Source organism: Methanococcoides orientis (genome assembly GCF_021184045.1).
Classification (GTDB): Archaea; Halobacteriota; Methanosarcinia; order Methanosarcinales; family Methanosarcinaceae; genus Methanococcoides; species Methanococcoides orientis.
The window spans coordinates 114,482-171,220 of the sequence record NZ_CP073710.1; the positions used below are offsets into that span (position 1 = coordinate 114,482).

General features: G+C 43.6%; 60 protein-coding genes, 3 tRNA genes and 1 pseudogene (2 of these 64 only partly in view). 43 read left to right on the forward strand and 21 right to left on the reverse strand.

What is annotated here, in order from left to right; genetic code table 11:
- Together J7W08_RS00580 and J7W08_RS00585 are read left to right on the forward strand one after the other, a co-directional pair.
- A protein-coding gene (locus J7W08_RS00580) for an anthranilate synthase component II (RefSeq protein WP_233084778.1) crosses the window boundary here: on the forward strand, window positions 1-4 show its 3' end. It extends 587 nt beyond the left edge of the window; the window shows 4 of its 591 coding nt (coding positions 588-591); its start codon lies off the left edge, out of view; the stop codon is at window positions 2-4.
- A 26-nt stretch (window positions 5-30) separates the two neighbouring features.
- Entirely contained in the window at window positions 31-576 is a 546-nt protein-coding gene (locus J7W08_RS00585; RefSeq protein WP_233084779.1) for an adenylate kinase family protein, read from the forward strand.
- Window positions 577-587: 11 nt separating this feature from the next.
- On the opposite strand, the gene J7W08_RS00590 is transcribed toward J7W08_RS00585, so the two are convergent.
- The gene (locus J7W08_RS00590; RefSeq protein WP_233084780.1) at window positions 588-785 is read right to left on the reverse strand and encodes a hypothetical protein; all 198 of its coding nucleotides are present in this window, start codon (window positions 783-785) and stop codon (window positions 588-590) included.
- 203 nt (window positions 786-988) lie between these two features.
- On the opposite strand from J7W08_RS00590, the gene J7W08_RS00595 reads away from it, so the two are divergent.
- Window positions 989-1,450, forward strand: a complete 462-nt coding sequence (locus tag J7W08_RS00595) for a hypothetical protein (RefSeq protein WP_233084781.1) — start codon at window positions 989-991, stop codon at window positions 1,448-1,450.
- A gap of 79 nt (window positions 1,451-1,529) precedes the next feature.
- Here the strand turns inward: J7W08_RS00595 and J7W08_RS00600 are convergent, their stop codons facing one another.
- From J7W08_RS00600 to mer, 3 genes are read right to left on the reverse strand one after another with little or no spacing between them, the layout of a single operon-like run.
- Window positions 1,530-2,054, reverse strand: a complete 525-nt coding sequence (locus J7W08_RS00600) for a nicotinamide-nucleotide adenylyltransferase (protein WP_233084782.1) — start codon at window positions 2,052-2,054, stop codon at window positions 1,530-1,532.
- A 12-nt stretch (window positions 2,055-2,066) separates the two neighbouring features.
- Window positions 2,067-3,104: a F420H2 dehydrogenase subunit FpoF gene (gene fpoF, locus J7W08_RS00605; RefSeq protein WP_233084783.1), complete on the reverse strand. Its 1,038-nt coding sequence runs from the start codon at window positions 3,102-3,104 to the stop codon at window positions 2,067-2,069.
- Entirely contained in the window at window positions 3,104-4,090 is a 987-nt protein-coding gene (mer, locus tag J7W08_RS00610) for a 5,10-methylenetetrahydromethanopterin reductase (RefSeq protein ID WP_233084784.1), read from the reverse strand. The genes fpoF and mer overlap by 1 nt, the downstream gene beginning before the upstream one ends.
- A gap of 510 nt (window positions 4,091-4,600) precedes the next feature.
- Between mer and J7W08_RS00615 the strand changes: the two genes are divergently transcribed.
- From J7W08_RS00615 to afpA, 8 genes are all read left to right on the forward strand, one after another.
- Window positions 4,601-4,837 carry a DUF2180 family protein gene (locus J7W08_RS00615; protein ID WP_048204768.1) on the forward strand — a complete coding sequence of 79 codons (237 nt, stop codon included), beginning with the start codon at window positions 4,601-4,603 and terminating at the stop codon, window positions 4,835-4,837.
- Window positions 4,838-4,844: 7 nt separating this feature from the next.
- Window positions 4,845-5,069, forward strand: a complete 225-nt coding sequence (locus tag J7W08_RS00620; RefSeq protein ID WP_310742505.1) for a DUF2180 family protein — start codon at window positions 4,845-4,847, stop codon at window positions 5,067-5,069.
- A 44-nt stretch (window positions 5,070-5,113) separates the two neighbouring features.
- Window positions 5,114-5,461, forward strand: coding sequence for a carboxymuconolactone decarboxylase family protein (locus J7W08_RS00625; RefSeq protein WP_233084785.1), 348 nt, complete (start codon window positions 5,114-5,116; stop codon window positions 5,459-5,461).
- Between the two features lie 205 nt (window positions 5,462-5,666).
- On the forward strand, window positions 5,667-7,001 hold the full coding sequence (locus J7W08_RS00630; RefSeq protein WP_233084786.1) for a multiheme c-type cytochrome: 1,335 nt from the start codon (window positions 5,667-5,669) through the stop codon (window positions 6,999-7,001).
- Window positions 7,002-7,032: 31 nt separating this feature from the next.
- A complete protein-coding gene (locus J7W08_RS00635) occupies window positions 7,033-7,647 on the forward strand; it encodes a flavodoxin family protein (RefSeq protein ID WP_375141063.1) in 615 nt (204 codons plus the stop codon).
- Complete coding sequence (locus tag J7W08_RS00640) at window positions 7,648-8,346, forward strand: ferredoxin--NADP reductase (protein ID WP_233084788.1); 699 nt, start codon at window positions 7,648-7,650, stop codon at window positions 8,344-8,346.
- A gap of 51 nt (window positions 8,347-8,397) precedes the next feature.
- Window positions 8,398-8,970, forward strand: coding sequence for a rubrerythrin (gene rbr, locus J7W08_RS00645; protein WP_233084789.1), 573 nt, complete (start codon window positions 8,398-8,400; stop codon window positions 8,968-8,970).
- Between the two features lie 15 nt (window positions 8,971-8,985).
- Window positions 8,986-9,531, forward strand: coding sequence for an archaeoflavoprotein AfpA (gene afpA / locus J7W08_RS00650; protein WP_233084790.1), 546 nt, complete (start codon window positions 8,986-8,988; stop codon window positions 9,529-9,531).
- Between the two features lie 106 nt (window positions 9,532-9,637).
- Here the strand turns inward: afpA and J7W08_RS00655 are convergent, their stop codons facing one another.
- Together J7W08_RS00655 and J7W08_RS00660 are read right to left on the reverse strand one after the other, a co-directional pair.
- Entirely contained in the window at window positions 9,638-10,465 is an 828-nt protein-coding gene (locus J7W08_RS00655) for a DUF429 domain-containing protein (RefSeq protein WP_233084791.1), read from the reverse strand.
- 8 nt (window positions 10,466-10,473) lie between these two features.
- Window positions 10,474-11,577, reverse strand: coding sequence for an inositol-3-phosphate synthase (locus J7W08_RS00660; RefSeq protein WP_233084792.1), 1,104 nt, complete (start codon window positions 11,575-11,577; stop codon window positions 10,474-10,476).
- Between the two features lie 337 nt (window positions 11,578-11,914).
- On the opposite strand from J7W08_RS00660, the gene J7W08_RS00665 reads away from it, so the two are divergent.
- The 22 genes from J7W08_RS00665 (at window position 11,915) to J7W08_RS00770 (ending at window position 27,222) form a co-directional block, all read left to right on the forward strand.
- A complete protein-coding gene (locus J7W08_RS00665) occupies window positions 11,915-12,373 on the forward strand; it encodes a ferritin family protein (RefSeq protein WP_233084793.1) in 459 nt (152 codons plus the stop codon).
- A 27-nt stretch (window positions 12,374-12,400) separates the two neighbouring features.
- Complete coding sequence (locus J7W08_RS00670; RefSeq protein ID WP_233084794.1) at window positions 12,401-13,615, forward strand: FprA family A-type flavoprotein; 1,215 nt, start codon at window positions 12,401-12,403, stop codon at window positions 13,613-13,615.
- A gap of 66 nt (window positions 13,616-13,681) precedes the next feature.
- Window positions 13,682-13,957 (forward strand): ferredoxin-thioredoxin reductase catalytic domain-containing protein, encoded by a 276-nt coding sequence (locus J7W08_RS00675; protein WP_233084795.1) that lies wholly within the window; start codon window positions 13,682-13,684, stop codon window positions 13,955-13,957.
- A 240-nt stretch (window positions 13,958-14,197) separates the two neighbouring features.
- The gene (serA, locus tag J7W08_RS00680) at window positions 14,198-15,769 is read left to right on the forward strand and encodes a phosphoglycerate dehydrogenase (RefSeq protein ID WP_233084796.1); all 1,572 of its coding nucleotides are present in this window, start codon (window positions 14,198-14,200) and stop codon (window positions 15,767-15,769) included.
- 73 nt (window positions 15,770-15,842) lie between these two features.
- Window positions 15,843-16,325 carry a hypothetical protein gene (locus tag J7W08_RS00685; RefSeq protein WP_135613147.1) on the forward strand — a complete coding sequence of 161 codons (483 nt, stop codon included), beginning with the start codon at window positions 15,843-15,845 and terminating at the stop codon, window positions 16,323-16,325.
- Window positions 16,322-16,798: a DUF2240 family protein gene (locus J7W08_RS00690; RefSeq protein ID WP_233084797.1), complete on the forward strand. Its 477-nt coding sequence runs from the start codon at window positions 16,322-16,324 to the stop codon at window positions 16,796-16,798. Before J7W08_RS00685 ends, J7W08_RS00690 begins: the two co-directional genes overlap by 4 nt.
- Before the next feature lie 135 nt (window positions 16,799-16,933).
- The gene (locus tag J7W08_RS00695; RefSeq protein ID WP_048193210.1) at window positions 16,934-17,314 is read left to right on the forward strand and encodes a 50S ribosomal protein L18e; all 381 of its coding nucleotides are present in this window, start codon (window positions 16,934-16,936) and stop codon (window positions 17,312-17,314) included.
- A 10-nt stretch (window positions 17,315-17,324) separates the two neighbouring features.
- Window positions 17,325-17,744: a 50S ribosomal protein L13 gene (locus tag J7W08_RS00700; protein WP_233084798.1), complete on the forward strand. Its 420-nt coding sequence runs from the start codon at window positions 17,325-17,327 to the stop codon at window positions 17,742-17,744.
- A 13-nt stretch (window positions 17,745-17,757) separates the two neighbouring features.
- A complete protein-coding gene (locus J7W08_RS00705) occupies window positions 17,758-18,162 on the forward strand; it encodes a 30S ribosomal protein S9 (protein ID WP_233084799.1) in 405 nt (134 codons plus the stop codon).
- Window positions 18,163-18,176: 14 nt separating this feature from the next.
- Window positions 18,177-18,365 (forward strand): DNA-directed RNA polymerase subunit N, encoded by a 189-nt coding sequence (locus J7W08_RS00710; RefSeq protein WP_048193213.1) that lies wholly within the window; start codon window positions 18,177-18,179, stop codon window positions 18,363-18,365.
- A gap of 2 nt (window positions 18,366-18,367) precedes the next feature.
- Window positions 18,368-18,473, forward strand: a tRNA-Pro gene (locus J7W08_RS00715).
- Between the two features lie 210 nt (window positions 18,474-18,683).
- Window positions 18,684-18,863, forward strand: coding sequence for a DNA-directed RNA polymerase subunit K (locus J7W08_RS00720; RefSeq protein ID WP_233084800.1), 180 nt, complete (start codon window positions 18,684-18,686; stop codon window positions 18,861-18,863).
- A 14-nt stretch (window positions 18,864-18,877) separates the two neighbouring features.
- A complete protein-coding gene (gene rpsB / locus J7W08_RS00725) occupies window positions 18,878-19,522 on the forward strand; it encodes a 30S ribosomal protein S2 (protein WP_081955700.1) in 645 nt (214 codons plus the stop codon).
- Window positions 19,523-19,603: 81 nt separating this feature from the next.
- Window positions 19,604-20,398: an MEMO1 family protein gene (locus J7W08_RS00730; protein ID WP_233084801.1), complete on the forward strand. Its 795-nt coding sequence runs from the start codon at window positions 19,604-19,606 to the stop codon at window positions 20,396-20,398.
- A 26-nt stretch (window positions 20,399-20,424) separates the two neighbouring features.
- Complete coding sequence (locus tag J7W08_RS00735; protein ID WP_233084802.1) at window positions 20,425-21,336, forward strand: mevalonate kinase; 912 nt, start codon at window positions 20,425-20,427, stop codon at window positions 21,334-21,336.
- A complete protein-coding gene (locus J7W08_RS00740) occupies window positions 21,333-22,106 on the forward strand; it encodes an isopentenyl phosphate kinase (protein WP_233084803.1) in 774 nt (257 codons plus the stop codon). The genes J7W08_RS00735 and J7W08_RS00740 overlap by 4 nt, the downstream gene beginning before the upstream one ends.
- Before the next feature lie 15 nt (window positions 22,107-22,121).
- Window positions 22,122-23,201, forward strand: a complete 1,080-nt coding sequence (fni, locus tag J7W08_RS00745) for a type 2 isopentenyl-diphosphate Delta-isomerase (protein ID WP_233084804.1) — start codon at window positions 22,122-22,124, stop codon at window positions 23,199-23,201.
- 116 nt (window positions 23,202-23,317) lie between these two features.
- A complete protein-coding gene (locus tag J7W08_RS00750) occupies window positions 23,318-24,661 on the forward strand; it encodes an RNase J family beta-CASP ribonuclease (protein ID WP_233084805.1) in 1,344 nt (447 codons plus the stop codon).
- 31 nt (window positions 24,662-24,692) lie between these two features.
- A complete protein-coding gene (locus tag J7W08_RS00755) occupies window positions 24,693-25,661 on the forward strand; it encodes a polyprenyl synthetase family protein (RefSeq protein ID WP_233085709.1) in 969 nt (322 codons plus the stop codon).
- Window positions 25,662-25,881: 220 nt separating this feature from the next.
- Window positions 25,882-26,907: an AmmeMemoRadiSam system radical SAM enzyme gene (amrS, locus tag J7W08_RS00760; protein ID WP_233084806.1), complete on the forward strand. Its 1,026-nt coding sequence runs from the start codon at window positions 25,882-25,884 to the stop codon at window positions 26,905-26,907.
- Window positions 26,908-27,053: 146 nt separating this feature from the next.
- Window positions 27,054-27,126: transfer RNA gene (locus J7W08_RS00765), tRNA-Asn, on the forward strand.
- A 21-nt stretch (window positions 27,127-27,147) separates the two neighbouring features.
- A tRNA-Ile gene (locus J7W08_RS00770) sits at window positions 27,148-27,222 on the forward strand.
- A gap of 114 nt (window positions 27,223-27,336) precedes the next feature.
- On the opposite strand, the gene J7W08_RS00775 is transcribed toward J7W08_RS00770, so the two are convergent.
- From J7W08_RS00775 to J7W08_RS00785, 3 genes are all read right to left on the reverse strand, one after another.
- Window positions 27,337-27,669: an ArsR/SmtB family transcription factor gene (locus J7W08_RS00775; protein ID WP_048193221.1), complete on the reverse strand. Its 333-nt coding sequence runs from the start codon at window positions 27,667-27,669 to the stop codon at window positions 27,337-27,339.
- A 94-nt stretch (window positions 27,670-27,763) separates the two neighbouring features.
- Window positions 27,764-28,894, reverse strand: a complete 1,131-nt coding sequence (locus J7W08_RS00780; protein ID WP_233084807.1) for a UDP-N-acetylglucosamine--N-acetylmuramyl-(pentapeptide) pyrophosphoryl-undecaprenol N-acetylglucosamine transferase — start codon at window positions 28,892-28,894, stop codon at window positions 27,764-27,766.
- 52 nt (window positions 28,895-28,946) lie between these two features.
- Window positions 28,947-29,573: a diacylglycerol/polyprenol kinase family protein gene (locus tag J7W08_RS00785; RefSeq protein WP_233084808.1), complete on the reverse strand. Its 627-nt coding sequence runs from the start codon at window positions 29,571-29,573 to the stop codon at window positions 28,947-28,949.
- 286 nt (window positions 29,574-29,859) lie between these two features.
- Between J7W08_RS00785 and J7W08_RS00790 the strand changes: the two genes are divergently transcribed.
- The 4 genes from J7W08_RS00790 to J7W08_RS00805 all read left to right on the forward strand — a co-directional run bounded on the left by J7W08_RS00790 (window position 29,860) and on the right by J7W08_RS00805 (window position 33,659).
- Complete coding sequence (locus J7W08_RS00790; RefSeq protein WP_233084809.1) at window positions 29,860-30,897, forward strand: lysylphosphatidylglycerol synthase transmembrane domain-containing protein; 1,038 nt, start codon at window positions 29,860-29,862, stop codon at window positions 30,895-30,897.
- A 133-nt stretch (window positions 30,898-31,030) separates the two neighbouring features.
- Entirely contained in the window at window positions 31,031-31,423 is a 393-nt protein-coding gene (locus J7W08_RS00795) for a DUF2209 domain-containing protein (RefSeq protein ID WP_233084810.1), read from the forward strand.
- 69 nt (window positions 31,424-31,492) lie between these two features.
- Window positions 31,493-32,740, forward strand: a complete 1,248-nt coding sequence (gene hflX, locus J7W08_RS00800) for a GTPase HflX (RefSeq protein ID WP_233084811.1) — start codon at window positions 31,493-31,495, stop codon at window positions 32,738-32,740.
- A gap of 241 nt (window positions 32,741-32,981) precedes the next feature.
- Window positions 32,982-33,659 (forward strand): CehA/McbA family metallohydrolase, encoded by a 678-nt coding sequence (locus J7W08_RS00805; RefSeq protein WP_233084812.1) that lies wholly within the window; start codon window positions 32,982-32,984, stop codon window positions 33,657-33,659.
- Window positions 33,660-33,733: 74 nt separating this feature from the next.
- On the opposite strand, the gene J7W08_RS00810 is transcribed toward J7W08_RS00805, so the two are convergent.
- From J7W08_RS00810 to mcrB, 9 genes are all read right to left on the reverse strand, one after another.
- Complete coding sequence (locus tag J7W08_RS00810; protein WP_233084813.1) at window positions 33,734-34,753, reverse strand: AI-2E family transporter; 1,020 nt, start codon at window positions 34,751-34,753, stop codon at window positions 33,734-33,736.
- 80 nt (window positions 34,754-34,833) lie between these two features.
- Window positions 34,834-36,351 (reverse strand): sensor histidine kinase, encoded by a 1,518-nt coding sequence (locus J7W08_RS00815; protein ID WP_233084814.1) that lies wholly within the window; start codon window positions 36,349-36,351, stop codon window positions 34,834-34,836.
- A 126-nt stretch (window positions 36,352-36,477) separates the two neighbouring features.
- Entirely contained in the window at window positions 36,478-37,605 is a 1,128-nt protein-coding gene (gene proB / locus J7W08_RS00820; protein ID WP_233084815.1) for a glutamate 5-kinase, read from the reverse strand.
- Window positions 37,606-37,627: 22 nt separating this feature from the next.
- Complete coding sequence (locus J7W08_RS00825; protein ID WP_233084816.1) at window positions 37,628-38,977, reverse strand: glutamate-5-semialdehyde dehydrogenase; 1,350 nt, start codon at window positions 38,975-38,977, stop codon at window positions 37,628-37,630.
- Between the two features lie 287 nt (window positions 38,978-39,264).
- Window positions 39,265-40,983 (reverse strand): coenzyme-B sulfoethylthiotransferase subunit alpha, encoded by a 1,719-nt coding sequence (gene mcrA / locus J7W08_RS00830; protein ID WP_233084817.1) that lies wholly within the window; start codon window positions 40,981-40,983, stop codon window positions 39,265-39,267.
- A 14-nt stretch (window positions 40,984-40,997) separates the two neighbouring features.
- Entirely contained in the window at window positions 40,998-41,744 is a 747-nt protein-coding gene (gene mcrG, locus J7W08_RS00835) for a coenzyme-B sulfoethylthiotransferase subunit gamma (RefSeq protein WP_048193231.1), read from the reverse strand.
- A gap of 12 nt (window positions 41,745-41,756) precedes the next feature.
- Entirely contained in the window at window positions 41,757-42,359 is a 603-nt protein-coding gene (gene mcrC / locus J7W08_RS00840) for a methyl-coenzyme M reductase I operon protein C (protein ID WP_233084818.1), read from the reverse strand.
- A 5-nt stretch (window positions 42,360-42,364) separates the two neighbouring features.
- Window positions 42,365-42,853 (reverse strand): methyl-coenzyme M reductase operon protein D, encoded by a 489-nt coding sequence (mcrD, locus tag J7W08_RS00845; RefSeq protein ID WP_233084819.1) that lies wholly within the window; start codon window positions 42,851-42,853, stop codon window positions 42,365-42,367.
- Between the two features lie 36 nt (window positions 42,854-42,889).
- On the reverse strand, window positions 42,890-44,194 hold the full coding sequence (gene mcrB, locus J7W08_RS00850; RefSeq protein WP_233084820.1) for a coenzyme-B sulfoethylthiotransferase subunit beta: 1,305 nt from the start codon (window positions 44,192-44,194) through the stop codon (window positions 42,890-42,892).
- Between the two features lie 421 nt (window positions 44,195-44,615).
- Between mcrB and mmp10 the strand changes: the two genes are divergently transcribed.
- Window positions 44,616-45,848, forward strand: a complete 1,233-nt coding sequence (mmp10, locus tag J7W08_RS00855; RefSeq protein ID WP_233084821.1) for a methyl coenzyme M reductase-arginine methyltransferase Mmp10 — start codon at window positions 44,616-44,618, stop codon at window positions 45,846-45,848.
- A gap of 121 nt (window positions 45,849-45,969) precedes the next feature.
- Here mmp10 and J7W08_RS00860 read toward each other — a convergent pair whose 3' ends face one another.
- Entirely contained in the window at window positions 45,970-49,407 is a 3,438-nt protein-coding gene (locus J7W08_RS00860) for a DNA polymerase II large subunit (protein ID WP_233084822.1), read from the reverse strand.
- Window positions 49,408-49,551: 144 nt separating this feature from the next.
- Here J7W08_RS00860 and J7W08_RS00865 point away from each other — a divergent pair, with 144 nt between their 5' ends.
- The 5 genes and pseudogenes from J7W08_RS00865 to J7W08_RS00885 all read left to right on the forward strand — a co-directional run bounded on the left by J7W08_RS00865 (window position 49,552) and on the right by J7W08_RS00885 (window position 55,119).
- Complete coding sequence (locus J7W08_RS00865) at window positions 49,552-50,019, forward strand: hypothetical protein (protein ID WP_233084823.1); 468 nt, start codon at window positions 49,552-49,554, stop codon at window positions 50,017-50,019.
- 286 nt (window positions 50,020-50,305) lie between these two features.
- Window positions 50,306-52,021, forward strand: a complete 1,716-nt coding sequence (oadA, locus tag J7W08_RS00870) for a sodium-extruding oxaloacetate decarboxylase subunit alpha (protein ID WP_233084824.1) — start codon at window positions 50,306-50,308, stop codon at window positions 52,019-52,021.
- 15 nt (window positions 52,022-52,036) lie between these two features.
- Window positions 52,037-53,536: pseudogene (locus tag J7W08_RS00875) on the forward strand (acetyl-CoA carboxylase biotin carboxylase subunit).
- Between the two features lie 56 nt (window positions 53,537-53,592).
- The gene (locus J7W08_RS00880; protein WP_233084825.1) at window positions 53,593-54,558 is read left to right on the forward strand and encodes a biotin--[acetyl-CoA-carboxylase] ligase; all 966 of its coding nucleotides are present in this window, start codon (window positions 53,593-53,595) and stop codon (window positions 54,556-54,558) included.
- Between the two features lie 120 nt (window positions 54,559-54,678).
- Window positions 54,679-55,119, forward strand: a complete 441-nt coding sequence (locus J7W08_RS00885; RefSeq protein ID WP_233084826.1) for an S-layer protein domain-containing protein — start codon at window positions 54,679-54,681, stop codon at window positions 55,117-55,119.
- A 243-nt stretch (window positions 55,120-55,362) separates the two neighbouring features.
- Here the strand turns inward: J7W08_RS00885 and J7W08_RS00890 are convergent, their stop codons facing one another.
- Both J7W08_RS00890 and J7W08_RS00895 read right to left on the reverse strand, forming a co-directional pair.
- The gene (locus J7W08_RS00890) at window positions 55,363-56,289 is read right to left on the reverse strand and encodes a coiled-coil protein (RefSeq protein WP_233084827.1); all 927 of its coding nucleotides are present in this window, start codon (window positions 56,287-56,289) and stop codon (window positions 55,363-55,365) included.
- Window positions 56,286-56,739, reverse strand: the 3' portion of a protein-coding gene (locus J7W08_RS00895) for a hypothetical protein (RefSeq protein WP_233084828.1). It continues 209 nt past the right edge of the window; 454 of the gene's 663 nt are visible here — the last part of the coding sequence; the start codon falls outside the window, past its right edge; it ends in the stop codon at window positions 56,286-56,288. Before J7W08_RS00895 ends, J7W08_RS00890 begins: the two co-directional genes overlap by 4 nt.

The following is a 56,739-nucleotide window of genomic DNA, read 5'->3' on the forward strand; positions in this document are numbered from 1 at the left end:
TTAATGTCCATTGGCAGCATGTGAATATGCATGATCATCGGACTTACTGGAACTCCTGGCACAGGTAAAACTTCTGTTTGCAGGATACTTGAGGGTCGTGGATATCGTGTTATACACATGAACGACCTTATCAAGAATGAACATCTTTACAGTGAGGTCGACGAGGCACGGGATACTGTTGTAGCTGATATGGACAGAGTGCTCTCTCGTGTATGTGAACTTGTGGGTGATGATGAAGCTGTAACCATACTTGACAGCCACATGTCACACTACATTGCTGACATCGTGATAGTGTTGCGAACTGCTCCTTCCGAACTTAAGAAACGTCTGGAGGCTCGTAATTATTCTGATGCCAAAGTGCAGGAGAATGTTGAAGCTGAAGGTCTTGATGTGATCCTTGTGGAATCTGTGGAATGGTGTCAGCTGGTCTATGAGGTAGATACCACTGGCAGAAATGCTGATGATGTTGTCAAGGATGTTGAAACGATAATTTCCGGTATTCTTTCAGGCGATGATACTCTTGTTTACTCTCAATACAAGCCGGGTTCGTTCGACTGGAGCGAAGATATCTTTTAAATTGGAATGCTTTATTTTGGGATCGGCTTGTCGGGTGTAACTCCATAATACTCCGTTCTGGCTTTACCCCATATGCAGCCTTTTTTTCCAACGATCTTCAATTCAATTTTTTGAATTGCTTTACCTATACTATTTCCTGCTCTCGCAGATCTACAAACAGGGCAGTATTTTTCACAGAATACAGGGGCTTTTTCTTTTGATGTTGTCATTTTGTGGTCTCTTTTAGTTTGTCTTATGAATGCTGAGATTCATCCATCATCATAAATTACATGTTGGTGTCAGCTGATATATTTGTCTGTCATAAATGTGTACAAAACAAGACGTAGTGTAGTAAAATAACCCTTGATTTTAAGAAATAATTTGATATACTTTTCCATCATTCCAGTTATAAGTATTATAAAGGAGTATTTTTATGAAATTTACAAAGATGGGGATGATTTTACTTTTAATGGCTGTACTGGTGGTGTCGGGTTGTTCCGATTCAGAAGAAGGTCCTGGGGGGGTGTCTGAAATGGCTGAAGAGCTCGGTGTTGATGTTATCAGCACATCATTCGATGATTTTGGTGTGGTTTTCTGTGATCCTGAAACATCACAGGATGAAATTGCAGCTCTTGTCGATGAAGAATATAAGGGCAACTTCGTCCAGTGGACAGGGACGATATATGCAGTTACCAATAATGGTAAATCCTATACTGTACAGGTGCAGCATTGTCCTGATTCTCTTTCAGATGCTGCCGTAACTTTCAATATAAATCAAAATGAAGCTGCATCGAATCTCATAAAAGGTCAGGAGCTCACCTATCTTGGAAGAATAACACGTTATCAGAAAGGTGTTGGTTTCTGGGTAGAGGAAGCTTCCATTGTGTCTGAGTAATTTAAAAAGTATTAAACTTATCATGATGGTGGCATTGTGTCACCACATGTCTTTTGTTGATCAAAGAAATCTCTTTTCATCAATAATCGAACCCGTCGGTTCCGGATACTCGCTTTAGACGTCTTACGCCATCGATCTCATCAATGACATCTGCAACGGCATCAGGGACAAGGTGTCTCCATTCTTCATCTGCAAGCATGCGTTTTCGTATCTCTGTACCGGAGTGTTGTTCCCTGTGGTACATTGGCGGTTGCTTTACAGTTATCCCTGCTTCTTCAAAAAGTTCGATAACAAGGGGGTTGTTAGTATAAGCTGTATCAAAAGGAGGGGTTCTTGATGTTACGTATGATACCCATATTGGATTTTGCTGTATGTCGTCAATAGGCAATGCATAGAAATGAACATCAATATTTTCAAGGGCATGGCGTATCATCATTACTCGCTCACCTGCAGTGAACGGATTGTTCGCCTCGTGGGTCCTTTGGGCACTTCCTATTCCTATTATCAGCTCATCAACTTCTTCTGCGATGCTTGTTATCACAGAGTAGTGGCCAAGATGAAATGGCTGGAAGCGCCCAATGTAAAATGCCCTTTTCATATTCATGTTAAAGTAACTTCAGCGGAATGGAGCACCTTCGCATTCGAATGTGAACTTCTCGTACACTTCTTTGTAGTGTTCAGAGTTGTTGTTGTGCTTCATTGTTGCCAGTTTTTCAACGAGGCTTATTCCCGGCTTTGGATCTTCCATGAACTCGAGTTCACTTTCGACCATCTTGAAATACTTCTCACCTGCATCGGTGCGGAGAAGTACGCAGTTCCAGCCATCAGGGGTTCCTACTGAACCGACGGCGATGTCAGCAAAGACTGATGTGTAGTCATTGCAGTGGTGGCATGGGTTTCTTGCATGTGGAGCAACCTCTGCGATTTTAACGCTGTGCTCTTCACCATCTTTGGTGTATGCCCAGAATTTACCTTTGCCGAAATCCATCTTGACAACATCTTCAGCTTTTACGCCCATGATCTCTGGTATGATCTTATCTGTCATTACATCGCCATAGAAACTTTCCATGCAAAGTAAACCTACGATAAGAACAATCTTGTCATTGACATTTTCTGAAATAAGTCTGGCGCCGTGTGCCTGGCATGGTACACCGATCACAGCGATCTTTTCATACTCATTGAATGGATCTCTGAGCATAGAAAGAACTGAATCATAGGTATACTTGGTACCTTTTGCCTTTTCAACATCATCTGCACTAGTGAAAAGTTCAAGTTCGGTTTCCCATTTTTCGTTTCTAGTGATTCCGACAACACAGTCGATTTCACCTTGTCTTAGGAGTGACCGAGCAATAGCGGAAGTAACACCACCGTCCTGACCGGCAATGTTGCTCTTTGCAGCGAGGAAGCTTCGAACGTTTGCAAATTCATCTTCGAAGTAACCGTCTACAACCGGGCAGATCCTGCTGCATGTAAGGCAACCCTCACATACATTTGGTGCAGCACCATGTGAGTAAAGCGAAAGATTGTCCGGATCCCGGATCTCTGCAGCTTTCTCTCCCATTACTATTGCACCGGCAGGACATGCTGATACGCATGCCCCACAAGCGGTACAGACGTCATGCTCGATGACGTCCATTATTTTCGGATGGACCATCAGTTTCCTCCGATGATCTCCTTTCCGATGAGTTTGATTGCTTTTTCTTTGTTTGGTCCGATTGGTGAACCTGCAACGATCTGGGTTACGCCGATGTCAAGCAATTCATTGATCCTTGCTTTACAGTCATCTGGTGTACCAGAAATAGAGAATGCATCCATCATGTCATTTGTGACCATGTCACCCATGAGTGCTCCGAAGTCGCCCTTTGCGATTGCTCCGCCGATGTCTGCTTTTGAAGCGACATCAATGCCGTGGCGTTCGAGGACCATGTCAGGTGAACCTGCAACGATGAAAGCTACAACGATCTTTGCTGCGCTCTTTGCCTTTGCAGCATCCTTGTCAATAGAGAAGCATGCATATGCTGCTACGTCTACATCCTTTGGATCTCTGCCTGCTTTCTGTGCACCAGCGGTGATCTGCTTGACTGCTACTTCAAAGTCCTTTGGGTGTGATGCGTTGATCAATACACCGTCTGCGACCTCTCCTGCGAGCTCGAGCATCTTTGGACCCTGTGCACCCATGTAGATAGGTACGTCTCCGGTCTTGAATGCCATCTTTGCGCCACCGAACTGGACCATATCGCCGTCCATTGTGACCTTTTCGCCTGCGAAGAATGAACGAAGTGCGGAAATGTTCTCCTTTGTGGTTGTTAATGGCTTATCCCAGGAGATTCCCATTGCGTCGAAGGTTGCCTTGTCACCAGGGCCGAGACCTAAGATTGCACGTCCGCCGGATATCTCGTTAATAGCACCGATACTGGAAGCTGTGATTGCTGCATTCCTTGTGTAGGGGTTTGTAACGCCGGTACCGAGCTTTATGCTGTTTGTGTTCATGGCAAGAACTGCCAGTGTTGAGTAAACATCACGGTTGTTGTAGTGGTCTGTGATCCACACATTGTCAAATCCCTGCTGTTCTGCGAGCTTTGCGTAGTGTGCGATCTTAAGCACTGGATCATTTGGCACGAATTCTATTCCGAATGTCATTTAAATCCTCCAATTTAATAATGCTATTCAGGATTACATGCATATATTAAAACCTTATTGGTTTATCCCGAACGTCTGGTTACTATTTATGCTAAGCTTAATATCTGTTTGTACGACGTTTTCCCAAAATCAGATATAATTTATAGTAATTTGTTTATATTTTAGGAAGAAGGCCTTTTTCAAGCGTGCCCTTTCTTTTGCCTATAGCTTTCTGGCAGTCCTTTGTGAAAATACCGATATGCATAAATATTCATCTAACGTATTTTTAAGAGTAAGGACGAATCCATTTAATGTGATTCCAGGGACTTTCCGGGGTTATCTTTCAATACATTTGGGAATTGTATTGATGAAGTATATTTTCAGGTAGCTGTAAAAATGTTTCCTGTTAATATATTCTGAGATCATTGTTCCTTTCTGTATTTTTGTTGCCTTTTGGAAAAATATCCTGTGCAGTATAGCCGTTGGAACAATATTAAAAAGCACCTTTTCGAAAAAGAATCCGGTGATCGAATGAAATGCTATGAATGTGCAAAGAACGGAAAAGACACTGATGCCGTAGGTATCTGCATTGTATGTGGTGAAGGAGTTTGTAAGGACCATCTTAAGCGTGAAAAAATACCTCTGTGGGATGGTGAGTTTGACGTCAAGCTCAGGTGCATGGGTGAATCATGTAAACTAAAGGATGTGGACCCACAGCTTAAGATATTGTGCACAAAATGCCATTATGCCCTGGTAGAGAACAATTGAGGTGATCATGATGACGAAATGTTATGACTGTATGGAAGAAGGCAAAGAAACTGATGCTGTAGCTGTTTGTATCGTATGTGGTAAAGCTCTTTGTATGGATCACTCAAAAGAACTTATTCTCCCAGTTTCTGTTGGGAAGCCACCTAATGTCAAACACTTGCACAATGGTCTTCCAAGGAACATGTGCAACTATTGCTTGGGCAATGTGGTTGATGAAGGATTCTGTGTATGACTGGGTTCATAATCATATTCTAATTCAAAAGGGAGTAACTAAACATGAGCGAAAGTAGGGAAGTAATAGAAAGTATCGGGGAAAAGATGGGTTTTACACCTCAGATCCTTGAAACGTTGGATGCTATAGATCCTCATTTTGTCAGGAAATACACAAGATGTGATCACAAGATCCTGTCCGATGGTGCCCTTCCGGCAAAAATGAAGATATTAATGGCTCTTGCTGTTGTAGCATCCAAACAATGCGAATCATGTACTGTGGCACAGATGAAAAGCGCATTAAAACACGGTGCAACAAAAGAAGAGATCATGGAGACAATGGAAGTTATCTCTATCACATCAGGGGCGCCTGCTATTGCAGCATGCCGTGATGCATTGAAGTTGTTAAAATAAGCTATACTTCCACTTTTTTGGTGGGGTCAAAGGGAACAATTCAATAAAGGATCGCATGTTTTTTTTTCTGCGTTCCTCTTTTTTAGAGATTGTCCCTCTTTCACTTATATTTTTATTATAATCTATCATATATCGAGGAGGATTTCGTATAAGGTCTATTCACTCTTGTTCTATCCTGTTATTTTTCGTATCGTTCGTCCTGTTAATGGCAGGTGCTGCTACTGCAGCAGAACCTACTGGGTTTGGTGAACTTGATTCGGAAGACTTCGACAGTCATTCCAAATGTGCCAACTGTCATGCCATAATACGAAGTCAGTGGCAGGGGAGCATGCATGCCTATGCCTATACCGATCCTCTTTATCAGGCAGAGCTGCAGATGGCAGGCGAAGAGACCGGCGGGCAGACTGATGAGTTCTGTTCACGCTGCCATACTCCGATCGGTGTGATGAGTGGTGAGGTGCCTCCGATCGATGGTTCCATGGCAAGTGATGTAGCGTTAGAAGGTGTCCAGTGTGATTTCTGTCATACTGTTCCCGAAGGAGCTGTCGGTGACGGTGCATTTGTTTCAACTCCTGGGGAAATAAAGTGGGGTCCGCATGATGATGCGCCTTCTGCTGCCCATGAGTCCGAGTTCAATGACTTCTACACCAATGCTGAATATTGTGGAATGTGCCACAACGTCAACAGTCCTTTCAATGGCCTTCCTCTTGATGACACTTATATATCATGGGCTAGCAGCCAATATGCTGAGGACGAAGTTACATGCCAGGACTGTCACATGAGCCCGGGAATTACACAATTTGAGGCAAATCCTGGAAGGTCCGCATCCAGTGCTCCAAAGAGGGACCATATTTCCCTGCATGATATCGTCGGAGCAAATTCCTTCATGCTGGGGGAACTTAGCGATGGACAATATGGTGAAACGGCTGTGGAAAGACTCCAGCAGGCTGCAATACTTGAAATCTCCGTGCCCGATGAAGCAAGCTCTGGTGAAGATGTCAACGTCGATGTCTCAATTACCAATTCAGGGGCAGGGCATAAGCTTCCAACAGGTATTACTGAAGTGAGGCAGATGTGGCTGGAAGTTTCTGTTACTGATGCTGAAGGTAAGGAGCTGTACAGTTCAGGACAGCTCGATCCAGAAGGGGCTATCCAGGACGCGGTGATATACCATACTGTTCTTGCAGATGCTGATGGGGAATTTACTGACAAGTTATGGGAAGCCGAATCCATTGTTTCAGATAACAGGATCCTTCCGAAAGAAACAGAAGTTGAAACCCATTCCTTCGTGATGCCTGAAGATGCAGTAGATCCGATACTTGTTGAAGCAAAGTTATTATATCGTTCTGCACCGCAGGGTATGGTAGATGAATTATTTGGTGAAGGTACTTATGATGTCCCTGTGATCGATATGAATATTGCCTATGGCTCTATCAATGGCGAAGCTGATATTCCATCTGAACCAACTCCTGGGTTTGGTGGTCTTTTGCTCGTAATATCCCTGATCGCAGTGGCGTGTATCTATAGGATCAAAAAATAACGTTGGAGGAATTAACATACCTGGTAATGTAATAAAACTGCTTGGAATATCCGGAAGTCCTCGAAAGAAGGCAACAGATCGCATGGTCAGGGCGGCTTTGGAATTTGCTGAGGAGAAATATGATGTGGAAATTGAATATTTCTCTGCAAAAGGAAAGGATCTGAAGTTCTGTATCCATTGTGACCATTGCGTCCGAACCAAACAGGGTTGCATCCATAAGGACGACATGCTTGAACTCTATGATAAGATGGAGTGGGCAGATGCCTGGATAATAGGCACTCCTGTTTACCAGGGAACTCTTAGCGGGCAGACGAAAGTTATGATGGACAGATGCCGTGCGGTGGTTGCCCGTGATCCTAAGGTTTTCATGAATAAGGTTGGGGCAGGCATGGCTGATGGTGGTGATCGCGTAGGCGGACAGGAGCCGGCTTTGCAGGCCATCCACAACTTCTATATTATCAGTGAGATGCTTCCTGTATCTGGTGGTTCCTTTGGTTCTAATCTTGGAGGCACTTTCTGGTCACAGGACAAAGGTGCTGAGGGCGTGGAATCAGATGATGAAGGCTTAAGAAGTATGCGAAAGACCGTTCGCAAACTTATCCAGACCGCTCAGATGGTAAAGACGGCATCTGTGGAGGACAAATAAATGGAATTTGAAGCACTTATTACTGAAATCATACAGCAGACGCATGATGTTAAAAGCTTCAGGCTCGAAAGACCTGAAGGTTTCGATTATAAAGCAGGACAGTATTTCTTTGTCAGCATCCCTGTAAATGGACAGATCCAGCGCAAGCCTTTCACAATATCAAGCAGTCCGACAGAAAAGGGTTTCTTGGAATTCACAAAGAAGCTAACAGGGCATGAGTTCTCTGATGAGCTTGATGCTATGAATGTTGGTGATGTTGTAGTTATTAACGGTCCATATGGCAGGTTCACATTCGAAGGTGAGTTCGAAAAGATCGCCCTTATCAGTGGCGGTATTGGTATTACTCCGATGATCAGTATCTGCAGGTATTGCAATGATACAAGATCGGATACTGATATTATTATTCTGAGTAGCAATAAAAAAGCTGAAGATATTGCATTCAGGGACGAACTGGAGGAAATGAACAATAAAAATGCCAACCTAAAAGTCGTGCATACTCTGACACGTGCAGAAGACGACTGGCCCGGTTGTAAGGGGCGAATTTGTGATACTATCATCATGGATTATATCCCTGATTTCATGGACCGTGTTCTCTATGTTTGTGGTCCGCCAGCGATGATGAAAGCAACGGAAGAATTGCTACTTAATATGAATGTGCCTAAAGAACAGATCAAGAAGGAAGCACTTGTGGGATTCTGAGACATATTTATAAATTATTTGTTTGAATTATGATGAAATGAGGTGTGCAATATGGAATTAAAAGGTAGTAAAACCGAAAAGAACCTGTTGAAGGCCTTTGCAGGTGAATCACAGGCAAGGAATCGATATACTTACTTTGCATCAGTTGCGAGAAAGGCAGGATATCAGCAGATCTCTGCTATCTTTTCTGAAACTGCTGATAATGAGAAAGAGCATGCAAAAAGACTCTTCAAGTTCCTTGAAGGTGGCGAGGTGGAAATAACTGCTTCCTATCCTGCAGGTATGATCTCTGACACAAGAGCAAATCTTGAATCTGCTGCACAAGGTGAGAACTACGAACACTCAACAATGTATCCGGAGTTCGCAGAAGTGGCTGAAAAGGAAGGCTTCCTCGAAATCGCAGATGTGTTCAAGCACATAGCTATTGCAGAGAAAGGTCATGAGGAGCGCTACCGTAAACTTGCTGCCAATATTGATCACGAAATGGTCTTCAGGAAAGATGGCACTGTTGCATGGAGATGTCGAAATTGCGGATATATCCATGAAGGTCCTGAACCTCCTGAGGAATGTCCTGCATGTGCACATCCACAGGACTATTTCGAGATAAAGGCTGAGAACTATTGATCATGAGGTTATAATATGAAACGTATAGCATGGGGGATTACAGGTTCAGGTGACCAGATCGTTGAGACCTATCAGGTAATGCGTGATATTAAAGAACGTACTGATATCGAGTTCATGGTTTTCCTTTCAAAGGAGGGGGAGGTCGTAATGAAATGGTATCGCATGTGGGATGATATCCAGAGAGATTTTCCTAACTTCAAGACCGATGCAGGTCCTAACTCACCATTTATTGCCGGTCCTCTTCAGGTAGGTCATTATGATGCCCTTATCATCGCACCGACTACTGCGAATAGTGTTGCCAAGATCGTGTATGGTATTGCAGACTCGCTGGTGACGAATGTGGTTGCTCAGACTGCCAAGGGTGATACTCCGATCTATATTCTGGCAGTTGACCAGAAAAGAGGAACTGTGGATACTGTTGCACCAAATGGAAAGAAGATGACCCTTAAGATGCGTGAAGTGGATGTGTCCAATTCGGAAAAGCTCGCACAGATGGAGAATATCACACTGCTTGAGACACCCGAAGACCTCTATGCTCTTGTGGGTCTGGATAAAGAGTAAGTTCTTAGTTTGGTTCATTCTGGAGGTATCTTCCTCCTCTTTTTTATTTATCTAATTTATCTGATCTAAGCGAAGCTATTTTCATTGGTATCTTTTCAAAAGTCTGTTAGTCGTAGATCATCCCCTCTGAAAGATACTCTTCTGCTAAAGGTGTGCTACTTTCCATCTTTTGCAGTGCATGATAAGCTGCATATGCTGCAAGTATGCTATCCAGGGCATCACCTTCCGTGTCCTCAAGAGCCGCTTTTATGACTTCCTTTTCAAGTTCTATTTTCCATGTCTTTATGGTGGATAGTATGATTCGGCGGTTTTCGAGTTCCCTGTTGTTCTTTCCTTTGTAATGTATGTAAATGCCATTTCTCTTGAGTGTACATGCAGGGCATATCTCTATCACTGAAGCCTTGCCAGCAACTTGTTCTTGCATTGGTATTATGCAGGCAGCCTTTTTCTTTACAAGTGGTTCTATTATGCATCTGATGCCGTAATATGTCTGCCTGTAAAGCCTGAGGTTGTAAACACAAAATGGAGCTTTTTTCTGAATTTCGGTTGTACGCTTGACTTCTTTGTTTCCCATGGTATTACGACATTTGTTACGAAAGTCTTCAGGGGAGTTGTAACTTTTTGAAAAATTCAGTATCGAGCTTTCCCAACTTTGGTCATTGATAATTGCTTGGGGGAAGCCCAGTGAAAGGTCAAGGCCGAAGATGGCCTCTGTTTCGATTGAAATTAGTTCTCGGAGAAAAGAAAGGCAGTTGTCCCTTTCTTTCCTGATGTCATTATGCATCAGGTTGGAGATCGGGCAACAACTGTTGATGTGAAGTGTTTCGTTATGTATTGTTCCTCTGCTGACCCATATCTTCTTACATGCGGTCTTTGATCCGCTGAAGTCTACCCCATAAACAAGGGTTTTCGGGTTGGCAGGGGATGAGGGCATTGGGAGTTTTAATTTTCCCTTGTGCCTTCGATAAATTCGTTTGTCATGCGATATGCATCATCATCAGTGAACTGCTTTGGTGGGTGCTTCATGAAATATGAGGCTGGGGAGTAAAGAATTCCACCTGTTCCTCTGTTCAATGCTATCTTGCAGCAGCGGATTGCATCAATGACAACTCCTGCAGAATTGGGTGAATCTTCCACTGAAAGGCGGAGTTCAAGGTTCATTGGCACATCGCCGAAAAGCTTACCTTCCATTCTGAGGAAGCATAGTTTGTTGTCTTGCTGCCATGGGACATAGTCACTTGGTCCGACGTGGATATTGTGATCTTCCAGTCTCTCGGCAAGTACTGACTGCACTGCTTCTGTCTTTGATGTCTTCTTGGAAGAAAGCCTGTCCCTGTTGAGCATGTTGAGGAAGTCTGTGTTACCGCCTGTGTTAAGTTGGTATGTTCTTTCAACCTTAACTCCTCTCTTCCTGAAAAGATCTGCAAGGGTTCGGTGTGTAATGGTAGCTCCAAGTTGTGCTTTAATGTCGTCTCCTATGATCGGGATTCCTTTTTCTTCGAACTTTTGTGCCCATTCAGGATTACTGGCAATGAATATTGGCATGTTGTTGATAAAAGCAACACCTGCATCCAGTGCACATTGTGCATAGAACCGAGTTGCAATTTCAGAACCAACTGGAAGGAAATTCAAAAGGATCTCTGCGCCGGATTCCTTTAATACGGAGACTATCTCCTCGTCTGTGGATTCTTTTTCGGAGGATGGGATGAATCTGTATTCATCTTCATAGTTCACCATGTGTTCGGAGACACCATCCTTGATGTTTCCCATCGTGACCTTTACGCCGGTCTTTGGCACATCGGGACAAAAGACTGTTGTGCAGTTAGGAGCTGCAAAAATAGCATCTGCAACATCTTCTCCAACTTTTCTCTCATCAATGTCGAATGCTGCTACTACTTCAATATCAAAAGGTCTGTACCCGCCAACATCCCAATGCATTAGTCCTATCGCATCTTTTTCCGCTTTTTCTTTGTAGTACTCAAGACCCTGGATCAGTGAACTTGCGCAGTTACCGATTCCTGCGATTGCGATTTTTATTTTGTCCATAACACTTCCTCTTAGCTAAAGTGAACGATATTGATGCTATAAAATATATTAATCGTTATGCAATTCCTAATGTTTACAGTCAAATAAAAAGGTTTCTAACAAAGACGACTTCTTGGGGGTAAATGTAGGTTTATTTATCTTCCTGCCTTTATCTTTATGCTGCTTCCCGCTTTCAGAAAAGTTTTTAAGTCGTGAAAGCCGTTTATTTTTTGGGAAACTTTATTTCTGTACTGATGGGGAAACAAACGCAGGTGTCAAAGTATGCCTGTTATTTCTTTGGTAATATAAAATAAAAGGAGATGGTATTATTCAGGACGTAGCAAACGAATTCCCGAATGTGGGTAATATAGGTTCCGTTGAAGATGCAGTGAAGCTGGGAATATCTTTTGAGGATCAGGGCAGGGATTTTTATCTGGAGTTTGCAGAAGCTACTACAGATCCTGCTGCCAAAGATATGTTCCTCTACCTTGCAGAAGAAGAGAAGAAGCATGCTAAATATCTGCAAAGCTACCTGAAAGGTGAAGACCTTTCAATTGATGAAGAGTCTGATATGCCTGATTTCAAGGAAGCATTTGCTTCAGAGTTCACTGGTGAGAAGCTTGGTGAGGTTGGTGTGATGCTGGCTGCCATGAGACTTGAGCGAAAGACCGAAGACCTTTACCTGATGCTTTCAAGTGTATCTTCGGATGCTGGTCAACGTGATTTCTTTGAAAAGCTTGCGGCAGTTGAAAGGGGCCATTACGACCTGATCGACGGTTTGCTTGGTGCGATTACCGGTTTCAGGATGCAGACATAATCTTTGAAGTATTATAGAGGTTATTTCATGGATCCGAAAGATGAAAATCTTGAGATCGCAAAAGGCATCTACTGGGTAGGGGTCGTTGACTGGAACCTGCGTGACTTCCATGGGTATGCAACTCCCAAAGGTGGTACCTATAATGCTTATCTTGTCGTCGATGAAAAGATAACACTTATAGATACTGTGAAGGCAGATTTTGCTCCTGAAATGATCGAAAGGATACGCAGGATCGTTAATCCTTCTAAGATCGATTATGTGGTCTCCAATCACGTGGAGATGGATCATTCAAGTGGTCTGCCTGCGATCATGGAGCTTGCAAAGGATGCTAAGCTTTTCTGCACAAAGCATGGCAAGGTCGGTTTGAATGAATATTATGAGGCAGGTGGATGCAGGAACTGGGACTTTGAAGTTGTAGATACTGGCTATGAGCTTGATATTGGCTCCCGTACCCTGATGTTCATTGAAACTCCTATGTTGCATTGGCCGGATAGTATGCAGACCTACCTGAAAGAAGATAAGATATTGTTCTCTAACGATGCTTTCGGACAGCATCTTGCTACCTCTGTAAGATTCGAGGATGAAGTTGAGGGCGGTGCTATTGAGGATGCTGCTATTTACTATGCTAATATCCTGATGCCATTTGGGTCAAAGGTCATAAAGTATGCTGAGAAGGTCAAGGACCTTGGTCTTGAATTTGATATGGTCGCACCATCGCACGGCGTGATCTGGAGGGAGGACCCTTCGCGTATCGTTGATGCTTATCTGAGCTGGGCAAAAAGGGAAGTCATTCCAAAAGTACTGGTCATTTATGATACTATGTGGAATAGTACTGAGATAATGGCAAAGGAAATTGTCGAGGGCGTTCGGGAAGGTGGTGTCGAAGCCAAGCTTTTCCATTTGCGTAAGAATGACTGGAGCATGATGTTAAAGGATTTGATGTTCTCTCCTGTAATTGCTCTTGGATCTCCTACTATGCATAGTACCATGTTCTTTACGGTATCAGGTTTCCTGACATATATGAAGGGCCTTCGTCCTAAAGACAAAAGTGCTGTTGCATTTGGTTCATATGGCTGGGGTGGCGGTGCGGTAAAGGGTGTGGAGGAAACGTTAAAGGCATCCGGTTTTGATATAATAGAACCCGGCCTGCAGGTTAAATACAGGCCTTACGAAGATGATATTAAAGCTTGCAGGGAACTTGGTATCCGACTTGCAGAACTTGCATTGAAGAAATCTAGCTGACTATTTATTAAATGAAGCTCTAGTTGAATATATTAAAACTGAATTAATAAAAGGAAGTGATCTAATATGAAATTTGAAGGTGAACTTGAAGAAGAATTCTATCAGAGATCTAAGAAAAATGCAGAGGCTACTGGATACAAACTTAACTCTGATTATGATGTCATTACCACTGCTGTAAAAGGTATTTGCAACAACAAGCGCCAATTCGGTGAATATTACTGTTTCTGCCAGAAGAGGTCCGGGGATGTTGAAAAGGACAAGAAGATCATCTGTCCATGTGCTGCCCGAAGCCGTGATGTAGAGACACGCGGTGCATGTCGCTGTGGTCTGTATATCAAATAAAGGGCCTTCTGGTCCTTTTAAACCTTCTTTATTCTTATTTTCTTATGATCATTTTTGAATAAGGGGAATGTTCTTACAATGATCTCATTTTAATTGTTCTATAGGATAGTTAGCTATATTTAGAAGGATGTGTTTTATGATAGATGTAGGGCACAGTTCACTATTATTGGACAGGCATAAACAGTCATTAGTGTCTAAATTAATATCACAGATCATTGATCATATCCGGAGATACAAAAAATGAAAGTATTGGTAAGTGATTCATTATCAGAGGAAGGAGTTTCAAAACTTCAGGAACATTTTGACGTCGATGTTTCAACAGGTCTTTCAGAAGATGAACTTGTAGAGAAGATCGTTGATTTTGACGCTCTTGTGATCCGCAGCGGTACCCAGGTAACAAGAAGGGTGATCGAAGCTGCAGACAACCTTAAGATCGTCGGAAGGGCCGGCGTTGGTGTAGATAATATTGACATTGATGCTGCAACTGAAAAAGGGATCATTGTTGTAAATGCACCTGAAGGTAACATGCTTTCAGCAGCAGAACACACTATTGCTATGATGATGTCCATGGCCAGGAACATCCCTCAGGCAAATGCTTCCCTTAAGGCAAAGAAATGGGAGCGCAAGAATTTCATGGGTGTCGAGGTTAATGGCAAGACACTTGGAGTTATAGGCCTTGGCCGCATTGGTGCTGAAGTTGCAAAACGTGCACAGGGCATGGAGATGGATATTCTTGCATATGATCCTTTCATTACAGAGGATCGTGCAAAGGCTATGGGTGTCGAGCTTACTACTGTTGATGACATTGCAAAGAGGGCAGATTTTATTACTGTTCATACGCCGCTTACAAAAGAGACACGTAATATCCTTGATACAGCTCAGTTCGATATGATGAAGAGCTCCGCAAGGGTGATCAATTGTGCTCGTGGTGGTATTATTAACGAAGAAGCTCTTGCTGATGCACTTAAAGCAGGCAAGATCACAGGTGCTGCAATCGATGTGTTCACTAGTGAACCACCATTTGACTGTCCTTTCATTGGTCTTGACAATGTGATCGTGACACCTCATCTGGGTGCTTCTACTGAGGAGGCTCAGGTTAATGTTGCAGTTTCTGTTGCTGAAGAGGTAATATCTGTCCTAAACGGCGGATCTGCTCGCAATACTATTAATATTCCTGCTGTCAAACCGGAAGTAATGGCTGTACTGGCTCCATATATCGGTCTTGCTGAAACTCTGGGAAGTGCAGTGGCACAGCTTCTGGATGCAAATTATGACAAGATCGAGATATCCTACAAAGGTGAGGTATCTGAAAAGGATACAAGGGCTGTGACAGTTGCAGCTGTAAAAGGTGTTCTTGAGGTCGCATTGGGTTCCGCTGTGAACTATGTGAATGCACCGGCTCTTGCAAAGTTAAGGGACGTTGAAGTTGTGGAAAGCAAATCTGATACATCTGATGAGTATGCTTCTACTATTAGTATCAATCTTTTCCAGGATTCTAATTCCAGGTCTGTTACCGGTGCTGTGGTTGGAGGTGAGCCAAAGATCATAACGATCAATGGTCAGCATGTAGATCTGGTTCCAAAAGGTTTCATGATCGTTTCAAACCACATCAACCGTCCGAATGTTATTGGTCCATGCTGTATGGTCCTTGGTGATAATGGCATCAATATTTCCGGTATGCAGGTCGGACGCGTAGACGTTGGCGGACGGACTATAATGGCACTTAATGTGGACACTGAAGTTTCAGAGAAGATCCTTGATGAGATCCGCGGAATTGATGGCATACTTGATGCAACAATTGTGACACTTTAATTTATATGTCACCAATGCATGGGTTAATATGCCCATGTATTATTTTCGGATCAAATGGGAGTATTGATCACATATGATGAGAAAGCGCGTATACCACCGATTCCCTCACAGGGAGGTCCAGTTCGAGCAGAAGCACCGTTACTATTCAGACCTGCCTTTTTTTGTGAAGGTCATGGCAGGCATGGATGGTAAATTTGGGATGTTCGTGACAGAATCCGCCACCAAGAAAGGCCATCGTATTCAGGCGAAAAGAGAGATCGGTGTTGAGGTCGCGATGAATAGCATGGATTTTGCTCCTCTTAACTACGAGAACGTAGATTCTGTGATCGATACTATCGAACCTGAAGGTATCATTGATTTCAGGATGACACTCTCCTACAGTTATCTTGATGGGAAATATAATCGTGTGCCTCTAAGGGGCGATGTGTATCTTGTGCGTGCTATTCTTGAGTCAGAGGTACTTACCTTGAGGGTCAACCACATAGATGGGCAGGAACGCACGGAATGTGGTCGGGTGGCAGATACGATCATAGACGAACTTCGACGTGGTGCATGATGGATGAATTTGGCCTCGTAGTGGCTTCCCCTTTCAAGAAGAATGCCGCATCTTCTCTTTCTATAAAGGATTTTGAATTTGCATTGTCCTTTGACTTTAAATGGATGTCTCCTGTACAGGCATCAAAGGTGAGGGATCAGGCTATCATGTCTTCGATCCTGAAATTTGAAAATGGTGAACTTGTGCTGAACATGGATGCTGATGCAGTGGATATTCCTGCCGGGTTCAAACCATCTGAAGATCTCTTTCGGGAAAAAGGCAATGTTGAGAAGATAATGGACCTTCTCATTACAAATAGTGATTTGGACAAAAGGGATGTTGCTTCGCGCATAAATATCAAACAGGATTCTCTGGCAGGGCTTATTGATGCGGAAGTAGCAGCTTTGCTATTGGCTCATGAAATGGGATGTGATGTCGGGGACCTTTTTGATGTAGTCTATCAAAGAGTAACAGGTATTTCTGATCAACAATGAAATTCATATTTTCGCATAATCTTTATGTACTATTAATATAATTATGTGCAACTCCAGTTAATTATTAACTGATACATCTTCAAAGATGTTCGAACGCAGAAATGCGTGAGTAAGAAAATCTTGCGGAGGGACATTATGGGAAAAAAAACACAAGCTAAAATCTCAAGGAAAACCAATCCAAGGATTCCATCGTTAATCGCAGTGCTAAAAGACTCAGCACGTGACAACGACGCACCTATCTGGAAAGATATGGCAAAGAGGCTCGAGAAACCTAACAGGAACTATGCTGAGGTAAATCTGAGTAAGATCAACAGGTGTGCAGCAGAGAACGAACTGGTTATGATTCCAGGTAAGGTACTGGGTGCCGGTGTACTGGGACATGCTGTAACTGTTGCAGCATTGAGTTTCAGCACAACTGCTGTTGATAAGATCACAAGTGCAGGCGGAAAATGCATTACCATTGAACAGGTTCTGGAAGAAAATCCAGCAGGTTCTGGTATCAGGATCTTGAAGTGAGGTGTTTCAAATGACGGTAATCGATGCAAATGGTTTAATTATGGGCAGACTTGCAAGTAACGTTGCAAAGAGACTGCTTGCAGGTGAGAAGATCGCAATTGTAAATGCTGAGAATGCTGTGATCTCCGGTTCAAAGATAACAACCTTTGAAGAATATGATGAGATCAGGAATATGGGCACACGTGAATTTGGTCCTTACTTCCCAAAGAGACCAGACAGGATCCTCAAGAGGACTGTCAGGGGAATGCTTCCATACAAGCGCGCAAGGGGCAAGGAAGCAATGGCTAACCTTAAGATCTATGTAGGGATCCCTACTGAGTTCGAGGAAGCAGAACTTACAACTGTCGATGGAGCAAACATGACACGTTTGAGTTCTAACAAGTATGTGACCATTGGTGATCTTAGCCGCAAATTAGGATCAAAATTCTAAGGGAGATTTATTCATGTCTACTAAAGTTGTCAATTCATCAGGTAAGAACAAGACTGCAATTGCACGTGCAACAGTTTCTGCAGGTACAGGTAAGGCAAGGGTCAACAAGAAACCTGTTGAGATCTATGAACCTGAATTTGCAAAACTTAAGATAATCGAACCTCTTATGCTGGCAGGAGATACAGTTTCCAGCCTTGACATTGATGTTAAGGTAAGTGGAGGCGGAATCATTGGCCAGGCAAATGCGATCAGGACTGCTATCGCAAGAGGTATTGTTGAGTGGACCAACGACACCGATCTAAGGGATGCTTTTATGGCATACGACAGGAACCTTCTGGTCAACGACTCCAGACAGAAAGAGACCAAGAAGTTCGGTGGACCTGGCGCTCGCGCTAAATATCAGAAATCTTACAGGTAAGGTAGGTAGTTACAATGATTCCAGTTCGCTGTTTCACATGTGGAAAAGTAATTGCAGGAAGCTGGGAAGAGTATACCAGGCGTGTGAAGGATGGAGAAGATCCTGCAGTTGTACTTGATGATCTTAATTTCACAAGATACTGTTGCAGGCGTATGTTCCTCGCACACGTCAACCTTGTGGATATAATGGCTCCGTATCAGTGAAAGGGACCGTAGGGTAGCCTGGACCATCCTTCGGCGTTCGGGACACGGTTCTTCTTTCAAGTCTGTGCGAACCACGCCGGTACCTGAGTTCAAATCTCAGCGGTCCCATGATTCCCTTTATAGGGATAACCGATAGGCAGCTGAGATTGTATATAACCATATTCGGAGGGATTCCGAATACCATTTCATATTTAACAGACCAAACTAACAAATGAATAAAACTGCTTTTGGTTCATGGTTATTTGTTAATATATAATATCACTTATTGATACATTCAAATTGTTCTTTCTAATGATGGACTTTTTATAAGGTGATCAGTTGAGCAAAGAGAAGTTTACTAGGTATGAGCGTGCAAGGATCATTGGTGCAAGATCACTTCAGATAGCAATGGAAGCTCCAATATTGATCGACACTGATAGTACTGATTCGCTGCACATCGCTACATTGGAATTTGAGAAAGGTGTTATACCAGTTACAGTGAAGAGAAATTACGAATAATTGAGGTGAATTTTATGGAATCTACAGAAAATATTGAAGTTAATGCTGAAGAAAGCGCAGCAGCACAGGAAGCAACCGAATCAACATCATTAGTGCCTATAGATGAATATCTGGCAGCAGGCGTACACATTGGTACACAGCAGAAGACCCAGAATATGATGAAGTTCGTCTACCGTGTAAGGACAGATGGTCTTTACGTTCTTGATATCCAGTCAACAGATGAGAGAATCAGGTCAATTGCACATTTCCTTTCAAAATATGATCCTTCCAGAATACTTGTTGTATCCGCACGTCAGTACGGTCAGTATCCTGCAACAATGTTCTCCAAGGCAGTAGGCGCAGTTTCAAGAGTTGGAAGGTTCATTCCAGGTACTCTTACAAACCCTGTACAGGAAGGCTTCTATGAGCCAGATGCAATTATTGTGACAGATCCTGCAGGAGATGCACAGGTAATTAAGGAAGCTGTCAGCGTGGGTATTCCTGTAGTTGCATTTTGTGATACCAACAACATGACATCCAATGTCGATCTTGTTATCCCAACCAACAACAAGGGTAGGAAAGCACTTTCACTTGTTTACTGGCTTCTTGCAAGGGAAGTTGCAAACGAAAGGGGCATTCCTTTCAACTACGAGTTAACCGATTTTGAAACAGGTCTTTAAACGACCTGTTCTCATTTTTTTCGTTGCATCATTGCTCATACAGCAGATGTTCTATTTTTGGGCGCAAGAGGTGACAATAGTATGAGACAACCAACTGTTGCAGGCCAGTTCTATCCGTTAAGTCCGAAGACCCTTAAAAAAGAGGTTTCCAAGTGTTTTAATGGCATTGAGGAAACTCCTCGCGATGTTATCGGGGCAGTAGTTCCTCATGCAGGATATATTTATTCAGGGTCAGTTGCAGCAAATGTTTATGCGAGCTTACCTAAAGCTGATACGTACATATTTTTTGGACCGAATCATACGGGTTATGGGTCTCCTGTGGCGATGTCACAGGATACGTGGAAGACTCCACTTGGGGAGATCGAAACCGATAAGGATATTGGCAAGCTTCTTGCAGGTTCCATTATCGATATGGATGAGATTGCCCACAGGTACGAGCATTCCATAGAAGTGCAGATACCTTTCCTTCAGCACAGGTTCGGGAATGATTTCAAGATCCTTCCTATATGTATGGGTTTACAGGATGAGGAAACTGCTGTGGAAGTCGGTCAGGAAGTTGCACGTGCAGCCAAAGAGTCTGGGAAGAAAGTCGTTTTCATCGCATCAAGTGATATGTCGCATTATGTCCCTGTAGAGCATGCTGAACGTGTAGATCATTACCTGATAGAAGCCATTCTGGATATGGATATACCTGAACTCTATCGCAGAAGATCTGAGGAGAACATCTCGGCCTGTGGATATGGTCCGATCTCAGCAATGTTGAGCGCTGCAAAGGAATACGGTGCAAAGTGCGTCAAATTGATCAAATACGCCACAAGCGGAGAGGTTTCAGGCGATCCTATGGTTGTAGGATATGCTGGCATAATTGTGGAATGATATTCTGTACAAAGGGGCTTTTTAAGATGATCACATGTTCCGCACCGGGGAAAGTCTATCTTTTCGGTGAACATGCCGTAGTTTACGGTGAACCCGCTATCTGCTGTGCAGTGGATATACGCACACGTGTAAGTGTTGCACCTGCAGATTCCATTACTATTAGTTCAAGCCTCGGTACTACAGATATTGATTTTAAAACCCATCCTTATGTTTCAGCTGTTGTAGAGCGTTTCCAGAATATGTCCTCTCTTGAAGGTGTAAGCATCAGCATCGAGTCTGAGATACCTGTTGGTTCCGGACTTGGATCGTCTGCTGCTGTTACTATAGCAACAATAAAAGCATTGGATGCTTTGCTTGGCACTGGCCTCGAGCTTGATGATATTGCACGAATGGGACATGAGGTCGAGCAGAGTATACAGGGTGCTGCAAGTCAGACGGATACATATGTATGCACCATGGGTGGAGTTGTCATGATCCCCCAACGCAAAGGGCTTGATCTTATTGATTGTGCTATTGTTATCGGTAATACCAATATTTTCTCTTCGACAAAGGAGCTTGTAGCAAACGTTGCAGAGCTTAATGAGAAATTCCCTGATGTTATAGGTCCCGTTCTGTCATCCATCGGAAAGATGTCAGCTACGGGTGAGGAGCTTGTGAATGCAAAGGATTATATTTCCGTCGGCAAGCTTATGAATATTAATCAAGGGCTTCTGGATGCAATTGGCGTAGGCTGTTCTGAATTAAGTTCATTTACATATGCTGCCCGTAACAGTGGTGCATATGGTGCAAAGATTACCGGTGCAGGGGGCGGTGGTTGTATGGTGGCGATCGCTCCACATGAATGTGTGAGTGGGGTAGCTGCTGCCATTGCTTCTGCAGGCGGGGAAGTGGTTGTGACAAAAGCAACAGATATTGGTGTAAGGGTGGAATCCCAGTGAGTTCAACAAACGATATCACAATATTGAAAATTGGCGGGAGCGTCATCACCGACAAGAATTCGGAGGATGGTCTTGCCTGGGAAGAAGAGATAGTCCGCATTGCGCGTGAGATCTCAGGTTTTGAAGAAAAACTTATCATTGTTCATGGTGCCGGTTCATTTGGTCATCCTCAGGCGAAGAGGTATGCCCTTACCGAAAGGTTCCATGCAGAAGGTGCGGTTGTCACCCACAATGCTGTGAAATCTTTGAACAGGATCGTCGTGGATATTCTGGATGAAGAAGGTGTCAATGCGATCGCAGTGCACCCAATGGGTTGTACTGTTGCAAAGGGTGGCAGGATCTCAGAGATGTATCTGGGCAGCATTCTTTTGATGCTTGAAAAGGGTCTTGTACCTGTATTGCATGGTGATGTTGTAATGGATACTGAAAAAGGCGTATCTATCGTGTCAGGTGATCAGGTAATACCTTATCTTGCAACGACACTTGGTGCTTCCCGCATTGGTGTTGGAAGTGCTGCAAATGGTGTCCTTGACGATAAAGGCAACACTATTCCTGTGATCACTTCGGACAATTTTGAAGATATGAAGAGATATATTGGTGGTTCGGCAGGTACGGATGTGACCGGTGGCATGCTTGGGAAAGTGCTTGAGATGCTGGAGCTTGGAAAAACATCAAGTATAACTTCATATATATTCAATGCAACAGTTGCAGGTAATGTTTCGAGTTTTCTTAATGGCGAGAATATCGGAACTGCAATTAAAGATTCATAATATACGTTTACAGGTTTGATAAATTTGAGTACGTCCAGGAGAAAGATAGAACATCTTGAGCATTGTGCGCAGCGTCCGGTAGAGTCAAAGGATGTCACATCAGGATTCGATGATGTGATGCTCGTACACAGAGCACTGCCTCAGATCAATATGGATGAGATCGATCTTTCCACTGAATTCCTTGGAAGGGAGCTTAAGGCACCTTTTTTGATAGCATCCATTACCGGAGGTCATCCGGATACCAAGCCGGTAAATGCAGCACTTGCAGAAGCTGCTGAAGAAATGGGCGTTGGTATTGGTGTAGGCAGTCAGAGGGCTGCCATAGAGGATCCTGAACAAGAAGATTCGTTCAGTATTGTGCGTGATGTAGCTCCGAATGCATTTGTCTATGGGAATATCGGGGCAGCCCAGCTCAGGGAATACGATATAGAAGCCATTGAAAGGCTTGTGGAAATGCTGGATGCAGATGCAATGGCAGTTCATCTCAATTTCCTTCAGGAGGCTATACAGCCTGAAGGTGACAGGGATGCTACCGGTGTGCTTGAGGCTATAGAAGAAGTATGTTCATTGAAGGTCCCGATAATTGCAAAGGAAACAGGAGCAGGCATCTCCAAGGAAGACGCAGAACTGCTTAAAACTGCAGGGGTCAGTGCAATAGATGTCGGCGGAGTTGGTGGGACGAGTTGGTCCGGTGTAGAAGTCTATCGGGCAAGAGAAAGCGGTGATAAGATATTCGAGGATCTGGGCAATCTGTACTGGGATTTTGGTATCCCTACAGTTTCCAGTGTGCTTGAATGCAGAAGTTCCCTTCCTGTGATAGCCACTGGTGGTGTCAGAACAGGTCTTGATATTGCAAAATCCCTCTCTCTGGGAGCATACGCTGCAAGTGCAGCACTTCCTTTTGTAGCACCTGCACTGATCGGAAAGGATGCAGTAGTGGAAAGTTTGTCAGCCATGCTCAATGAACTGGGGGTAGCAATGTTCCTTTGTGGATGTGGAACTGTCAGTGAGCTTCGTACTGAGTCTAAGGCAGTGGTCACAGGCTGGACAAAGGAATACATTACACAGCGTGTTTTTGGCATAAACAAGCTCTAAATGAGATCGTATCTGGAAAAGATCGATCAACATTAAAAAATTCACATTCATTTTTTGGTCAAGGGACCAAAGGAATAATTTGTATTGAAAGTAACCGAAATTTATTGGAGGAAAATATGACAGATATTGGAATAATAGCAGTTGGCGGATATAATGAAATGGGCCGCAACATGACTGCTATAAGGGTTGACGAGGACATCATTATCGTAGATATGGGTCTGAGATTGGATAGGGTCCAGATCCATGAGGATGTGGAAATTGATAAGATGCATTCTCTTGAACTGATAGAGATGGGTGCTATACCTGATGATACTATTATGAAGCAGGTCAACGGCAACGTCGCTGCTATCGTTTGTACACACGGGCACCTTGATCACATTGGTGCAATCTCAAAGCTTGCACACAGGTACACTGCACCGATCATCGGTACTCCGTACACTGTAGCTCTTGTTAAGCAGCAGATCGAATCAGAACGCAAGTTCGGTGTAAAGAACAGGATAATCCCTGTTGAAGCAGGTGGTATCTACCAGGTCAATGATGATGTATCCATTGAGCTGATACGTGTTCAGCACAGTATAATCGACGCTGTATTCGTAGCAGTCCACACACCAGCAGGTGCTGTACTTTATGCTTGTGATTTCAAGCTTGACCGTACACCTACACTGGGTGAGCAGCCGGACTTTGACAGGCTCAGGGAACTTGGACAGGAAGGCGTTATCTGCATGATGGTAGAGAGTACCAATGCAAAACGTGCAGGAAAAACACCTTCTGAGAGGATCGCTCATGACATGGTCCGTGATGTACTTCTTGGTACAGAGGAATCTGATGTTGGAATGATCGTAACGACATTTGCTTCCCATATATCCCGTATTAACTCGATCATCCAGTTCGCTGAAGAGATGGGCCGTATTCCTGTATTAATGGGTCGTTCCATGGACAAGTATGTAGTAACTGCAAAGAACATGGGATACATTGATTTCCCTGATAATGTAGAGATCTACGGTAAGAGGAAGGACATCGATAAGGCGTTCAAGAAGATCATGAAAGAAGGGAAGGAAAAATACCTGCCTATTGTAACTGGTCATCAGGGTGAACCTGGTGCTATTCTTTCACGAGTTGCAAAGGGTGATACTCCTTATGAAATTGAGTCCGGTGACCGTATCATCTTCTCTGCAAACGTGATCCCAAGTCCAATGACGCAGGCAAACCGCTATGCACTGGAAACCAAGATCCGAATGAGGGGTGGACGTATCTATGATAACGTGCACGTTTCAGGACACGCTTATCGTGAGGACCACTGGGAACTTCTGAGGTTGATCAATCCGGAACACGTTATCCCTGCTCACGGTACTATCGAGATGCACAGTGCTTATATTGAGATGGCAGAAGATGCCGGATACGTTCTGGGCGATACTGTACACCTGTTGAGAAATGGTGAAGAACTATATATTGAAGAATGATCATTTGAATTATAACATGGTCGTGATTAGTATGGATCTTATGGATGAAATAAAAAAGCGAAGTGTGCATGTTGATACAGGGATCGAGGAGCTTCTTCCGATCGCACATCCTGAAGAGCTTTACAAAGCATCAAGATACTTACCGGATGCAGGTGGTAAACGCCTCCGTCCTACAGTCCTTATGCTTGCAACTGAAGCTGTGGGTGGAGATCCCATGTCAGTTATTCCGGCAGCAGTGGCTGTGGAACTGGTTCACAATTTCACCCTTGTTCATGACGATATAATGGACAATGATGATATCAGGCGTGGAATGCCTTCTGTTCATGTAAAGTGGAGCAGTGAGGGTGCTATTCTTGCAGGAGATACTCTCTATTCCAAAGCTTTTGAGATCATCTCATCTATGGAGAAGGATCCTGCACGCATACTGAAGTGCGTTGCTCTTCTTTCAAAGACCTGTACTGAAATATGTGAAGGTCAGTGGATGGACATTGATTTCGAGACTCGTGATTCTGTTTCAGAAGAAGAGTATCTTGAGATGGTGGAGAAGAAGACTTCTGTGCTCTATGGTGCAGTGGCAAAGGTCGGTGCTCTGCTTGGCGGAGCTTCCGATGAGGTTGCAGATGCACTTTATGAGTTTGGTCGTCTTGTGGGTATCAGTTTCCAGATACAGGATGATGTCATCGACATGGTGACCCCAGAGGAGATACTAGGTAAGGTCCGTGGAAGTGACCTGATAGAAGGTAAGAGGACACTTATCGCTATTCACGCTCTAAACAATGGCGTTGAACTTGACATATTCGGAAAAGGCGGAACTGCTACTTCAGAACAGATCGATGAGGCAGTTGCCATACTTGAAAAGTCAGGTTCTATTGGCTATGCACAGGAACTTTCTGCATCTTACCTTGAAAATGGTAAGAAGATGCTTGATATTCTTGAAGACTCTGAAGCAAAGGACCTTCTGCTTGCTATCGCAGACTACATGGTAACCAGGAACTATTGATCCTTTCGTTTCGTTCATTCGTTGTTTCGTTTCCCTTTCCATAGTAAAGGGGAACATTTCTTCTTTTTCTATATTTTTATTTTTGATAATTATTACGTTTTTCTTAATTTCATTCTTGTTTTTCAAATCTTGTTAATTCCACTTACTTTCATCTTCTCTAGTTCCATCTATCTAAGAAGGTTTTTAAGTATTTGTGATAATGTTGTCTTGGGGAATTCTAATGCTCAAAGAGGCAATGTTCTATGAAAAGCTGGATGAGGGGAAAGTGAGATGCAATCTTTGCAATCACAGGTGCAGGATATCTTCTGGTAAAAGTGGTATCTGCGGCGTAAGGGAGAATCGGGATGGTACTCTTTATTCTCTCATATACAACACAGTTTCCAGTGAGGCAGTTGATCCCATAGAGAAGAAACCACTGTTCCACTTTAAACCAGGTTCAAAGGCATATTCCCTGGGTACCATTGGATGTAATTTCAGATGCAAGCACTGTCAGAACTGGACTATTTCCCAGGTCAGGCTTGACGAGGCCGTATCCGTGGAGATAACTCCTGAGGAAGCAGTAAACAGGGCAATTGCCACAGGGTCCGCTTCCATTGCCTGGACCTATAACGAACCGACCATCTGGTATGAGTACACTTATGATTCTGCAAAGCTGGCAAAGGAGGCCGGACTTGGGACAGTATATGTGACCAACGGCTACATAACTCCGGAAGCACTACGACACATTTCTCCTTACCTTGATGCTTTCAGGGTGGACATCAAAGCCTTTACGGAAGAGTTCTACAAGGAAACTGTGGGTGCCAAACTTGCACCTGTGCTGGAGTCCGCAAAACTGGCAAGAGAACTTGGAATGCATGTGGAGGTTATTAATCTTATCATCCCGACGCTGAATGATTCAGAGGATGAGCTGCGGCAACTATCTGCATGGGTGTATGAAAATCTGGGTGCCAACACTCCTATACACTTTACCCGTTTCCAGCCTCATTATAAGATGAAGCACCTGCCGCCTACACCGGTGGAAACGCTTGAGATGGCTCACGGCATTGCGTTGGATGAAGGCCTGAAGTATGTTTACATTGGAAACGTATTCGGGCACCAGTATGAAAGCACATTCTGTCCTTCCTGTGGTGAATTGCTGATAGGGCGCGGACTCTTCGATGTAAGCGAGTATAATATTACTCCGGAGCACAAGTGCCGCAATTGTGGAGAACCTATTGACATTTATGGTGAGTACGGCGGGCTTTGAAGGCCACTTTGAGGCGGTAATTTGGATGGAAATTGTTGAAAATTGCTGATTTTCCTGCTTGTTGCCAGCCTTTTTGCCGCTTCGAACAAAAGGTTTAAATTCCAGAACTGCATTAGGAGGAATCGTGCGTTGAAGCGCGATCAAGTGCCGCTATAACTCAGTTGGTAGAGTGTCTGACTGTTAATCAGAATGTCACAGGTTCGAGCCCTGTTGGCGGCGTATTTTACTTGCTTTTTCTGAGGGCCTATAGCTTAGTCAGGTTAGAGCGCCCGGCTCATAACCGGGCGATCACCGGTTCAAATCCGGTTAGGCCCATCTCAACTTCTTTTTAATAAAGTTCTATCTATTTTCAATTAAGTTAAACTATCTCTTTTAGATCTTAAAAATAAGAAATAGCAAGAAACAAGATAAAAAAGAGGCGTTTTTGTTTTAAGGTTCCACCTTATATTTCCTGCCTTCTTCTGTTGGGTGATAGATTATCCAGTTACCACTTTTCTCACGGCGGATAAGTCCATTGTCCACAAGAATTGAAAGATGGTAGGAGAGTTTTGAATCGGGCATATTAGTGATATCCTTGATTAGGCAGACGCACAGGGGCTGCACCAGCACAAGGTTGAGTATCTTCAGGCGGATGGAGGATGATAGGGCATGATGGATGCCACTTTGCCTGGCGATCTTGTCATCATCTGCGATCCTCAATGCAATACCTTCAGTTCCCCCAAGTAGCTTCACTTCATTTTCGATCGGTTCAGGAATTATCATTTAATGCACCCATTGAAATAGTATTGAGTAAACGCTGTTATTATTATATGTCCATTAATGGTATCGGGAGTGAAATATCTTTTGTAGCGTAAGGTCATTTCGTGTACTTCGATTCCAGCATTTTTGTGATGGCAGATGGTCCGTCAAGTTCATTGGAGAGGTCATGTAGTTCCCTGCTTTTTTCAATTAACTTTCCTTTATATGTGATCTCTTGTATGTATTCAAGGAGCTGTTCGGGAGATATGGAATAGTCCAGCTTTCTTCCACAGCCATCCTCTTCCAGTGCAGTGGCGTTATTCTCCTGCTCGTTGTGTTCGATGTCCGGGAATGATAGCATGGGGATACCAAATGAAAGTGCTTCCATCATCGTACTGTGGCCCCCGGGTGCAATTACAAGGTCGGAACTTTTTATGTATGGGAACTGGTCTTCAATGAACCTGAGTATGGTCACGTTCTCTGGCAGGTCATTGAAGTCATCGGGATTGATACTTGGACCGGACAGGAGGGTATAACTGATCGTAGTATCCATTCTTGCTGTTTCGATAACCTTTCGAAATATAGGTTCACGATATCCGAAACCACCAACTGTGGAAAGTATATGCGGCCTGGCAAGGTCTGCTTCGGTCACTTCTTCATACTTTTTCCCGACGAGGGGTCCGCTGTAGAACACAGCGTCTTCCATTTCATCTTCAATATCAAGGTTCAGGCGACAGATGGTATCCGGCATGGGATAATCCGGGATGATGATGCCGTCAACCTTCCTGAATATCGCATTATAGAATCTCTTTGTAATCCTGCCAATGACTTTCATGAACTTTCCCTTATTGTAGAAGAATTCCTCCATGTTGGACTGGTTTATTATGAGGTGTACAGGGATCTTTTTGAACATAGCAGCAAGGGTTGCAGTGTAATAACTGTCTGACACAACTACCTGTGGTTTGAATTCTTTCAGTTGGCTGCTGACCCTCATGATCCCGAGCAATTGATCACTTTTGATGGTGGCAATGACCGATCTTTTAATGTCCAGGCTCCCGGCATTGCCCACAAGCTGAATTTCGGGGGGAATCTCTATTGTTTTCAGTCCTTTCTTTTCAATAAGTTCCCTGGAATATCCATAGGCACCAATTATTACTTCGTGGCCCGATGCCTGCATTTGTTGAGCAAGTGGAATGCAGCGGCTGGTATGGCCAAGACCTTCACCGCAAACAAAGAGCATTATCTTCATTGTGATATCCTTTCCTTAACGAATTTTCATTTCAGTCTCTCGATTTATATCCTCATAGTGATATATATATTATTAAAACAATTTGTCCAACAATACCTGAAAATAATGGAATTAGTAGATTATCGTCTAATTTGTATGTCAGGGTCTCAACGATCGTGGCTGCTGAAGCCATTATTATGGCTACTACCCAATTTGAAAGGAAGAAGTATCCAATAGCAAGGTTTACGAGGTATTCAGAAATAACACCCTCCCATGCCCTGTCTGGAAGAGATCTGATCCACCTCTTACCGTAACTTATTCCTATCAGGGCTGCTGCACTATCACCAAAAGTTGTCATTAGTATTGCTGCAGATGCAACTTCTTTTGAGAAAATGCTTATGGCGATTATACTTCCGATCAAAAAATATATGTTCCCACTTAGTTTGTCTTTTTCCTTTGATCGATAAAGTTTCCAGACAATTGGGATCTTTAATTCTTTTTCTACTCGGAAATATTCTATAACCAGGAAACAGCAAAGGACCAGTGTCAAAAAATTAAGTGTGAAACTTTTTCCAAAATAATAGTATAAAATAACAATAAACAAAGATACAAAGTGTATGCTTTTTCTGAAAAATTCTTTGAAAAAAATAGAGTTTTGGATATGTGATAACATTTTAACTTCCTCTGGCCCCAGTCTCATCTCGATTTAATTAGTTTTCATCCTGCAGGCACTCTTCATTCTTCGATCTTTTTCAGGACACCATATTTTAAATATTTTTCATGTACTATATATTTCTTTATGAGAATAGATTAAAATGTATTTAAAATCGATTGAATCTTTTTTTTATCCTGGATGAATTAGGTAGCATCATATTCCCTGTTTATATGTCTGATCAATGCAGTCGATACAAAATCAAATCAATTATATGGGACTAGAGATATATTCAGTAACAATATTTTAACTGGAATGCACGTTAGTTACAGGAATGATATATGTGAACAATCTAAGGAAATGGCTGTCAGTTTCGCTTCTCATAAGTGCTATTTCCATTGTTCTTGTTATGTTCTACACAGTAGATCCAAAAACACCGGAACTTATCCATGATATAAGACCGGAGTTCCTTCTGACTGCCGCATTTCTTCACTTGAGTTCCTTCATGTTCTGGGGGTTGCGGACAAAGACAATGTGCAATTCACTAGGTTTCAGGGTGGGTTTGTCAAGGTCTATTGAGATCGTTACTTCAAGCACTTTTCTTGCATCCGTCACTCCATCATCAATTGGCGGAGAACCTTTGAGAATTCATCTGCTCAACCAGGATAGTGTGCCTGTTGGAAATGCCACTGCAGTTGTACTTGGTGAGAGGTTACTTGACGGTATACTGATCATGATGGCAGCTCCAGTTGCTTTGCACCTGTTCCGCAGGGTAATATCAACTTCCGGTCTGGACATGGTAATAATGGCTGGAGAAATAGCTCTGATACTTGTGTTCATAATGGTCATATATGCGGTCTGGCACCCTCATCATACAAGGAAAGCCCTTAACTTCATGCTTCATCGGATCGCAGGATTCCTGGGTAAAGGAAACGACCCCCGTCTAGAAAGGATCATGGGTAAAATGGATATGGTCATCGAGGATTTCCATTACAGCATGGCCTTCTTTGTGACAAAAGGCCGTAGAGGACTGTTATTTGGTAGTATTTATACCATCCTCTTCTGGCTAGTTGAATTTGCCATGGTCCCGGTGATCCTCATGGGATTGAACCAGCCTCCTTCTATCATTATCTCATTTGCTGCACAGGTCCTGCTAATGATCCTTTTGGTCATCCCGGTCACTCCGGGTTCAAGTGGTGTGGCCGAGCTTGGTGCAACTTCCCTGTTCTCGGTGTTCGTTCCCGCCTACATGGTTGGTATAGTTGTCGTTGCATGGCGTGTTTTCACACTTTACATGAATCTCATTGTAGGTGGCTTTGTAAGTTTCAAAATACTCAAGGATGCAGATTATATTCGCAACCTCATGAAATGATGTCCTCGAATATTTAGAATTCTTAAATGTGTTTAAATAAATATTTAAACAAATAGGTGAACTGGAATATCTGAATTACCAATAACCGGAACCGATATTTGAATTAATGAACAATACCTATGCGAGTAATAGAATGTTTCCAATAATAGCCGTTGACATATCAGGCCGTCACAGGATAAATCAAGGTTACTACATGGTCTGTGCTGCTGTTGCAGTTAATGTCTCTGCAAGTCATATTGAATCAGTTTCCCAGATCGCCGTAAAACCGTTTCTGGTATCTTCAGCACCAGATATTGCAGATGTTGTCAGTATTATCGAAACAACTGTTGCGGAGATAAATTACCCTGGTACCATTATATTGGAACATGGGGACCTGTACAATCAGCCGGAATGGCTTTCGCAGAGAATGTTCTCGCGTGAGTTCAAATATCAGGAATCTCTAAGCGAAAGGCTGGCAATAGAATTTGCACACCATGTTTCCCTTAGTTCCAGAAATCTTCTTATGAAGGAATTGGGTATCGATTGATTAATCTGTTTATCACTTCTCGATAAATCTCAGATAATGTATCCGCATGATCCAATCCAGGGTTGTATTATGAAAAGAACCATTGTTGTCCAACGAAATGATCCGAATGCTGATACTGCTGCAAATGAGCGGAAGCTGGCAGAACTTAAGGAGCTGGCACATGCTGCTGATTATGTGGTCGTTGGTTCATTGGTGCAATCACGCTATCCTGACAGGAAGTATCAGATAGGTCGTGGTAAGGTAGATGAACTCGCAGAGCTTGTAGAGGCTCTTGAAGCTGAGAAAGTAATTTTTAACAACCAGCTATCAACTACACAGATCTATAATATTTCCGAGACCTGCAAATGTGAAGTAATGGACAGGTTCCAGCTTATCCTTGAGATATTTGCTGCAAGGGCTACCACAAGACGTGCAAAACTGCAGGTAGAGCTTGCGAAGTTGCAATATGAGCTTCCCAAGGCGAAGGCCATTGTTTCATTGCTGAAGAAAGAGGAACGTCCGGGTTTTATGGGTCTTGGTGGTTATGAGGATTCTTATGAGCAGGATATTAAGAAAAGGATCGTGAGGATCAGGACTGAACTTCTGCATTCATCCAAAGGGAGCGAGTTACTTCGCACTTTCAGGCATGAAAGGGGATTTTCCCTTGTAGCTCTGGCAGGTTATACGAATGCGGGCAAAAGCACCCTTTTCCAGTCACTTGTGGAGGAAGGGACAATAGTTGAGGATATGCTCTTTACGACACTATCTCCTACAACACGCTCTCTCACGATCAATCAAAGAAAAATGCTTCTGACCGATACTGTGGGATTTATAGAAGACCTCCCGCACTGGATGGTGGATGCTTTCAGGTCAACGCTTGATGAGATCTTCCTGGCTGATATCATTCTTCTTGTGGTGGATATGAGTGATCCTGTGGACGTCATAAGGCAAAAACTGGTAGTCAGCCATGATATCTTCTGGAAAAGAACAGAGGGTGCTGTGATAGTTACTGCCCTCAACAAGACTGATCTGATTCCTGATGAAGATCTGCAGAAAAAACTGGAAGTGATCAGTTACCTTGCTCCTGCTCCGGTCATGATATCTGCAAGATCTGGAGAAGGGCTTGGCGAACTTAAACAGCTTCTATATGAAAACCTGCCTAAATGGGAACATTGCATGATATCCGTCCCGATGTCCGAAGAGGGGATGTCCATGGTATCATGGCTTTATGATGAAGGCATTGTGCACACTATCGAGTACGGGGATTCCATTCTCATGGAAATAGAAGCAAGGGATGAGATAATTCAAAAAGTAAAGCCATTCGCCATTTCTTATTAATAATATTAACATTTGATTAATATTTGTTCGTATATATGCGAAAAGTTTATATGCAAAAAAGTCGTTTGTATAATTGCGAACGGGATTCTCCATACATCCCCTAAGTACTACACCACAAATCCCCTATGTAATCGACTTGATTCGCCCCGTTCGCTTTTTAGTCCTCCTATTTTCTTTTTTTGACCAATTATGCAGGGCATTCTTCAAAAACTTTATAACCGGAGAGAACAGCATTCTCTATATGCGTATTGATCTTCATGTCCACTCCTGTTTTTCAAAAGATAGCAATGCTGATATAGATTCTATTCTTGAATTTGCAAAAAAAAATGGTCTTGACGGTGTTGCAATATGTGATCATGATACCCGGGAGGGAGGTCTTGCCTGTGCCAGAAGAGCAAGAGAGTTAGGTTCTGATATCATCGTTATCCCTGGCATTGAGGTCACCTCTTCTAAAGGACACATTCTCGTGCTTGATCCTGATGGGGACATCGAATCAGGTATGACTCCTGAGAAGACCATCGAACGTGCAAGAGAGCTTGGAGGAGTTGTGATAATACCTCATCCTTTTAAGATAACATCTCATGGCATCGGGTATGTTGAAGGTCTTGATGCTGATGCTGTGGAGGTCCTTAATTCCAGGTGTGTGACCGGTGGGGCCAATAACAAGGCAAAAAGGGTTACAAAAGAGCTTGGTTTCCCGCAGGTGGGGGGAAGTGATTCACACGAAGCGAAGATGGTTGGTTGTTCCTATACTGAGGTAGATGCTTCGGACAGGAATGTAGAATCCGTACTTCATGCCATACGTGAAGGCAATGTCACTTTCGGAGGTCGCAGAACTCCTGCTTCCTATGTTGTCAAACAAATGATGGTTGGTAAAATAAAAAAAGCGAAGCTTGCCTTAGGAATTCGAACCGGATAATTTGAGATACAATTGTGATCATTATCAGAGCTCTTACTATCCCTTATCCCAACATAAAATTATATGCCAGCCAATTATTCCTGAATATATTCCTCATTGAACATCTTTAATACCAAAAGGAATGTTGAGATCAATAGTGGTCCTACTACGATACCTATGATCCCGAAGAGATAGATGCCAACAAATATTCCCAGCAGGGATACAAATGGGTGCATTGCTCCTACTTTTTTCTGAATTAAAGGCCTGAGGACATTATCGATATTGCTGATAATAATGCCTACTACAAGTATTGCAATACCTGCAACATAGTTCTTCAATGCAAGTTGGATGATGGCTGCAGGGATCCAAACAAGGGGGGCACCGACCACTGGCAAAAATGACAGTATCGCAGTGACAGTTCCCCAGAGTGTTGCTCCTTGTATTCCCATTGCATAGAAGGTCAGGCCAATGAGAGTTCCCTGGAGGAGTGCTATTAGAAGTGTGGCAATGAGGGTGGACTGTATGACGTTCTTGAGCTCTTTTAGGATTATCTCCGTGTTCCTATTATTGAATGGAACAAATTCCTTGAGCTTATCATCAAACCCTGTGTTAGTGGACGTGAACAGGTAGTATAGTAAAAAGAACATGATGGTGAGGGAGATGATCTGACCGCTGATGTTCTGCAGTGCTGATAAGATGTACTTGCTAGTGTATGAACCTACCGTGGATGCGATGTTCACCACTTTTTCCTGGATGTCCAGGTCAGGTGCAATCTCATTCAGGTAGTTTATGTTCTCTGTGATGTCAACATAGCTAATGTTGGTGGCAATGCTGCTGATGACAATTTCGAGCTCTCCTACGATAGAAACGAACAGGAAATAAAGTGGTATGAGTACCAGTATTATTGACATCATCATCACGGAAAGTGCAGATGCATCCTTGCGTAGTTTAAATCGCTCTGTAAGAAGGCAATATACTGGTTTGAATATTACATAAAGGATGAAAGCTCCCAGAAAAGCATTAATGTAGGGTAGCAGTGCGTAGCTTAGCACGATCGCAAGTATGATTATACATAGGAGTGCTAAAACCATCTTTACAGATCGTTCCTTTCTCATCACAATTCATCCGATCTGATTATATTTATAGTGTTCGAATAAAATGAAAATGGAACTAAGGGAATAAAAAGATCTCCAGATCAAATCGGGAGTATAATTGTGAATGTTGTGCCAACTTCTTCCTCACTTTCCACAAAGATCTCTCCCATATGTGCTTCAACGATCTTCTTACAAATGTGCAATCCTACGCCAATACCGCCATATTTTCTTCGGGTCGATCCATCTACCTGATAGAAACTGCTGAATATATTGGGTAAAAGTTCCTTTGGGATGCCGATACCTGTGTCTTTTATCTTTATCTCTAAAGTATCATCGTAGGTTGAGGCAGAAAATATGATCTTTCCTTTAGAAGGTGTAAACTTTATTGCATTATCCAGAAGGTGAGTAAACATCCTTTCCAGATGTTCGATATCTCCCAGGATGGCAGGAAGGGTTTTCGGAACATGATTTTCAATTGTCAGTTCCTTCTTTTCTACATATAATGCCCGATCTTCAATTATGTCTTCAATAAGTCTTGCAGGATAAAGTGGTATTATATTATACTTTATGTTCTGGTTGCGTTCTCCACTTACGTATAGGAGAGAGTCGATCAGATGTCGAAGCCTCTCTGAATTCCTGAGAACCGCATCCAGTGCATTTTTTTGGGAATCATTTACCGTACCCAGCTTATCTTCTATTAATAGTTCGCAGAAACCTTTTATGGATATAAGTGGCGTCCTGAGCTCATAATTAAGATTTGTCAGGAACTGGTCCTTTATATTATCGAGTAGCTTAAGTTCCGTGTTCGCCTCTTCCATTGCTTTTTCTGTAAGCTTTCTCTCTGTGATATCATCGCCGGAACTGATGGTTCCCACGATGTTCATTTCATCGTCCCGAAGTACTACGTCGTGCCAGAGTATCCATTTTTCATCTTTATTTTTGGTAATGATAGGTTTTTCCGAGAATACCGGAGGTTCAATGGTACCATTAATAACTCCTATATACCCTTTCTTTATGTCATCTCTGATGTATTCCGGGACGAAAACATCGAACCAGTTCTTTCCCATGACCTCATCTTTTGAGTAACCAAGAACATCACAGGCTTTCTGGTTCACAAGAGTAACTCTGAAGTTCCTGTCAACAACTCCGATGATCGAACCTGCGACATCAATATATCTTTGTACCTGGTCCCTTTCTTTGACAAGCTCTTCATGGAGATGGTGCATTCGAAGAATTGAACGTACTCTCGTAGTAAGTTCCAGTTCATCAACAGGTTCTATAAGGATTTCATCAGCATTATCCTTAATAATATCTGTCCTTTCTTCATTTTCGAGAAGGGAAGTAACCATTATTACAGGCAATAGCTTGTTTTGCAGTTTTTTCTTTATTTTCTTGCATATATCATGCCCTTCCATGTCGGGCAGGTTGTTACCAAGAAGTATAAGTTCGGGATTTTCTTTTTCTACTAGTTCAAGGGCTTCATTGCCTTTGGTAGCCCTTATTATGTCGTAGTCGGCTGAAAGGACAAGAGCCAAGCTTTCAACATCAGGATCATTTGCTTCTACAACAAGGATCTTTGATCTCTTGTTTTCGTTATGTTCCCTGGTACTTGTCTTCATTAATGCTCCTGTAGGTTTCCATCAATTGGATTGTATTACAGTAAATAAAAATGTATAATAAGGTTATGGTAGCTCTTTTGGTTTGAATGAACGATAATCTGAAGATTTTGATAAATGGAATACATATTACTTGAGAAGTCCTATGTTCTCTTTCTTGATCACGTGATCATAGTTCTTGTATCCGAGGATGTCTGCTATCACATTCGTTTGTTTTCCTTTGATGGCTTCAAGTTCTTCGGATGTGTAGTCTGTGATACCTTTTCCAAATACTTCTCCATCACATTCCAGTTTTACGATGTCACCTCTGTCAAAGCTGCCAATGACCTCTACAACGCCGGATGGGAGCAGACTCATACTGTTAGTGAGGGCATCTTTTGCTCCATGATCGACTATGATGGTTCCGGATGCTTTCCCAAGTATTATCCATCGTATCCTGTTCTTGTGAACGTACTGGTTTGCAAGGAAGAGTGTTCCGATAGTTTCTCCGGCAAGTATTCTGCTAATGCCATTATTCACATTGCTATTGGCAATTACCATGTAGCAGCCGGCCATATTGCAGATCTTTGCAGCTGCTATTTTAGTACGCATGCCTCCAACACCTTTCATGCTGGTAGGGCTTCCGCCATAGCTTTCGATGGTAGGTGTGATCTCTTCCACGGTATTCAGTAGTACTGCATCATCATGTCTTTTTGGGTTCTTATTGAACAGGCCGTCGATATCGGTCAGCAGTATCAACAGGTCAGCTTCGGTCTTACTTGCAACCATTGCTGAAAGTTTGTCGTTATCGCCAAGTGTTGCTTCGATCTCATGAACGCAGATCGGATCATTCTCATTGATGATCGGGATAACGCCGTAGCTTAAAAGTGTGGAAATACTGTTCCTCAGGTTCAGGTACGTTAATCTGTTAGTGAAAGAATCGTATGTCAGGAGTATCTGTGCCACGTTTAGGTCATGTTTGTGGAAAGCTTCCATCCAGTGCTGCATCAATACACCCTGCCCGACAGCTGCAGCTGCCTGGCGCACGGGTATCTCCTTTGGGCGGCAGTTCAGGTTCAGGATCTCTATGCCAATTCCAATTGAACCGGAACTGACCAGTATTACCTGCTTCCCTGCATTATGCAGCTCAGATACCTGTGCTGCAACTTTTTCCATAAATTCAGTATTAAGGCTTCCATCTTCCTTGCTGATCGAAGTTGTACCTAACTTGATGACTATTTTCTTAGCATCACCCAGTATCTGTTGCCTGTTGATCAAAGCGGACACCTTTTTGTTATTATCAGTTGTTCAAAGCATTAGATAGTTTTTTATCGATCACTCTGTGGGTAAATGGCTTTGGCTCATCTCCTGCATAATCGGAAACCTTGTCCCCATTACCCAACAATACATATTTGTAAATGACAAGTCCTTCCATTCCCACCGGCCCACGTGAATGTATCTTGTTAGTGCTAATGCCGACCTCTGCACCTTTGCCATAGCGGAACCCATCTGCAAACCTGGTGGATGCATTCACCATAACACTTGATGAATCCACAAGATCGATGAACTGCTTTCGCTTTGCTGCATCTTCTGTGATGATCGCATCTGTGTGGTGTGATCCATAGCGGTTGATATGGTTTATCGCCTGTTCAATGGTATCAACGAGTTTTACTGAAAGGATCAGTTCATTGTATTCTGTTTTCCAGTCTTCATCGGTTGCCCTTTTGATGTTCTTCAGGCCAAGGTTTTCTGCAATGGCGTATGACTCCTCATCAAAACGAAGTTCAACGTCTGCTTCATCATACCTTTTCATCATTTCGGGCATGAAGTCCTCCGCGATCTCTTTGTTTATGAGCAGTGTTTCCATGGCGTTGCATACTGCAGGGTACTGTACTTTTGAGTCGAAGCATACATCATATGCTTTGTACATATCAGCACTTGTGTCCACATAGACGTGACATATCCCATCTGCATGACCGAGTACCGATATCTTTGTATTGTCCTGTATATATTTCACGAATTCGTTAGAACCACGTGGGATCAGGAGGTCAATATAGTCATCAAGTGCGAGGAGGTTCATGACCTCTTCTCTTGTTTCCATGAGCTGGAATGCACCTTTTGGTATTCCTTCGATGTTCTCCATTGCCTTGACGAGTATGTCGAATATTGTACGGTTAGAGTTCAATGCTTCACTACCACCTTTGAATATGGTGGCGTTTCCACTTTTGAGGCAAAGTGACATGATCTGCGGAACAACATCCGGGCGTGACTCGAAAATAACTCCTATAAGTCCGATAGGGCAACTCACCTGATAAAGGTCCAGGCCAGTATCAAGCTCAAGTGTTTTCATTGTTTTTCCGGAAGGGTCTTCAAGTTTTATAACATCGTGAATTCCGCTGATCATTCCGTCGATCTTCGAATTGCTGACCTTAAGGCGATCTACAAGTGCCTGTGAGAGTTTACCTTCAGCCTTCATTCTCCCGGCTTCTTCGAGGTCAGCGCTGTTTGCTTCTATTATTCTATCGCGGTTTTCGTCAAGTGCGCTGGCCATGGCTTCAAGAGCTCTGTCCTTTGTTTGAGTGTCTACACTTGCAAGTGTAATGGATGCCATTTTTGCTTCCATTACTTTCTTTTCTATCTCTGTAACCATGAACTGATCCCCTTGTAAAAAGATAATATCGTAATTTGTTCGAAGTTTTGTTTCTCCGCTACGGTTTGAATGCTTTTGATGATGATTACTTTACTGATATAATTATCGATTTACCTGCTTTCTTTTCATATTTGTGTTATTCTGAATATGTTGATGGTAAAACGATTTCCATTAAACAAAGCTTTCGCTCATGGAAAAATGTTATGCCAAATTAAAAAAGAGGACTATATGTTCGGATCAAAAAAGATAGAAAAAAGCAGGCAAAGCCTGCCTTTTCAAATTTGTGTTTATTTTGCTGGGATGATAAGTGATCTCTCACCAGCTGGCTCGAACTCTCTGATTGCGCCTCTTCCAAACTCTTTCCTTGGTGCGGTAAAGTCGAATGGGAGAAGGTCATCTGCGAAGCAGACCTTGATCAGTGGGTTGACTGCCCATGCATCTCCACGTCCAGCGTGTGCTGCTGAAGCGATTGCGGTGTAACCACCCTGGTGACCTACGTTCATTGCGTAGTTAGGGTAGTTTGGACCACGGAGCTCAACAGGCAGACCTTCGTCGGACTGGAAGGAGAATACGTTTGTAGCACCACACTGGTCCTGCAGGTCGTATCCGAAGAAACCAAGACGTCCGTGTGCTTCCTTGTGCAGGTACATTGAAAGGTACCATGCGGAAAGACCAGCGTTTCCGTTTCCGGTTGCGAGTGATGTTGCACTACCTGCTGCTGCGGAGAGTACTGTTGCTCTCTGGGAACCACCGAAGTGGTCTTCGAGTGCTGTTGGGTACTTCTCGTAGTTCTCGAGACCATAGATTGTGGACTCTGTTGCGATGTCCTTGACAACCTCCATTGTTGCCTTGACCTTGTTGTCGGTACCCTTGGTTGCTGCACCATCGTACTTGTCGTTGATGTAGTCAACGTTGTAGTACAGGTTGTCGTCAAGGATGTTGTTGGTGTATGCAGCGGTTGCATACTGTGTGAATCCGACACCACCAGACATGTAGGAACCGAGCCAGATCTGATCGTAGAGCATGCATGCTCCACCGACTACCTCGAGAGCTACGTGTGCTGGGTCTTCTGCGTCAACACGGCTTGTCTGGATGATATCAGACATGTGACCGAAGGAAATTCCACCAGGCTCGTTTGGACCACGTGCACGTCTTGCTGGAAGCATATCTCCCATGGAGATTACACCAGCGTGCTTTGCTGCGTATGAAAGGTCAGCTACTGCTGCTTCACCAGCACACATGTTGTATGCTGCGATGAAGGACATACCGACCTGCATTGCCATCCACCTTGAGGTCTGTGCACCATCTGTTGTTCTGCTAACAACGGTTGGGATGTGTGCTGCCTGCCAGGTTGTCTTTCCGATAGCTTCTTTGAGTGCTTCTGCCTGGTCTTCAGGGAACTGCTTGTTGATGTCGATGAGGAACTGGCTGTCAATCTCATCTGCAAGTTCATCGTCACCGGTGAAGATCTTACAGTAACAGTCATCTACAAGAGCTGGGTGTGTTTCGACCATGTGCTCCTGAACAACTGCTCCACCAGGGAGTGCGTGGTTGAGCACTTCAAGGTAGTGGTTGATTGTTTCTGGTGTGACTTCGATACCGAGACGCTTCTCGAGTGTCTCGTGAGCCATGTCCATACCGACGATTGTGGTTCTTCTGATGTCATCCCACATCTGCTGCATTGCAGCGTTGTTGACGTAGTGAAGATCATCGGTCTCTACCATGATGTCAGTACCGGAAATGAAGGATGGGGTGATTGCTCTCTGACCGAGTGGGATACCACCACAGTGCATCATTGGGTTGTAACCAACGAGTCCTCTAGCTGCAGCCATGTCCTGGCCAGCTTTCTTCATCTCGACTTTTCTTGGGTTCTGGTCAACACCAAGACGGTAGTATGTCACTTTCTTGTCAGTGATCTCTCCGCCTTCCATCTTGTTGTCGCCGTGTTCTTTTGTGAATTTGACTTCTAATTCTTTCTGGAACAGTCTCTTTCTATCATCTGCCATTTTTCTCACCTCGCTTACTCTGGCTTGAATCCATATGCGGTTCTCTTCTCAAACACTGTGTGGACCCATTCGATGACCTCTGCGTCATCTCTGAATGCAACATTGTCTACACGGTAGAATGTGGTTCTCTTGGCAGCCTCTTCCTCGGACATTGGCTTTCCGAAGTCGACCTTCTTGTCGATTGCCCTTCCTACCTGGTCCTTGTGCATGATTACTACGCCATTCTCAAGGCGGCATCTGTCAAGCATGTCGAACATGATTCCATCTTCTGGGAGACGGAGTGAGTGACCGTGAACAGTTGCGCCACGAAGGCTTGCAAGTGCTGGGCATGTCATTTCTGTCTCGAGCTGGAACTTTGCGATTTCTTCCATGTCTCTTTCACGAGCTTCAACGACCTGACGACCGGAAAGTGTACCTGGGTCGACACCTCTGTAGTTGATTGCTGCTGCGTAGGACCTGAAGTATGGTGTTGATGGTGCGTTGTACATTGAGTCGACGAACTGAACGTACCTTACCCTGTCACCAGCTTTTGCGCCTGGTGTTGGTTCGACCATTTCTCTGACTGAGCATTCTGGTTCACCCATCTCAGCGAGTGGTGGGTGTGTGCTTGGGTAGTCGCTACCTGGTGCACGGTGTCCGAGTACTAATGTAAGATCGTCGTCAGAGACTTCCCTGAGCTTTTCGACCTTTCCGGACATGTGCTTTCTTCTGTTTTCTGCAACGGATGTTGCACCTGGATAATATTGTGCTTCGTATGCCATATTATACACTCCTTAGTTATCAATAGATCTCATTGTGTTCTTTACGGATTTCACGAGTTCGTTCAACTTATCTCTTGAACATGATTCTCCTCTTGTGACTCCTGACACAATATCCATAACTTTTCCTTTTGTTAGGGTCTCGTTATTTTTAGGCTTCACAAATTTGGTCTTAATTCCTCCCCTGGCAAAATCCTCGAAGTCGATCTTTGTCTGACAGACGATTATTGCCGGGACCTCTGCATCCTTTAGAATTTCCCTTACTTTTTTTACCACATGGTCTCGTATGTTACCTGTATGGATAACTGCCAGTTTATGCCTTGATATCTGCGCAATTTCTTCAGGTGTTATCCCGAATGCGCCTGATCTCATTGGTGTATCAGGTATGCCTGATCCTGAGTTCAATACCAGAACACTGACCTGTATATCCTCCCTGCGCATGCCGTATGTGAGTTCACATATCGGTTTTGTGATGTGACGTCTGCCGGGACTCATTGCTACTGTGATGACATCAGGGCGTCCGGTCTCGGAAAGAGTGCCGCGTTGTGCGAGCCCTCCACCGCGTCCCAGGCCCATTCCATGCCTGCAGTCTACAACTTGTGTTTCCCGGTCAAACATTTACATCATTCCGCTGGATTTAAGGAACAAATACGATTACCCACTTTGCCTTTTGGATCTGCCAGTCCGAGGACTGTCGGATCTGCTCCAGGACCACGTTTTGCATAGTCGGAGACGGTCTGCTTGGTTGGTAGGAAAAGTCCTTCTCTGAACTCGAGTCCCATCGGAAGTATTCGCTCACAAACTTCCCTGATGTTGTTTCTTATATCTGAGTTGAGGACTTCCAGCCGTATGCGGCCAACGATCACAGCCAAGCTAATGTCTGTTTCACCGATACTGATCGTATCACTGAACTTGTGGTTGACATCCTGTCCTGTCGCAGGACCGTATGGTACGGTCACTGGAAGCCTTGGGCCCTGTACGAATGCCCTTGTGATGCCTTTTATTTTGCTCAGTTCAACGAGTAGTTCCTGTGCGGTTCCCGGGCTGAGTAACCTTCGTGGAAATATCTCGATCTGTATGAGGTTCTCTGTGTTTGATGCAGAATCGACCATTATTGATTACCTTCAAGATCTGTTAGAGCTCTTTATTTAGAGTGCCCCTGCAACTGCTTTGATTGGCTCTCTGAATTCTTCGATTGAACCGAACACATTTCCAACAAGTCCTGATGTCTTCTCGATGGTGATCATCTGAGTACCTGCATCAATTGAACATGCAGCGGATACACAAGGAATTGCGAATCCTCTGGAGTGTCTTGTTACAACGTGGTTACCATTGAAGATACCTGGTCCACCGCCACCATAGATTGAGTGACTGAAGAAGGAGAATCCAACACCAGTACCCTGTGCTCTACCCATGTCACAGCCTGGGAGGCCTGTTTCCTTCTCGAGTATATCGTTGAAGTACAGGATGGTTGATGATACGTTCTGAGCTGCTCTGCCTGCTGCACAGTTTACGAGTGTAGCTGCGAGCTGACCTGCTGCTGCATATGCGTTCCACATGGAAACGTCATTTGCCTTGTAGAAGTTGTATCCGGATGGTGCCTTGTGGTCGACCGCGATGATACCTGCTTCGATTGCCTTGTCGACAACGGTTTCTATGACTGTACCGACTGTACCGTCCTTGCCGTTCTCTTTGACCATTTCGTAGACGAGGTTGTTAGCGTTAAGACCCTGATATGCGAATCCGAGTAACTGGTGTCTTGCGAATGAACCTACTGCGTTACCCATCTCGAACATACCTGCCTGCTCATAGATTGAGGAGAGTGCAGCAGCGTTCATTGCCTTTCTGCCTGTGATAGCAGCGACGTGGTTGGTCATGATGTTCCTAAGGGAGAAACCGAGACCTTCATTCTGCTGTGGTATGCTAAGAATTGATGCAACGTTACCGCCGCTCATGTCCATGGTCTGTGGATAGCTACCCCAGACAGCACCCTTTACGAGTGGTGCATCGAACATGTCGGTGTTGTATGTGTCAATGATGGTCTGTACAACAGCTGCTGCACTTACTGTACTTCCTGAAACGAAGTCAGCACCAGCGTCTGTTCTTGCGCTTGGAACCTGCACAAGAAGCTGTTTTCCGCCACCGATCACTTTTACGTTTGTGTCGTCGTCGTCGCTTACCTTTACAAGGTTTGCAACAGACTCTGCGATTGCATCTGCGTTCCCTACTATATCATATTCGAGACCACGTCCGAGAATCTGGCGTCCTTTTCCACCATACTTGCCGGTTGCGAGACCTTTCTCGATACCTGCAAGGTTGACAGCGACAGTCCTCTTTGTGTCTTTGATGATCTTTCCGATTGCTGCATTTGTTGTTGGTGCGAGTGCCATTATGTCGACGCCGCTTTCCAACAGTGTACCTCTGTCGTCATATATGTCTATTTTGTCAGACACGATATTTCCTCCTAATTTTATTCCAGAAATCCCTATGGAAACCACAATATTTGAGCGATGGCCCAAAAGTTGCCTGATGGTGCCGTTTTTGTGTTAAATGATGTTTCCAATTGGTCATTCTTCTAATTGATTCAAAATTGGAACGTTGTTTTTAGGTTTAAAGCTTTTGGATTTTGGGTAAGGTCACCAGGTTCATTCATCATTAATCATGAAGTTATGTACATTTAATGCGGTTTAGTCTGAATTATTCTATAACTTTAGCATACTAACTGCATACGTATGTTTCTTTTTGTGTGAAAATGGAGCTCATCATTATCTTCCTAAATTAATTCTGTGTGGGATAATAATCAATGTATGTCCTCTCCCATTCTTTGCACCACAAAGATTTAGTACTACATACATTAAGGTACCCACGATCGATATGGAAATAGTTGCAGATGTCGGTGGAAATCCCGGCGTAGATTGTCGTGGGTTTTGCAAGTACTGTTACTTCAAGAAAGTAAAAGACGTACCTGCTTTTGGTTGTAAACATTGTTTCCCTTTTTCAAAAGGATGCGACTATTGCACACGCGGCGTCAAAGAGCTCTACTCCGGCTTCAAACCTGCTCAATATGTTATGGGTGAAGTTTCACAAGCCATGCATTTTGGTTCAGGGGAAGCTGATAAGTTTACTATAAGTGGTGGCGGTGACATCAGCTGTTATCCTGAACTCAAAGAACTGGTCTCTTTCTTATCACAATTTAAAAAACCAATACATCTGGGATATACCAGTGGGAAAGGATTTACTTCGGAAGGTGATGCTGCCTTTTTCATTGAGAACGGCGTCACTGAGGTATCATTCACTGTATTTGCGACCGATCCGGAAATTCGTGGAGCATATATGAACGACCCTGAGCCGGAAGCTTCCCTTGCTGTACTTCGTGATTTCTGTACACATTGTGAGGTATATGGTGCAATTGTTGTAATTCCGGGTGTCAATGATGGTGAAGTTCTTGAGAAGACACTTTCAGATCTGGAATCCATGGGTGCCTCAGGAGCGATACTCATGCGCTTTGCTAACTCAAGGGAAGAAGGGCTTATACTTGAGAATGCACCTATAATGGAAGGTATCGAGTCCCATACTGTTGAGGAGTTCACTCAGATAGTACGTGATGCTGCTAAAAATCACAGCTTCAGGGTTACCGGTACACCTCTGGAAGATCCTCTCTTTGGGTCTCCCTTCGCGATAAGGTTGCATGATGATCTGCTCACAAAGTTGCCTGAGGTTACAAAAGAAGCTACAATAATCACAAGCAAGGTTGCAGAAGAAAGGCTTTCCGGGATATTCGACAAGCTGGGGGGTACTGTGAATGTAATTGGGTTGAACAAGGATATCGGGTGCCTGATCACTATCGATGATTTCCGTGATCTTGATCTTTCCAATGTCAAGGAGACTGTTATTATTCCTGGCCGTGCTTTTGTCCATGATCCCGAAGTTAAGGGATTGCTTTGCAGCGATGGTGTGGATCGGCTCGTAAGGCGTGGGCCTGATACATTGACAGTTGACGGCGAGATGTCAATAGGTATGAGTGAAGAAGATGTTCTCGAGCTCGAAATGAATATGTTCACAGAGCTCATTCAACAGATCAATGCAATAGGCATGCCTGTACACTGATGCTTGTTGTTAATAGGTTTGTTCGATCAGTTGTTTAATATATCGATCTGCTAACGGATATATTATACACTGATCTATTGTATTTGCACACTAATATATTGCAGCACTTGCTGCAATATTTTTACATAAAGTCTGAAAGTCCCATCTGTTTGGACCTGTCATTTTCAAAAAGTGACTTCATGTCGTAGCCTATCAGTTCAATGCGCTGTTTTGTGTAACTTGAAACATTGTACTCTTCTGCCACTTTCATTGAGACCTCAAGGTACTTTTTGACAGCACCCTCGTGAACCGTAAGGATAACTCTGCCACCACATTTTTGACAACTGCCTGTAAGTGGTGGTCTGCGGTACTTAGCACCACATTTTACGCATCTTGTCCCCTGTCTTGAGAAAGCTCTCAGGTTTCCGAACATATCCGGCAGGAAGTGGGATATAAGCACCCTCTCTGCGACATCTGAAGCATCAACAGCGCGTATCTTCTTTCCAAGCTCAAGTTGTGCATCCATCTTCTCGACCATACTTCCAAGTGTCTTGTATGCACTTTTGAGCGGACCTGCCGCAATGTTGGATGTATCATGGGTGAACATGAACTTTTCATACTGTAATGGGGTACCAAGTCTGCTGCTGACCAGGTCAAAAGTGTCTTCGAACTCCTTCGGGTTTGCAATTCTCAGTGTAGCTTCGTAGAATTCCAGCGGGTATGATTCACAGACATCTATATTATGTGCTTCCTTGTCAACCTCACTGGGGTCGAGGCGTGTGGTCAGAACGAGGGGTGCATCCATCTTTCCTCCCCTTTTGTCCGGCAGGTATTCACGGGAGAAGTTGAGCAGACCATCCATGAGCAGCATGACGCAATCTTCATCCCCATCACAATTACGCCTTTTTGCAGCATGGAAGAACGGATGTGCATATCCGACTGCAGCTGTGGTAAATCCTACAAGCCTTCCAAGTACACCTGCTGATGTATGTGGTGCAAGTCCCATAAGGAGGGTGCCAACCGTGTCATCCCTTGTCTTCGCATTATAATATGGGTCTTCTTTATAATATTTGACAAGAAGATCGTCAATGTATTGCATGGTCCTTAGAATATAATCGGCGCAATCGTATGATATCACAAGGTCCTGAACCTTGAGGCAGAGCACCTGCTCAGGGTCTGTAAGTGGTTTTCCATAGATGTCTTCCTTATAGCCAAGTTCCTTAAGCTTCTCGCATGTGACTCCTATCTCGGAAGGTCTGATGTGTGTAAGTGGTATGTCCGACATGTCATAACGCACTGTCCCATCCTTGAAGGTGAACAGGTCATGTTTTGCCCGGAGGATCCCTTTTTCGAGAGGTTCGGGTGTCATGTCCTTTGACATCATTTTCTTAACACCTTTGAATGAATCGAGTTTGTCTCTTTCACCGACCTTCTCGAATGCTTTCTGGTAAATGCTTTTGAAATCGATCTTTCTCATACTTGTGCAGGTTGTCTTTGTGCCACATTTTGGACATTCCGCTTTGTTCACAGAAATGCCGCATCTGGGGCAGAAAAGTTTTGGCATGGTATATTCGCCGCAGTCACACCTGTATTCGAAGGTTTCCACTCCACATGCCGGGCAGATCCTGTTCCCTATCTCTACAGCTATCTCTCCGACCTTTGCATTTGTTGATGCCTTGAAGCTGGCGGCATTTTCAAGTTTTCGTGTATTTCCTCCGGATTCTGCAATGGGGAATAACACATGGGGTGCTGGTGACATCTTCCTTTTATCAGATTTCTCCGGTCTTCCCATCCTTGCACCGATGCGTGTGGGAGCTCTTGGCCGTACTTCAAATTCCGTTATTTGATTGATATTGTCAAGTACCTCTTCATGTTCAAGAGAATCCCACTTCTTTCTGAGCTCGTCATCCAGTCCAAGGGTATAGATGAATGGCAGCGGTTCCTCGATCAGTATCATCCCGTCGCTTATCCTGTGAAGGACAAGTAGTAGCTCAAGTGTTCTCTTCACTCCGCTTGAAAGTGCGGCATCGTGTGGCAACTTTAGTACTCTTCTCTCGCTTTCAAGGATCCCATTCTCAGATATGAAGTCCGCAAGCTGTTCGAACTTATCATTTTCAATATCATGCCACAGGTATGTGAACTTAGGGTGCAGGGCTACTCCATACTTTTTACTGGCATCCAATGCAACATCCTGGGATGGGTCTTTAAGAACTTCTTCGGCATCTGGCTGGTCTCCCCCAGCTTTCCTGTATTCCTGTATCCACCACTCGAAACAGTATGGTGATGGTGCAAGTGGGTGGTTGTTCTCAAGGAAATCGCCGTAATTTATCAGTATCTCGCCGATGTCAATGATCTCCTCGACCTCTGAGCGTAATTCATATGCTTCATCTATGCGATCGATCCTGACAACATCTCCTGACCTGAGCTTTACTGTGGGGCCTTCGATGGAATCCACTGGTGCCATTCCTGCTGCTTTTCCAGGTCTTTCAACTTTAAGCTGTGTTCCCGGTGCGATGAAGTCGTCCATCACAAGCATTCCGGAAGGATTTATTCCTGCGGCTGCAAAGGACGTATTGCGCGACCTTCCATAGCGCAACCGGAATCCTCCTGGTCGGGACGGGTGGGAAAATACAGGTCTTCCGGCGATCAGGTCTCGCATATACTTGTCCTTAGGCTTGATCTTCGGTTTCTCATCTTTCTTTTCTTCGCCACTGTCGTCAGATGTGCTCTTTGTACCGGAGATCAGTTGTTCGAGCCATTCCCAGCCGTCGATCTTAAGTTTTTTTACATGCTTCTGTATCTTTGGAGCTTTTAGTGCCAGGCCTTCAGCAAGTACCAGTGCCATTCCGCCACGTACTCTGTTGGTATCTATCCTTTCGAGATTACGGTGTCCTTCAACCTCTTCTGCTTCAGTTGGTTCTCCATCGATGCATATTGGGCAGTTCTCCACGATCAGCCTGATCTCCTCTTCGGATGGGGTGTACTGGAGACTTGCAACCCTTTTGTAGAGCATGATCTCCTCAATGTAGCGTTCAACCTCTTCTTTTCGGGGTTTATATCTGTCAATGCCAACGCCTCTGCGTACATAATCGCCAACAAGTACGGATAGTGCCTGTGCAGTACCTCCTGCACTGCGTATCGGGCCGGCATAGAAGATGCTGACGTATTCTGATCCGTCATCGTTCTTTCCGATCCCTGCACGGTCAATTCCTTCAATTGGGGCAGCAACAACTCCTTCTGTCAGCATGGCAACGGACACACGGATCGCAGCTTCGATAGCTTCGGACTTAGAATCAAAAGTGCCAACTTTTCCCTGAGCTACTTCTCTTCCAAGAGCCAGTGCAGCTTCTTCTCTTGACCTGGTTTCTTCCAGTTTCCGGATAAGCTCTGCTACACCTTTAACTCCGATAAGGTTCTCCACTCTGTCGGCAAGGTCCTTTGCAAGGGGTATCTCAACATGAGGTTTTGGGTCTTTTCCCTTTGAGCGCGCACTGTTGACTATCTCTATTTCCTTTTTCAACGTGCTCTCAAGCGTATTGAAGTACTCATGCATTTCTTTGCTTGCTACAATTTCTGCCATGTTGGGTTGCTCTCCCTGATTTCATTGACTATGGCTTTTGAAATTAAAAAGATGTTGATGTTCTTTTAGGTTGATTCCATCTTATTTTTATATTTATTCAATGTATACTAAGCTTGACATATTTTGTTTAATGAGGTGTATTATATGAAATTGGGCATACTAACAATTCTGTTGATAATTTCAATGTTTTCAATTCCTGCATCTGCAGATCTTTTTGATGAACTGGACCTTGCTGTTAATGAATATAATCTGAACGTTGATGGTGTTCCTACAAGTGTCAGATATGTTATAGGGGACGAGGAAATGCTTTTGCTCATCGATATGAATGACTCAAGCAAACTTGCCATAAAAGCAGTTACGAATGTGGACCTGGAGGTTACTACATTTGAAAAAGTGGATGCTGTTGATCCTGGGTTTGAACCTGCTCTTACTATAACTTCCAATGAAGCTGTGGTGAGGCAACTCCTGGGCTCCGATGATGTTGTCACGGATTTCAATGGTGCATATAACAATGGGGATATCAAGATCGTTGCAGCAAGTACTATGGACAAGGTCATTATCTCTGTAGGTGGAGCTTTCTTGAAACTTTTGAGTTCTGTTGGACTTGTATAAATATCAAATTCACATGCAGATCTTAATTTTTCTTTATTTTTTATTTTTTATTTTTTATTTTTTATTTTGTTTGGCCTTGTGGGGCATTGATAATTCCGATTTAATGTCTCGTTATATTATAGTCAGTCATATTATATTATCTTCAATATACTTCTGGTCTACGTTTTACTTATATATGCTTACCAGAAAGTACATAAAAGGAGATGTTTAATTATGTACAATTTAAGCTTATCATGAATACAACCCCTGGATCGGGTCTAAATAGATCTTATTATGAGGTAAAATTATGTCAGTAAAAATCACGGAAACAATCCTTCGAGACGCACACCAGTCTCTTCTTGCGACACGTATGCGAACCCGTAACATGTTACCGATCGTTGAAAAGTTGGATGAGGTCGGATATTACTCACTTGAGATGTGGGGAGGTGCTACATTTGATACATGTATCAGATACTTGAATGAGGATCCGTGGGAGCGCCTGAGGGAACTTAAAAAGCAAATGGTGAACACTCCGGCACAGATGTTACTTCGTGGTCAGAATCTGGTGGGATACCGTCACTATTCAGATGATGTTGTGGAGAAGTTCGTAACCAAGGCTCATGAGAATGGTATCGACATATTCAGGATCTTTGATGCGGTCAATGACATCCGAAATATGGAAAAGTCAATTAAGGTTGCAAAGAACGTTGGTGCCAATGTTCAGGGTACGATCAGCTATACCATTAGTCCGGTTCACACTGTGGAAAAGTATGTTGAGTTCGCAAAAGATCTTGCAGAGCTTGATTGTGATTCTATCTGCATCAAGGATATGGCAGGGTTGCTTGCACCTCACGAGGCGTACGAACTTATAACCTCGCTCAAGAAAGAGGTCGGTCTTCCTGTTGCACTTCACTGCCACTGTACATCAGGCATGGCTTCAATGAGCTATATGGCTGCATGTGATGCTGGTGTCGATGTTCTTGACACTGCATTATCTCCTCTGGCAGGTGGGACTTCCCAGCCTCCGACAGAGTCAGTTGTTGCAGCACTTGCAAGGACAAAATATGATACTGGTCTGGATCTGGAACTTCTGACCGAGTCTTCAAGATACTTCAAGGAGCTCAAAGAAGAATACCGGGGTATACTTGATCCGATATCAGAGCAGATCGATACTAACGTCCTGCTTTACCAGATTCCTGGTGGTATGCTTTCCAATCTTGTTTCACAGCTCAAGGAGCAGAATGCTCTTGACAAATATGATGCTGTTCTGGAAGAGATGCCAAAGGTCCGTGAGGAACTTGGATATCCTCCACTTGTCACTCCAACCAGCCAGATCGTTGGAACTCAGGCTGTATTGAATGTTCTTATGGGTGAGCGCTACAAGGTCATACCTAAAGAAGTGAAGGATTATGCTCGTGGTCTGTATGGAAGGTCACCTGCACCTATCAGTTCTGAAATGATCGCAAAGATAATTGGCGACGAAGAGCCTATTACCTGCCGCCCGGCAGACCTTCTGGAACCTGAATATGAGTCTCTTAAGAAAGAGGCAGAAGAACAGGGTCTTGTGAAGAAGGAAGAGGATATTTTGACCTACATACTGTATCCTGCTATTGCACCAAAGTTCTTGCTTGGTGAGGCAGAAGAAGAGGAGCTTCTCCCTGTAACTGTTGCGCAGGCTGCTCTACAGGCCCATGTGGAAATACCGACCGATTACCGTGTTGAGATCGATGGCGAGGTATTTGATGTCAAGGTAGAGCCTACTGGAGGTTCTGTCCAGGTCGTGGAGAGCTCAAAAACGACAGTTGAATGTGAAGGCGCTGTTACAAGCCACATGCAGGGCATGATCCTTTCGATCAATGTCAATGTTGGCGACACCGTTGAAGAAGGAGATAAGATCTGTGTTATCGAAGCCATGAAGATGGAGAATGCGATCCATGCTCCAGTCAGTGGTGTAGTAAAGGAGATCTTTGTCTCTGAAGGTGATCCCGTTGGTACGGGAGAAGTATTGATGGCAATCAACTGATCCGAGGTATACATCATGTTCAAAAAAGTACTTGTAGCCAACAGGGGTGAGATCGCTATACGCATCATGCGTGCTTGCAGAGAACTTGATATCCCCACTGTGGCTGTATATTCAAAAGCTGATGAGAATGCTCTTTTCGCAAAATATGCGGATGAGTCATATCTGATCGGTCCTGCTCCTTCAAGCCAGAGCTATCTTAAAATGGATAAGATCCTGGAAGTTGCGAAGGAGTCTGGCGCAGAAGCTATTCATCCGGGATATGGTTTCCTTTCCGAGAATGCCGTGTTCGCAAAGAAATGTGAGGATGCAGGCATTACTTTCATAGGTCCTTCAAGTGATTCTATCGAGAAGATGGGTAGCAAGATAGCAGCCAGGTCACTCATGATAGAAGCCGGTGTTCCTGTGGTTCCCGGATATGATAAGGCAATAGAGAATGTTGATGAGGCCATTGAGATCGCAGATTCTATTGGATATCCTGTAATGATCAAGGCATCTGCAGGAGGTGGCGGTATCGGCATGAAGATCGTCCACTCAAAGGATGAGTTTGCTTCATCATTGGAATCCATTCAGTCGGTTGCTCAATCTGCTTTTGGTGATTCCACAGTATTCGTTGAGAAATACGTTGAAGAACCACGTCATATTGAGTTCCAGATCCTTGCTGATAATTATGGCAATACTGTCTATGTATCGGACAGGGAATGTTCAATACAGCGCAGGCACCAGAAGCTCATGGAGGAAGCACCTTCTCCTATTATGACACCTGAGCTTCGCAAAGAAATGGGCGATGCTGCAGTAAAAGCAGCAAAATCAATAGGCTATAAGAATGCAGGTACGGTGGAGTTCCTGTATTCAAAGGGTGATTTCTATTTCCTTGAAGTTAATACTCGTCTTCAGGTGGAGCATGGTATCACTGAGCTTGTTACTGGAATCGATCTTGCGAAACACCAGATCCTCATCGCAGATGGTGAAACGCTTCCTTTTAAGCAGGAAGACATAAAGATCCAGGGTCATGCGATTGAATGCCGTATCAATGCAGAGGATCCTCTGAACGACTTTGCACCATCTCCTGGTAAGATCAGGGGTTATCGTTCCCCGGGTGGTCCGGGTGTACGTATGGACAGTGGTGTCTACATGGGTTACACCATTCCGCCTTACTATGACTCCATGGTTGCAAAATTAAGCACCTGGGGTAGTGATCGTGAAGAGGCTATTAACAGGATGAAAAGAGCACTTTATGAGTTTGTGATATAGGGAATTACTACCAATATACCATTCCATAAGGCTGTTCTGGACAATGAAGCATTCGTGCGTGGTGATCTGACTACCCATTTCATTGATGATCACAATATCATCGATGAGGTCGTAAAGGTTGTGGAGCATGATCTTGAAAAGGGTGTTACCTTGGGATCCGTACTTTGTTCTTCCAATTCTTCGAAGAAGGTTGCAGCTGCTAGTGTGGCGGTTGGTGCCTACGTTAATGCTGCAAAACAGCAGAGCAATCAACAGACTAAATAAGGTCTGTTGATATATTCTTTTATAATAATGATCTGATCATATTGGGGGTTACTATCTTGGTCGACAGGAAAATGGATATTCTTATAGCTTTGAAAGAAGCTGGCAAAGAACCTATCTCCGGGGAAGAAATTGGTGAAAAGCTGGGTATTTCCCGGACAATGGTGTGGAAATATATTAAGATCCTTGAAGAGGATGGTTATGTTATTGGATCATCTCCTGGTTCAGGCTATGTTCTTATTTCTGCTCCTGACAAACTCTATCCTTCTGAGATCAGCATTGGTCTTGACACCGATATTATCGGGAAAGAAATTCATTATTTCGAATCAGTGGATTCTACCAATGATATGGCAAAGAAAATGGGCTTTAAGGCCGAAGAAGGTACGGTTGTAATTGCTGAGATGCAGGAAAGTGGACGTGGACGCAAAGGTGATCGTTGGGTATCGCCTAAAGGTGGTATCTGGCTTTCGGTCATCCTCAAACCAGGCATCTTACCTGTTCATGCACCAAGGCTGACACTTATGGCAGGAGTTGCTGTTGCCAGGGCCATAAGGCAGTTTGGTGTCGCTGCATCTATAAAATGGCCAAATGATGTCGTCATTGATGGCAAAAAGGTTTGTGGCATTCTGACCGAAATGGATGCAGAAGTTGATCATATCGGATTTGTTGTTATTGGCATTGGTATAAATGCTAATGTATCTGTTGATGAGCTTCCGGGAGAATTGCGGGATAGTTGCACTAGTCTGAGTTATATTAATGGTGAAAATATAAACAGGGCAGCATTCGTGCAGGATTTGCTTAGGTCTCTTGAGGCGGAATATCTGCGTTTCAAACTGGAGGGTTTCTCGAAGATCCTGGAAGATTGGATCTCTTTATCTGATACAATTGGAAGGCAGGTTGAAGTTATAACTCCCCAGAAGATAATTGCAGGGAAAGCAACTGGAGTTACTGCTGAAGGTGCTCTAATTGTCGAGACTTCTGAAGGTGTGCAAGAGATCATGGCAGGTCGCTGCATCTATAAATAAATGGTGTGGGACGTGAGAAACAGTAGAATTAATAGGATACGTTTTCTTGTATCCTTTCTTTTTATTTTATTGCTCCTTATATTGCCAGCGTTCGGAGCTCAGGTAAAGAATGAAGTGTTAATGGATGGCACCAGTATATTCATTGAGACCGGAAGTTTCTGGGAGTTCAGTCAGGGTTATATCTTTGTTATTAAAGATGTGAACGAAGATGGGGGTGCATGGGTGGAACTTTCGCGTGATGGTGTTAGCCTGAAGGATGAGATTCTTTATGAAGGGGATATTTTTGTTTATTCTCGTGATTCAATAGAATTATTCAATATGACTGTTGATACTATATATTATGGTCCTGATGGTGATCTGGTGACCTTTAGACCCGTTTTCCAATATCGTGATCCCTTACTTCCAGCTCCCATTCTGGAAGAACTTGAAATAACTCTAAATGACTCCGATACTTCTTCAGAACCGGATATAACTTCTGATAATGGCATTCCGGGTTTTGGCCTTATAACTGCGATGTGCTGTATGGTCGTTGTTTTCATTTGCCGTAGTTTTTTGAAGTGAAGTGGTCGTTTATCACAACCGAAGCTTTACTAAGTTAGTTTGATCCGGCGTTAAAAGCAGTCAGAGTTATGGGGTAGCAATAAAAATAACGCTAAACCTATCATAAAATGATACTAAACAAATCATAAACATAATGGTAAAGATATCAACAAACATAACAATAATGATGCTATGAGAAGAATGTAAAAATAATCTTAAATATACTAATAAAAAGTAAAAGAAAAAAGAAAGGTAGGGTTAAGTTCAGAACTTAATATCTCCTTTCTCCATTAACAATTTGAGGTCCTGCAGGCTCATCTTTCCTGTCTTTTCGAACTTCTCTTTTGCTACGTTATGTTTTTCATCGATCTTCTTTTCATCTTTTTCAAGTTGGATGTCGTTGAGCTTGTCAAGATATATGCTGAGTTCATCCCTGAGCTGTGATATCTTAGCTTTAAGCGGATCGATCTTTTCCCTTATTGGGGACACTACATCATATGTCTCCTTGATCTGTGAGTGGTACATATCCGCTTCTTTGCGAAGCTCATCGACCTTCTTGTAGCTATCAAGCATTGTAAGATGGTGTTTCTGTGATTCTTCTGCGAGGTCCTTAACGCTACCGCCAACGGTTCCATCGGATTTGTAGATCGATTCGGATTTTTTGTATGTTTCTACTATCTTCTTGTGGATATCGTCTGCATTGCTTGCAGAGTCGATCCTCTGTTGAAGTTCTGTCAGTCTTCCAAAGATATCTATCTCGTGTTTTAGTGGAATGTCAGCATTCAGAAACTTGTCAAGCTCTGCAGCATATGCTTTTGTGAGGGAGTCCACACTTCCGCGGGAAAGTTTATTGTACTCATCACGTTTTGCTTTAAGCTCTGAAATACTACCTGTGATCTTGTCCTTTTCGCCACGTATCTTCTCATTTGAAGCTTTGATCTCAGCGATCTTCTCGTTCACTGCATCACGTAATTTTTTTTCTTCACGTGCCTTTGCTGCCAGCTCCTTTACCTGTGCATTAAGCTTGTCCCTTTTTTCTTTAAGCTCATCGATGTTTGTTCGGTGTAGCTTCAGGTCTCTGAAAACAGCTTTCAGGGTACGTTCGTTCTGTGAGATCTTTGTTCTGTAGTCGTTGACCACATTTTTAAGATCCCTCTCGTTCATGGTTGCTGCATCTGGTAAGTCGCTCATGCGTTTGCCTCCTGGGTATTTTCTTCACTGGATGGAAGCGTTTCCCAGTATTCAAGAGCTTCATTGTGACTCTTTATTCTGTTGTCAAGCCAGCCGTGGCGAGGTGAGACTTCTTTGAGGTCATCTCTTGCTTTTTGGAAGGCATTTTCAAAGTTCTTCTCAGTACCGAATATACTTGCAAGTTCGGTACTGGAAATGATGGCTTCATTTACTCTTGTCCTGATCTGCTGAACGGCCTTCTGGACATCTTCGTGAGTTCCCATGCCATCCAGTTTTTGGAGAAGTTCATCTACGACCTTCTTCTCTTCATCGATCTTAATAACTCGCTTTACCTTTGTGATGTCATCGTGGATACCATGCATAAGCTTGTTATCCAGCAGTTTTTCATCGATAACGTCAAACATTTCTTCGAGTATGTTCTCTGCCTGGTGGTATAGCTGTTGACGCTTT

Bases quoted from the DNA above. Each gene is read 5' to 3' on its own strand.
- J7W08_RS00585 (WP_233084779.1), top strand. From the start codon at position 31: ATGATCATCGGACTTACTGGAACTCCTGGCACAGGTAAAACTTCTGTT.
- J7W08_RS00590 (WP_233084780.1), bottom strand. From the start codon at position 785: ATGACAACATCAAAAGAAAAAGCCCCTGTATTCTGTGAAAAATACTGC.
- J7W08_RS00595 (WP_233084781.1), top strand. From the start codon at position 989: ATGAAATTTACAAAGATGGGGATGATTTTACTTTTAATGGCTGTACTG.
- J7W08_RS00600 (WP_233084782.1), bottom strand. From the start codon at position 2,054: ATGAATATGAAAAGGGCATTTTACATTGGGCGCTTCCAGCCATTTCAT.
- fpoF (WP_233084783.1), bottom strand. From the start codon at position 3,104: ATGGTCCATCCGAAAATAATGGACGTCATCGAGCATGACGTCTGTACC.
- mer (WP_233084784.1), bottom strand. From the start codon at position 4,090: ATGACATTCGGAATAGAATTCGTGCCAAATGATCCAGTGCTTAAGATC.
- J7W08_RS00615 (WP_048204768.1), top strand. From the start codon at position 4,601: ATGAAATGCTATGAATGTGCAAAGAACGGAAAAGACACTGATGCCGTA.
- J7W08_RS00620 (WP_310742505.1), top strand. From the start codon at position 4,845: ATGATGACGAAATGTTATGACTGTATGGAAGAAGGCAAAGAAACTGAT.
- J7W08_RS00625 (WP_233084785.1), top strand. From the start codon at position 5,114: ATGAGCGAAAGTAGGGAAGTAATAGAAAGTATCGGGGAAAAGATGGGT.
- J7W08_RS00630 (WP_233084786.1), top strand. From the start codon at position 5,667: ATGGCAGGTGCTGCTACTGCAGCAGAACCTACTGGGTTTGGTGAACTT.
- J7W08_RS00640 (WP_233084788.1), top strand. From the start codon at position 7,648: ATGGAATTTGAAGCACTTATTACTGAAATCATACAGCAGACGCATGAT.
- rbr (WP_233084789.1), top strand. From the start codon at position 8,398: ATGGAATTAAAAGGTAGTAAAACCGAAAAGAACCTGTTGAAGGCCTTT.
- afpA (WP_233084790.1), top strand. From the start codon at position 8,986: ATGAAACGTATAGCATGGGGGATTACAGGTTCAGGTGACCAGATCGTT.
- J7W08_RS00655 (WP_233084791.1), bottom strand. From the start codon at position 10,465: ATGCCCTCATCCCCTGCCAACCCGAAAACCCTTGTTTATGGGGTAGAC.
- J7W08_RS00660 (WP_233084792.1), bottom strand. From the start codon at position 11,577: ATGGACAAAATAAAAATCGCAATCGCAGGAATCGGTAACTGCGCAAGT.
- J7W08_RS00670 (WP_233084794.1), top strand. From the start codon at position 12,401: ATGGATCCGAAAGATGAAAATCTTGAGATCGCAAAAGGCATCTACTGG.
- J7W08_RS00675 (WP_233084795.1), top strand. From the start codon at position 13,682: ATGAAATTTGAAGGTGAACTTGAAGAAGAATTCTATCAGAGATCTAAG.
- serA (WP_233084796.1), top strand. From the start codon at position 14,198: ATGAAAGTATTGGTAAGTGATTCATTATCAGAGGAAGGAGTTTCAAAA.
- J7W08_RS00685 (WP_135613147.1), top strand. From the start codon at position 15,843: ATGATGAGAAAGCGCGTATACCACCGATTCCCTCACAGGGAGGTCCAG.
- J7W08_RS00690 (WP_233084797.1), top strand. From the start codon at position 16,322: ATGATGGATGAATTTGGCCTCGTAGTGGCTTCCCCTTTCAAGAAGAAT.
- J7W08_RS00695 (WP_048193210.1), top strand. From the start codon at position 16,934: ATGGGAAAAAAAACACAAGCTAAAATCTCAAGGAAAACCAATCCAAGG.
- J7W08_RS00700 (WP_233084798.1), top strand. From the start codon at position 17,325: ATGACGGTAATCGATGCAAATGGTTTAATTATGGGCAGACTTGCAAGT.
- J7W08_RS00705 (WP_233084799.1), top strand. From the start codon at position 17,758: ATGTCTACTAAAGTTGTCAATTCATCAGGTAAGAACAAGACTGCAATT.
- J7W08_RS00710 (WP_048193213.1), top strand. From the start codon at position 18,177: ATGATTCCAGTTCGCTGTTTCACATGTGGAAAAGTAATTGCAGGAAGC.
- rpsB (WP_081955700.1), top strand. From the start codon at position 18,878: ATGGAATCTACAGAAAATATTGAAGTTAATGCTGAAGAAAGCGCAGCA.
- J7W08_RS00730 (WP_233084801.1), top strand. From the start codon at position 19,604: ATGAGACAACCAACTGTTGCAGGCCAGTTCTATCCGTTAAGTCCGAAG.
- J7W08_RS00735 (WP_233084802.1), top strand. From the start codon at position 20,425: ATGATCACATGTTCCGCACCGGGGAAAGTCTATCTTTTCGGTGAACAT.
- J7W08_RS00750 (WP_233084805.1), top strand. From the start codon at position 23,318: ATGACAGATATTGGAATAATAGCAGTTGGCGGATATAATGAAATGGGC.
- J7W08_RS00755 (WP_233085709.1), top strand. From the start codon at position 24,693: ATGGATCTTATGGATGAAATAAAAAAGCGAAGTGTGCATGTTGATACA.
- amrS (WP_233084806.1), top strand. From the start codon at position 25,882: ATGCTCAAAGAGGCAATGTTCTATGAAAAGCTGGATGAGGGGAAAGTG.
- J7W08_RS00775 (WP_048193221.1), bottom strand. From the start codon at position 27,669: ATGATAATTCCTGAACCGATCGAAAATGAAGTGAAGCTACTTGGGGGA.
- J7W08_RS00780 (WP_233084807.1), bottom strand. From the start codon at position 28,894: ATGAAGATAATGCTCTTTGTTTGCGGTGAAGGTCTTGGCCATACCAGC.
- J7W08_RS00785 (WP_233084808.1), bottom strand. From the start codon at position 29,573: ATGAGACTGGGGCCAGAGGAAGTTAAAATGTTATCACATATCCAAAAC.
- J7W08_RS00790 (WP_233084809.1), top strand. From the start codon at position 29,860: ATGATATATGTGAACAATCTAAGGAAATGGCTGTCAGTTTCGCTTCTC.
- J7W08_RS00795 (WP_233084810.1), top strand. From the start codon at position 31,031: ATGTTTCCAATAATAGCCGTTGACATATCAGGCCGTCACAGGATAAAT.
- hflX (WP_233084811.1), top strand. From the start codon at position 31,493: ATGAAAAGAACCATTGTTGTCCAACGAAATGATCCGAATGCTGATACT.
- J7W08_RS00805 (WP_233084812.1), top strand. From the start codon at position 32,982: ATGCGTATTGATCTTCATGTCCACTCCTGTTTTTCAAAAGATAGCAAT.
- J7W08_RS00810 (WP_233084813.1), bottom strand. From the start codon at position 34,753: ATGAGAAAGGAACGATCTGTAAAGATGGTTTTAGCACTCCTATGTATA.
- J7W08_RS00815 (WP_233084814.1), bottom strand. From the start codon at position 36,351: ATGAAGACAAGTACCAGGGAACATAACGAAAACAAGAGATCAAAGATC.
- J7W08_RS00825 (WP_233084816.1), bottom strand. From the start codon at position 38,977: ATGGTTACAGAGATAGAAAAGAAAGTAATGGAAGCAAAAATGGCATCC.
- mcrA (WP_233084817.1), bottom strand. From the start codon at position 40,983: ATGGCAGATGATAGAAAGAGACTGTTCCAGAAAGAATTAGAAGTCAAA.
- mcrG (WP_048193231.1), bottom strand. From the start codon at position 41,744: ATGGCATACGAAGCACAATATTATCCAGGTGCAACATCCGTTGCAGAA.
- mcrC (WP_233084818.1), bottom strand. From the start codon at position 42,359: ATGTTTGACCGGGAAACACAAGTTGTAGACTGCAGGCATGGAATGGGC.
- mcrD (WP_233084819.1), bottom strand. From the start codon at position 42,853: ATGGTCGATTCTGCATCAAACACAGAGAACCTCATACAGATCGAGATA.
- mmp10 (WP_233084821.1), top strand. From the start codon at position 44,616: ATGGAAATAGTTGCAGATGTCGGTGGAAATCCCGGCGTAGATTGTCGT.
- J7W08_RS00860 (WP_233084822.1), bottom strand. From the start codon at position 49,407: ATGGCAGAAATTGTAGCAAGCAAAGAAATGCATGAGTACTTCAATACG.
- J7W08_RS00865 (WP_233084823.1), top strand. From the start codon at position 49,552: ATGAAATTGGGCATACTAACAATTCTGTTGATAATTTCAATGTTTTCA.
- oadA (WP_233084824.1), top strand. From the start codon at position 50,306: ATGTCAGTAAAAATCACGGAAACAATCCTTCGAGACGCACACCAGTCT.
- J7W08_RS00885 (WP_233084826.1), top strand. From the start codon at position 54,679: ATGGATGGCACCAGTATATTCATTGAGACCGGAAGTTTCTGGGAGTTC.
- J7W08_RS00890 (WP_233084827.1), bottom strand. From the start codon at position 56,289: ATGAGCGACTTACCAGATGCAGCAACCATGAACGAGAGGGATCTTAAA.